At 59.1% G+C, this 57,671-nt stretch carries 43 protein-coding genes, 1 pseudogene and 1 riboswitch (2 of these 45 running past the window's edge); of the genes and pseudogenes, 11 read left to right on the top strand and 33 right to left on the bottom strand.

Translation table 11 applies throughout. From position 1 onward, the window contains the following. The 4 genes from MU848_RS03815 to MU848_RS03800 form a co-directional block, all read right to left on the bottom strand. Nucleotides 1–55, bottom strand: partial view of an ATP-dependent nuclease gene (locus MU848_RS03815; RefSeq protein ID WP_247230299.1) — the 5' end (the start) only. The gene continues 1,676 nt to the left of window position 1, outside the view; only the first 55 of its 1,731 coding nucleotides appear in the window; it begins with the start codon at nt 53–55; its stop codon lies off the left edge, out of view. A 234-nt stretch (nt 56–289) separates the two neighbouring features. Further along, on the bottom strand, nt 290–1,594 hold the full coding sequence (locus tag MU848_RS03810; RefSeq protein WP_247230297.1) for a hypothetical protein: 1,305 nt from the start codon (nt 1,592–1,594) through the stop codon (nt 290–292). Nucleotides 1,595–1,904: 310 nt separating this feature from the next. Continuing rightward, the gene (locus MU848_RS03805; RefSeq protein WP_247230295.1) at nt 1,905–3,392 is read right to left on the bottom strand and encodes a hypothetical protein; all 1,488 of its coding nucleotides are present in this window, start codon (nt 3,390–3,392) and stop codon (nt 1,905–1,907) included. 262 nt (nt 3,393–3,654) lie between these two features. Beyond that, the gene (locus MU848_RS03800) at nt 3,655–5,373 is read right to left on the bottom strand and encodes a sulfatase family protein (protein ID WP_247231640.1); all 1,719 of its coding nucleotides are present in this window, start codon (nt 5,371–5,373) and stop codon (nt 3,655–3,657) included. 167 nt (nt 5,374–5,540) lie between these two features. Here MU848_RS03800 and MU848_RS03795 point away from each other — a divergent pair, with 167 nt between their 5' ends. After that, nucleotides 5,541–6,578, top strand: coding sequence for a LacI family DNA-binding transcriptional regulator (locus tag MU848_RS03795; RefSeq protein WP_247230294.1), 1,038 nt, complete (start codon nt 5,541–5,543; stop codon nt 6,576–6,578). 647 nt (nt 6,579–7,225) lie between these two features. After that, nucleotides 7,226–7,474, top strand: coding sequence for a hypothetical protein (locus tag MU848_RS03790; protein WP_247230292.1), 249 nt, complete (start codon nt 7,226–7,228; stop codon nt 7,472–7,474). 94 nt (nt 7,475–7,568) lie between these two features. Here the strand turns inward: MU848_RS03790 and MU848_RS03785 are convergent, their stop codons facing one another. Continuing rightward, nucleotides 7,569–8,021, bottom strand: a complete 453-nt coding sequence (locus MU848_RS03785; RefSeq protein WP_247230290.1) for a hypothetical protein — start codon at nt 8,019–8,021, stop codon at nt 7,569–7,571. A 321-nt stretch (nt 8,022–8,342) separates the two neighbouring features. Here MU848_RS03785 and MU848_RS03780 point away from each other — a divergent pair, with 321 nt between their 5' ends. After that, on the top strand, nt 8,343–8,891 hold the full coding sequence (locus MU848_RS03780; protein WP_247230288.1) for a hypothetical protein: 549 nt from the start codon (nt 8,343–8,345) through the stop codon (nt 8,889–8,891). Nucleotides 8,892–9,065: 174 nt separating this feature from the next. Here the strand turns inward: MU848_RS03780 and MU848_RS03775 are convergent, their stop codons facing one another. After that, complete coding sequence (locus MU848_RS03775; protein WP_247230286.1) at nt 9,066–9,500, bottom strand: hypothetical protein; 435 nt, start codon at nt 9,498–9,500, stop codon at nt 9,066–9,068. A 153-nt stretch (nt 9,501–9,653) separates the two neighbouring features. Beyond that, the gene (locus tag MU848_RS03770) at nt 9,654–10,064 is read right to left on the bottom strand and encodes a thermonuclease family protein (RefSeq protein ID WP_247230284.1); all 411 of its coding nucleotides are present in this window, start codon (nt 10,062–10,064) and stop codon (nt 9,654–9,656) included. 522 nt (nt 10,065–10,586) lie between these two features. On the opposite strand from MU848_RS03770, the gene MU848_RS03765 reads away from it, so the two are divergent. Continuing rightward, entirely contained in the window at nt 10,587–11,936 is a 1,350-nt protein-coding gene (locus MU848_RS03765) for an MvaI/BcnI family restriction endonuclease (RefSeq protein WP_247230283.1), read from the top strand. A gap of 62 nt (nt 11,937–11,998) precedes the next feature. Here MU848_RS03765 and MU848_RS03760 read toward each other — a convergent pair whose 3' ends face one another. From MU848_RS03760 to MU848_RS03725, 8 genes are all read right to left on the bottom strand, one after another. Further along, nucleotides 11,999–12,526 (bottom strand): hypothetical protein, encoded by a 528-nt coding sequence (locus MU848_RS03760; protein WP_247230282.1) that lies wholly within the window; start codon nt 12,524–12,526, stop codon nt 11,999–12,001. Nucleotides 12,527–12,573: 47 nt separating this feature from the next. Further along, nucleotides 12,574–12,966: a hypothetical protein gene (locus tag MU848_RS03755; RefSeq protein WP_247230281.1), complete on the bottom strand. Its 393-nt coding sequence runs from the start codon at nt 12,964–12,966 to the stop codon at nt 12,574–12,576. A gap of 27 nt (nt 12,967–12,993) precedes the next feature. After that, entirely contained in the window at nt 12,994–13,635 is a 642-nt protein-coding gene (locus MU848_RS03750; RefSeq protein WP_247230280.1) for a hypothetical protein, read from the bottom strand. A gap of 105 nt (nt 13,636–13,740) precedes the next feature. Beyond that, entirely contained in the window at nt 13,741–13,929 is a 189-nt protein-coding gene (locus MU848_RS03745) for a DUF6961 family protein (protein WP_247230279.1), read from the bottom strand. Nucleotides 13,930–13,931: 2 nt separating this feature from the next. After that, a complete protein-coding gene (locus tag MU848_RS03740; RefSeq protein WP_247230278.1) occupies nt 13,932–14,303 on the bottom strand; it encodes a DUF2513 domain-containing protein in 372 nt (123 codons plus the stop codon). Nucleotides 14,304–14,369: 66 nt separating this feature from the next. Continuing rightward, complete coding sequence (locus tag MU848_RS03735; RefSeq protein WP_247230277.1) at nt 14,370–14,855, bottom strand: very short patch repair endonuclease; 486 nt, start codon at nt 14,853–14,855, stop codon at nt 14,370–14,372. Beyond that, nucleotides 14,848–16,065 (bottom strand): DNA (cytosine-5-)-methyltransferase, encoded by a 1,218-nt coding sequence (gene dcm, locus MU848_RS03730; protein WP_247230276.1) that lies wholly within the window; start codon nt 16,063–16,065, stop codon nt 14,848–14,850. The genes MU848_RS03735 and dcm overlap by 8 nt, the downstream gene beginning before the upstream one ends. A 1,253-nt stretch (nt 16,066–17,318) precedes the next feature. Further along, nucleotides 17,319–18,515 carry a GGDEF domain-containing protein gene (locus tag MU848_RS03725; protein WP_247230275.1) on the bottom strand — a complete coding sequence of 399 codons (1,197 nt, stop codon included), beginning with the start codon at nt 18,513–18,515 and terminating at the stop codon, nt 17,319–17,321. Nucleotides 18,516–19,014: 499 nt separating this feature from the next. Here MU848_RS03725 and MU848_RS03720 point away from each other — a divergent pair, with 499 nt between their 5' ends. Further along, nucleotides 19,015–19,440, top strand: coding sequence for a hypothetical protein (locus MU848_RS03720; RefSeq protein WP_247230274.1), 426 nt, complete (start codon nt 19,015–19,017; stop codon nt 19,438–19,440). 145 nt (nt 19,441–19,585) lie between these two features. Here MU848_RS03720 and MU848_RS03715 read toward each other — a convergent pair whose 3' ends face one another. Continuing rightward, nucleotides 19,586–20,098: a DinB family protein gene (locus MU848_RS03715; protein WP_247230273.1), complete on the bottom strand. Its 513-nt coding sequence runs from the start codon at nt 20,096–20,098 to the stop codon at nt 19,586–19,588. A gap of 240 nt (nt 20,099–20,338) precedes the next feature. Next, a riboswitch (SAM-I-IV-variant riboswitch) is annotated at nt 20,339–20,445 on the top strand. 37 nt (nt 20,446–20,482) lie between these two features. Here MU848_RS03715 and MU848_RS03710 point away from each other — a divergent pair. Next, the gene (locus MU848_RS03710; RefSeq protein WP_247230272.1) at nt 20,483–21,412 is read left to right on the top strand and encodes a homoserine O-succinyltransferase; all 930 of its coding nucleotides are present in this window, start codon (nt 20,483–20,485) and stop codon (nt 21,410–21,412) included. A gap of 103 nt (nt 21,413–21,515) precedes the next feature. Beyond that, a complete protein-coding gene (locus MU848_RS03705; RefSeq protein WP_247230271.1) occupies nt 21,516–21,920 on the top strand; it encodes a hypothetical protein in 405 nt (134 codons plus the stop codon). A 205-nt stretch (nt 21,921–22,125) separates the two neighbouring features. Here MU848_RS03705 and MU848_RS03700 read toward each other — a convergent pair whose 3' ends face one another. From MU848_RS03700 to MU848_RS03620, 17 genes are all read right to left on the bottom strand, one after another. Then, nucleotides 22,126–22,782 carry a hypothetical protein gene (locus MU848_RS03700; RefSeq protein WP_247230270.1) on the bottom strand — a complete coding sequence of 219 codons (657 nt, stop codon included), beginning with the start codon at nt 22,780–22,782 and terminating at the stop codon, nt 22,126–22,128. 152 nt (nt 22,783–22,934) lie between these two features. Further along, nucleotides 22,935–23,237, bottom strand: coding sequence for a hypothetical protein (locus tag MU848_RS03695; RefSeq protein WP_247230269.1), 303 nt, complete (start codon nt 23,235–23,237; stop codon nt 22,935–22,937). Nucleotides 23,238–24,233: 996 nt separating this feature from the next. After that, nucleotides 24,234–24,707: a hypothetical protein gene (locus MU848_RS03690; protein WP_247230268.1), complete on the bottom strand. Its 474-nt coding sequence runs from the start codon at nt 24,705–24,707 to the stop codon at nt 24,234–24,236. Nucleotides 24,708–24,921: 214 nt separating this feature from the next. Then, nucleotides 24,922–25,458 (bottom strand): hypothetical protein, encoded by a 537-nt coding sequence (locus tag MU848_RS03685; RefSeq protein WP_247230267.1) that lies wholly within the window; start codon nt 25,456–25,458, stop codon nt 24,922–24,924. A gap of 652 nt (nt 25,459–26,110) precedes the next feature. Further along, nucleotides 26,111–26,521, bottom strand: coding sequence for an arsenate reductase (glutaredoxin) (gene arsC / locus MU848_RS03680; RefSeq protein WP_247230266.1), 411 nt, complete (start codon nt 26,519–26,521; stop codon nt 26,111–26,113). After that, entirely contained in the window at nt 26,514–27,182 is a 669-nt protein-coding gene (locus MU848_RS03675) for an aquaporin (RefSeq protein ID WP_247230265.1), read from the bottom strand. The genes arsC and MU848_RS03675 overlap by 8 nt, the downstream gene beginning before the upstream one ends. Next, nucleotides 27,179–27,526 carry an ArsR/SmtB family transcription factor gene (locus MU848_RS03670; protein WP_247231638.1) on the bottom strand — a complete coding sequence of 116 codons (348 nt, stop codon included), beginning with the start codon at nt 27,524–27,526 and terminating at the stop codon, nt 27,179–27,181. Before MU848_RS03670 ends, MU848_RS03675 begins: the two co-directional genes overlap by 4 nt. A 177-nt stretch (nt 27,527–27,703) precedes the next feature. Next, entirely contained in the window at nt 27,704–29,368 is a 1,665-nt protein-coding gene (locus MU848_RS03665) for a recombinase family protein (RefSeq protein ID WP_247230264.1), read from the bottom strand. Further along, nucleotides 29,365–29,778, bottom strand: a complete 414-nt coding sequence (locus tag MU848_RS03660; RefSeq protein WP_247230263.1) for a DUF2924 domain-containing protein — start codon at nt 29,776–29,778, stop codon at nt 29,365–29,367. Before MU848_RS03660 ends, MU848_RS03665 begins: the two co-directional genes overlap by 4 nt. Beyond that, nucleotides 29,778–30,257 (bottom strand): DUF3489 domain-containing protein, encoded by a 480-nt coding sequence (locus tag MU848_RS03655; protein WP_247230262.1) that lies wholly within the window; start codon nt 30,255–30,257, stop codon nt 29,778–29,780. Before MU848_RS03655 ends, MU848_RS03660 begins: the two co-directional genes overlap by 1 nt. A 516-nt stretch (nt 30,258–30,773) precedes the next feature. Next, nucleotides 30,774–31,277 carry a toxin-activating lysine-acyltransferase gene (locus tag MU848_RS03650; RefSeq protein ID WP_247230261.1) on the bottom strand — a complete coding sequence of 168 codons (504 nt, stop codon included), beginning with the start codon at nt 31,275–31,277 and terminating at the stop codon, nt 30,774–30,776. Between the two features lie 43 nt (nt 31,278–31,320). Next, nucleotides 31,321–46,167 carry a Calx-beta domain-containing protein gene (locus MU848_RS03645; RefSeq protein ID WP_247230260.1) on the bottom strand — a complete coding sequence of 4,949 codons (14,847 nt, stop codon included), beginning with the start codon at nt 46,165–46,167 and terminating at the stop codon, nt 31,321–31,323. A 179-nt stretch (nt 46,168–46,346) separates the two neighbouring features. After that, nucleotides 46,347–47,327, bottom strand: a complete 981-nt coding sequence (locus MU848_RS03640) for an SEL1-like repeat protein (RefSeq protein ID WP_247230259.1) — start codon at nt 47,325–47,327, stop codon at nt 46,347–46,349. Nucleotides 47,328–47,717: 390 nt separating this feature from the next. Next, nucleotides 47,718–49,112 (bottom strand): HlyD family type I secretion periplasmic adaptor subunit, encoded by a 1,395-nt coding sequence (locus tag MU848_RS03635; protein ID WP_247230258.1) that lies wholly within the window; start codon nt 49,110–49,112, stop codon nt 47,718–47,720. Next, nucleotides 49,109–51,292: a type I secretion system permease/ATPase gene (locus tag MU848_RS03630; RefSeq protein ID WP_247230257.1), complete on the bottom strand. Its 2,184-nt coding sequence runs from the start codon at nt 51,290–51,292 to the stop codon at nt 49,109–49,111. The genes MU848_RS03635 and MU848_RS03630 overlap by 4 nt, the downstream gene beginning before the upstream one ends. Then, nucleotides 51,289–52,977: a TolC family protein gene (locus MU848_RS03625; protein WP_247230256.1), complete on the bottom strand. Its 1,689-nt coding sequence runs from the start codon at nt 52,975–52,977 to the stop codon at nt 51,289–51,291. Before MU848_RS03625 ends, MU848_RS03630 begins: the two co-directional genes overlap by 4 nt. A 14-nt stretch (nt 52,978–52,991) precedes the next feature. After that, a complete protein-coding gene (locus MU848_RS03620) occupies nt 52,992–53,468 on the bottom strand; it encodes a hypothetical protein (RefSeq protein ID WP_247230255.1) in 477 nt (158 codons plus the stop codon). A 440-nt stretch (nt 53,469–53,908) separates the two neighbouring features. On the opposite strand from MU848_RS03620, the pseudogene MU848_RS19160 reads away from it, so the two are divergent. From MU848_RS19160 to MU848_RS03590, 4 genes and pseudogenes are all read left to right on the top strand, one after another. After that, nucleotides 53,909–54,425: pseudogene (locus MU848_RS19160) on the top strand (IS6 family transposase); the annotation flags it as partial. Nucleotides 54,426–54,547: 122 nt separating this feature from the next. After that, nucleotides 54,548–56,797, top strand: a complete 2,250-nt coding sequence (locus MU848_RS03600; protein ID WP_247230251.1) for a TonB-dependent receptor — start codon at nt 54,548–54,550, stop codon at nt 56,795–56,797. A 179-nt stretch (nt 56,798–56,976) separates the two neighbouring features. Then, nucleotides 56,977–57,435: a helix-turn-helix domain-containing protein gene (locus MU848_RS03595; protein ID WP_247230250.1), complete on the top strand. Its 459-nt coding sequence runs from the start codon at nt 56,977–56,979 to the stop codon at nt 57,433–57,435. A 72-nt stretch (nt 57,436–57,507) separates the two neighbouring features. Then, nucleotides 57,508–57,671, top strand: partial view of a hypothetical protein gene (locus MU848_RS03590; RefSeq protein ID WP_247230249.1) — the beginning only. 187 nt of this gene lie beyond the right edge of the window; 164 of the gene's 351 nt are visible here — the first part of the coding sequence; the start codon lies at nt 57,508–57,510; its stop codon lies off the right edge, out of view.

The following is a 57,671-nucleotide window of genomic DNA, read 5'->3' as shown; positions in this document are numbered from 1 at the left end:
GGGTAATTTCGGCGAGCCGCCGAAAATTAGAAATCCGCAATTTTGCCAGATACATCCATAGCTCCCCTTTGTGGCAAGATTTTTAGCGGCCATCCGCAGGCTACACCAGTGCTTCACGCATTCTTTCCCGGTATCATGCGAGAGGTACAAGCCATGCCCTATCTCCGCGTGACATGGGCAGACCCGCCAGCAATCGTCACTTTCGGCCAAGACGCGCAAGGCGCTCGGCGGAGAATGGTGCTCAAAGCTCCGGCTGCGTTAGATTGCGACGGTGCTGATGCGCGCGGCGTCACACGTCGTCGGACGCGTCATCATCCTCGTCCTCGGTAGGTTCACCGCCGTCTTTGAACCCACATGACTCCATGAACATCCAGGCCCGCATCCAGTTGTTCACTTCGTTGCTCTTTAGCAGTGACACGTCCTCGGTCCAGCCTTCTCCAGACGCATTGCGTGCGTAGATCGCATTGAGGTGCGCGACATAGGCTTCGCGCATCATGCCAGTCGGCCTGAAGCCAAAATTATGCGTGAAGACGACCTCCTGCATGTCGGTGACGATTGCGCCCCAGTAAGCGGTTTCGACCTCTGCGGAATGATGGTGGGTGAGGCAGTCTTCCACCGCCCGCTGCGCCAAACGGATCAAGCGGCCATCAAACGCCATTTCGGCATATTCCCGGAACGCGCCGCGGTCCTCTTCCTTCAACTGGGAAAGTATCGCCTCGGCCGGCTGAGGTTGCGCGATGCGAAATGGATTGAGAGCGCAGACAAACAGGCTGTTACGATAATATCGGGGAATCGATTTCCAAGGTTTGCGAATGAAGCAAAAGCCGTGGAGTCGTTCGGCCTCCATCAATTGTGCGGCATAGCCGCTGAGTGCTGCGAGATGCATTCTCGTCCAGTCGTTGAGGCTACCACCTTCACTCTCTTCGCTATCGAACCAGCCATTCATGTCCTCGAACGAGATGACGACGCAGGCCATGGCGTCATGCGACAGGAGTTCGTTGGTGAAGTGACGGAAGTCCTCGTCCGACGGCAGAAACAGATCGAGCTGCAGGCTCTCAAGCGTGCCATCTGCGAAAGCGGGAAGGTACACGACTATATCGCGATCGGCGATCAGCAGGTCATAGAGGAACGCCTGTTTGGTGATCTTGTTGTCGAGACCGGCCACGAGAACATTGGTGATGTCCTTATGCCCCGATAGCGCGAAGATACCGGCGATATAGTTGCTGTAGGCAAACAGCTCAGAAAACGCATTTCGTTCGGCCGCGCGGTCAACTTTTAGCTCGAGGACGAAATGACCATCCTCGTGGAGGCCAAGCAAATCGAGCTCCATCGGCGTCGTATGGTCGGTCGGCAGTTTGACATTGCTGCCGACGAACGTGCCGTAGCGAACCGAATTGTGGATCCGCTCGAGCTTGCCGAGCGCGCGCGCCTTGATGATGCGCCAGAGCGCAAAATCCTCCTCATCGCCGTCAAGCGCTTCATTCGCCTGTTCCTCAGAAAGCTCGACATCGAACTGCGGACAATCTTTGACGAGCGCTTCCAAGCCATGCGCAAGAACGAACTGATGAACTTCGCGCTCGGAAAACTTCCCCACCATGATCTCCCTGTTTATACCCGCGGAAGCGAATTATCACCGTATCACGGGACGCCGCTCAAGCCATAGAGCTGGTCGGCAGCCGACTCCGCCTGAGGGTCAGCTATCCCTGCAACCTGGCTCCGGACCGGACATTTGCCTATCGGCCATTCCTACCGAAAGTCGGTTCGGCTGCAGTGCGCCACTATGTGGCCGGTCCACGTCGCGCTCGCCAATCCTGGTGCGGACGCACGTTCAGGGAGGCGTAAGCGATCGCTGCTGCACGCGAGCGAAGCAGCAAGACTGAAAGGTTTTGTTCCCCCAGGTGCAGCTAATAATCACTCGTATCGGTGAGGGTTGCTGGATATCCGCCGACCATGGGCCATCCAGCCGACGTCTTCTTGAACAACTGCCCAAGGCCGATGCCAAGTTTACGGTCACCGGTCAGGAAACAGCGTTCACATATGTTACCCCATGGTCCGCCACGATGAAGCGGACCATCAACCATGTAGTCACCCTCGACGAATATCTTTCCGCAACCATCGCATGACGCGACAGTGCCAATCCATCCGCCTTGTCGTGCCTTCGTCGCATCATCCTCGAAAGTGGACATGTCAATCGGTTCGCTTGCCGACGACGCGCTTTCGCGGACCGGATCGAAAAAGCTGGGCGGGACGCCGATTGCGAGGCCAGTCGCGAGCATAGTGTTCGTTTCGAAATCAACTGCGTTAATGCGAGCGAACCCCGAAAACACCGCGCCTGCACCGCTAGACCGAACTAGGCCATATGCCGTGTTGGTCGTAATCCACCGGAGGTCAACGTTAATGATGAAGCGCCAATCGGAGAATGCATGATAAATGTGTGGATCACGATCCAAATCACCCTTGAAGGCCGTCATTTGGCCTTCTGGTCGATACATGGGCACGTTGCGGTTTCTGAAGCGCAGGCGCTCGAAAGAGACGATCTGACCTATATACCCCTCGTGCGCGAAGCTGATTTTTTCCACCGGCACGGACTCCATGGGTAGGGTGTCCAGAACGCGGCGATATTGCTCCATGAGGTGGTTGATTTCGTAATTAAGTTCAGAAAGATGGGTCTTGCCGGGCACCGGATCATGGCGAATTTGATAGCCTAGCATCGCGGCGAATTCGTCAAGACGCGGGACATTGAGGTAGGTATACTGGCTGATAATTCCCGCCGACCAGCGTTGCGCTGGGGTTAGCTGAGTCTCAAGCCATGCAAGGTATTCTTCCCTAATCCCATGTAGGCGTTCAACCGGATACTCGTCTTCGTTGTCATCAATAATCTTGTGATGCTCACGACATAACAGCATCAAGTTGTCGGGGCCGTCCCTATCGCCTAAGCATGTAGCACGACCGCGCGCTGCACTGCGTTTGGCCCCGACAATGTGAGCAATTTCGCCCGTCAGCGAGCGGCTTTTGGAGTTTGATTCCCATATAACTTTACGGCGGCACATTGAGCATCGAGCTGCGAATATGCCCCATATCAGTTTTTGTGTGGTGGTACTAACAGTCATAAATCTGATCGCTTCTGTGGATGTCGGTTGTTGACCACAATCAAGCGTGCTTGTGAAGCGCTCCAGCTTGCCCTGAGGCTTCGACATATGAGCCAGGGCGTTCTGTCGGAATTTTCCTGCATGCCTGATTGGCAATATCCGCCGTACAAATCCAAAAGCCGCCTTTCCGCAATCGGCCAGTCGCAGCCCCAAAAAATGAGAAAGCAGCCCGACCGGACCTGAGCGCGCGAAATTTGGTGCTGAGCGTCGTAGAAGGGTCGCCTGCCGCTGGGTAGCTTCCAACCCTGAACCTGACCAACAGGTTATCGCCAGGACATAGCCATTCGTGGTGGGGGAATGACGACGCGGGTGGCTACGCGACAGACAGGTTGTAGGGTGCCGCAACTCAATAGCCGCCGGTCAGATCATCTCGATCAACACAACGCTAAACTGAGGCTAGGCGGCAGGTTTGAGGCTGGACTGCCTTCAAGTGGGCAGATCAGGGAAGGGAATGTCTCGAAAGATCATTCTCGGCCGTCTTGTCCAGAACTATGGCTTGGCGGTCCTACTGCTCCGGCTTCTCCGGGGCCTGCGCGCCGGACTTCTTTTCCTGCAGCTTCTGCATCTCCGCCGCCAGCACGTCGACCCGATTGCGGCCCTGACCCAGGATCGGCATGTGCAGGAAGGCTTTGCCCTGCGCGTGCAGCTTCTGCTTGAACCCGCCGTCCGGCACGATGTCGTCCGCCCGGTCGGCGCGGTTGGGCTCGACGAACCACTGCTGCGGGAAGGGCGCTGCGTCGGTGCCGCCGATCCTGCGCCGTACGCTGCCGATGGACATGCGACCGGTATAGGGGATGATATGCCGCCCGTCCCGATCCGCCAGCTGCTTGTAAAGCGCTGAACGCAATTCGACCTTTGCGTTCACATAAGCCGGATCGTCGATCAGATTGTGCATCTCGTTCGGGTCCTTCGCCACATCATATAGCTCGTCCATGTCGTAGATGCCGTAATATTGGATATATTTGAGGTCCCCGCGCTGAATGGCGAAGGTTCCCGGCGTCATGGGGAAAGACCATTCCCAATAATATTCATAGACGAAGTCGGGCGCCTGCCAATCCTTGGCCGCGACCTTGCCGGTGATGAGCGGCCAGGCGCTTTGCCCTTCGAACTGCGGGGGGCGTTCGGCTCCCGCCAGGTCCAGGAAGGTCGGCGCATAGTCGAGGTTGCGCAGCCGGCCCGGATTGACGACGCCCGCCGGCACCGTGCCGGGTTCGACCATGATCATCGGCACCTTGACGGACGGCTCATAGGCGGTCCGCTTGTCGATCAGGCCATGCTCGCCGATCTGGTAACCATTGTCGGACGTGAAGACGACCAGCGTGTCCTTCTCCAGCTCCTGCTTCTTCAGATAGGCCATGATCCGCCCCACGCTGTCGTCGACGGCCGACAGGGTGGCGTAATAATAGCGGAGATAATCCTCCATCTTCATGTCGCTATTGTAGAAGAAGTCGAGCCCGTGCCAGCTGTTGCGCTGGTTATAGACCCACATCGGCTTGCCCTTGTAATTTTCGGGCGTGTTCGCCGCGCTCGCAGGCAACTTGAAGTTCACCTTGTCATATTGATGCGCATAGCGGGGCGGGGGCAGCGGGTCGGAATGGACCGCCTTATGGCTGAGATAGAGGAAGAAGGGCTTTTTGGGATCACGCTCCTTCTGCAACCAGCTCATCGCATAGTCGGTCAATTCGTCGGTGATATAGCCGCGTTGGGGGACCTTGTTCCCATCGACGTTCAGCATGTTGACGCGGCCCTTGGCCACCTGGTCCGCCGGAATGCCCTCGGTCGGATAATAATGGCCCTGGCCGGAGAAGCTGATCCATTTGTCGAAGCCCGGCCGGGGCGCGTCGCTGTCCTGCCCCATATGCCATTTGCCGATGAAGGCGGTCTGATAACCCACCCTCTGCAGATAGCTGGGGAAGTAAGTCAGGCCCTTTTCCGACGAGTTGTTGTTATCGACCACGCCATGATTGCGGGCGGTCTGGCCGGTCAGGATTGTCGCGCGGCTGGGGCTGCAAAGCGATGATGTGACCACCGTGTTGGGAAAATAGGTCCCGCTCTTGGCCAGCTTGTCGATATGGGGCGTGCGGATCTGCGGCTGCAGAAAGCCCATGCCGTCATAGCGCAGGTCATCCAATATGATGAAGATGATGTTGCGCGGCCGGGTCTGGGGCGCCTCGCTCTGCTTTCCCGCAGGCGCAGCGGAAGGGGTCCGCGCCGAGCCAGCCATCGGCAGACACACCGCACCGATCAGCGCAGCCGCGCCGATGATTTTCCGCCGTATCGATGCCACCCGAATCCTCCCTGAAATAATCGTCGAGCGGGCAGCTTAACGCCCTATGTCAGCGCTGACAACAAAGATGGACAGGGACCGCCCCCGCCCGCTATGAGCAATCCATGGAACAAGGCGCATCTCCGCGCAGGAAAGGGCCTGGCGTCACCCAGGAAGAGGTCGGCCGCCTCGCAGGCGTGTCGGGCAAGACGGTTGCGCGCGTCATCGCCAACGACCCCCATGTCAGCGAGGCAACGCGCGAGAAGGTGGAGGCCGCGATCAGGCAAACCGGCTTCCGCCCCAACTTCGCCGCCCGGTCGCTGGCGGCGGCGAAATCCTATCTGATCGCGATTTTCCTTCCCGATCACAGCTCGCTCTATCATGCCGACCTGTTCCGCAGCGCCGCCGCGGCCTGCGCTGCCAAGGGTTATCATCTGCTGCTGGAACAATATGAGGCCGACAGCAGTGCCTCGGCGCTCGAACGCTATGACATCAGCCTGCGCCAGACCCGGTGCGACGGCGTCATCCTGGCCCCACCGCTGTCCAATGACCGGCAGCTGATCGATCGCCTGACCGCTGACGCAATGCCGCATGTCCTGATCGCGCCCGCCGATGCTGAAGGCCGATCGCCTGCGGTTCTGGCGGATGAGAGCGCCGGGGTTATCGCCCTTTTCGATCATCTCTGGTCGCTCGGGCACCGGACATTCGGGCTATGCACGCCGCCGCCGGGCCGGCCCTATCTCCATCGGCGCAATGAGATATTCCTCCAATGCCTGGCCGGACAGGGCGCCGCCGCCTCCGCAGTGAAGCTCGCCCCCTTCCGCTGGGAGGGATCGACCATGCTCTCTGGCCGCACCGCGGCCCGGTTTCTGCTCGACGGCCCGGACAGCCCCGACGCCATCTTCGCCTTCAATGACGAATATGCGCATGGTGTCATGATCGGCGCGCAGGAGCGGGGACTGCCGGTTCCCGATGCGCTGTCCGTCGCGGGCTTCGATGATGGGGCCGCCGCGCAATTCGCCTGGCCGCCGCTCACCACCATCCGCCAGCCGCTCGACCTGATGGCAAAAAAGGCTGTAGAGTTGATTACTGAAGGCGGGGAGTCCTGTCTTTGCGCGGTCGAGTTAATGGTTCGACAAAGCACGGGGCGAAAAGCTGACTGAACTTCAACTTCACATTGCTGGGTCGCCGCTTCTGAGAGGGCAGACACCGCGCGTCTGGCGCACTGATTTCCTTTATGAACACTATCTCCCACAGCTGTACAACTACTCGAAAGGGGTCGAGTCTGGCTTGCCCAGTTCGGAAGGTGTGCGGAACGATCGCTACACTTATTTGCGTTACCCGCGGTAACCCGGCCTCAATAAAATGCTGTTCGATCGTCATGCGGATCAAGATGAGTTGCGCAACATCGCCGGCAACTGCGATCCCCAACTCCTTCAATTACTACGGAAGCGAACAGACGAATTGATCGCGCAACTGACATGACCACGGGGAACTCAGCTAAGGTTGCCCATTCGCCAGTGGCGACATCGCGTCGCTGACGGGACAAACTGTTAGGAAAGGCTGGTTTGGACATCCGGAACGGGTAAGCAGACGGACCGCATCTGGAGACGGAAAATGGGCGGCGGAACGGCCACAAAGGGTCGGTTTGCACCTTGGCCCTTCCACCGGCGGTGCGGCCAAGCGGCAGCCATTTTTGGCCGGAAAGTGCGATAACGTCGAGTATGTTCAACCTGACGTTCTGCTTCGCGCCAATGACGGCCCCTTAATCACAGCTTCCACAATCCTGAAAGCGGTCATAGAACAGTGTATGACCACTCCTTCGCGCATTGGCGCTCTAGACATTGCGGCGGCGATAGCAGACCGTATCGGCTCCTATGTCGATATGAATTTCATCCAATTTCTCGCCGTTGAGCGCGATAGGGTGCTCTGCTGGTATATGAATAGCGGTCGAGAGGGGCCGACCTTTGAGATCGAACTACATAGAAGCTCCGAAGGTTGGCTGATGAAGCTGGAGGAGCATCCACCGGGCACAGAACAGGAAATCGAGATGCCGTGATGGTATCTTTGACCTTTCCTCGATAGCCGCAGGTCGGCACACGACCGAAAGTTGCCATAAACTGGACGTTGAGCTTTTCCGGCAACCGGACACACTATGGTAGATCAATAAACTTGTTCAGCCATGCTGCCGTCAGAGGCATTATTCCAGCTACTCCCGCACCGTAGAGGGGGCAGGCATATTTTGCCATTTCAATAGTTGAACCTAGTCCATCGCTGAACATGACCAAAAATATGATCCATCCGACGGCCGCGCCAATCAGTGCGAATAACACTGCATACGACTTCGGATTGGCAGCGAATTGGAGAGTAAGAATACAATGTAGGGGGGTGCCCAAAATTAACGCTGCGGGGATTGAAAGAAGCAATGCCATTGTGCCGACTAGCGCTCCCCACATCTGCACTGCAATGATGCCCTTCAAACTAAACATTCCATCCGCCGTCGCAAGAATGCCACAGCAAAAGATGATCGTTGATAAAAAGCATCCGGCAAACGCCGACAAAAATGCGACTTTTAAAGATTGTGCGATGCTGAGGTCTGGCTCCATGATGAGAGTAAGGCAAACTCTTTTTAAATATCCGTAAAAGTCCGCTTTATTGTCGAAGTGGCTGCAAAGCTGACTGTCGCGAAACCACCCGGCATCGACGTTCCTTGCCCGAAAATCTCTTCGCTGCACCGGCAACCCGCTGGTCCGGTTCAGGATTGGAAAGCTGTCCAGCAGCAGGCGACCAGTTTTGGCCGTCTGTTCGGGCCCAAGCTATTACCGAATTCAGACGCGAGAACGATGCATCGGAAGGCGAGATATAAGCTGGCACAGGCACAGGCACAGGAATTGCTTTGCGAAGGCGTTATGCCGTAGAGCGGCACCATGCCTTTTCGCCTTACTCTTGTGATTTTAGCGGGGATTGGCTCCGGTATCGCTACCGCTAAGCCGATAAGCGAGCAGCAGGCCCAAGCGTTAGTAGAAGCTGGGAAGGATCACCTCGAAATAAACAATCTCAAAAAATCTACAGCATCTCCCATCGGGCCGACGCGCGCCGGGATGACAAAGGTGATTTATGAAACGCCAACGGGCGGTCGGTTTGCCACCTATTATCTTGGTGCGGGCGGGGTTCTGAAGGAGTTCGTCATGAACAGTCCAGACCTCTATCCTTACACACCAGTTAGGGATCGGCGCGCTTTGATCACTCGGTTGATGCAGATTGCCGCTCCGCACGGTTCACAAGCGGAAAGGAATTGGGCTGCCAATCAACTGAATGCGTACTGGACCCAGAGTGTGCGTCCGCTTCCTGTAAGGGTGGGAGATTACGTTTTCAGGGGCGGCACAACACGAACTGGAAATGGCTTTCACGACACCTTTTGGGTCGTTGCAGCCGACAGGGGATATACAGGCTTGAAATATCATCCCAAGCATTAGGGTCTACGTCCGACTTCCATCCAGTTTCGCCGTTACCCGACAGTCCTCAATCCACCCACGATCGACATTCCTGACGGCCAACGACATCGTCGATCACCGCAAAGCCGTCTGTCCGCTCGCCTGGAAGCGCAAATCGGTGGCGGGTATGTCTATTCAGGGTGGGTAGCGGACTGTCTAATTCTTGCCTTCGGAAGCCCATTTTCTTGCCATCCCGTTCGTCGCCTCAATTGCAGCCCTATTCGGGGCGTGCTTCAGGAACAGCCAAGCGATCGGAACAAGCTCATTGTTCTTCTCGCGCATGTAAATCATCAGCCGTGAGCCGCTCTTTGGGGGCTGTTCAGGCGGGCACATAGTCGGGCCTGTGGGCCACGACAGTGTGACTGATCTGAGTTTTGTAGTCCCCAGCCATATTTTGTCGATGCTGACCGTGGTGGCGTCGAAAGACCCGTTGCCTTCGCTTTCGACGCGGCCCGCACGTCCTTCGACGATCACATCGGAAGGCACCTTACTGGGATCATGTGGAGGACGCCTGACCGCACAGGCAAACACCGACACCGGAGCCATCAGGCTCAGCATGATTGGTAACAGGATAACGCGCGTTTTTGTCATTACGTAGAGCTACATTGTTGCGGCTAATGTCCGCAAATGGTTGCTACGCAAACGCCATCTTTCGTCCGCTATCGGTCGATAGCCGACGCGGGGCGAAGGGCAGCTATCCACACGTCCCGTCTCCAAAGCCGACATTCGCCTATCGGCCAAAACTCACCTTTGGCAGATGGGCCTTTCCGAATTGTAGCGCTCCCAGATCACTGCATTGCCGCTTTGTACCATCGCACAGTTGATCTCGACCCCTGCCTCGTTGCTGCAGATCGCCGTGACCCGGTTATAGCTGGTGCCCGTGCGCATGCACTGCAGCCCCTGCCCTCCTGCAAGTTCGCGGAGCGCGGCTGTCGCCGCAGCGCCCGAGGCTGACGGACAGGGATGCCCCGGAGAGCAGCCTTCATCGCTCTCCCTTGCCGCCACGGCATGGAGCCGGACGCGGGTTCCGTCGGCGCAGCGAAGTGTGTCCCCGTCAGTGACCGACGCCACCTGGCAGAAGAACCGGTCACCATTCTGATCAAAGGCCTGCAGCGGCTTGGCAGACGGCCACCACCAGGCAAGAAACACAGCCATGCCCACGATCACGATGGGCACGACGGGCCAGCGCGATCCGGCGGGTCGCAGCTGTCTCTGCCTGGCCCGCTTCATCGCGCGCCACTGACGCTGCGAAGGACCGTTCGACCTTGCCCTCTTCACAGCGAGATCAGCCTGCCCTGCGCCGGAACAGGGCACGTCCGAGCAGCGCAAACGCCGCTATACACACCCATGTACCGACGAACACGCCCAGTTCGATCGGCCATGGGCGATCTCCCCTCTCCCGAACGACGTACAGCATCACCGCGACAAGAGTGACGGTCGTAAGGAGAGGCCATAGCGGGCGCCCACTCTGTTTCCCGGTCTGCACTGCCAGCTTCCCCCATAAAATACTGATCTGCCTCAGGGCCCATGTCGCCAACTTCCCGCCGTTGCAACAGCAGAACGGACATGAGCCTGGGTCCTGCAGCCAGAACAGGACATCACGACAGCGCCTTCCCACAGCGGCCTATAGCTGGCCCGCAATCCCGGCCTCTGTTCAGCCCATGATCAACACCGTATATGCCTGCGATGGCTGGCATTTCCACAATTCAGCAGCTTGTGACCCTGCTACAGGGACAGGGCGTCCGCACCGCCTATGTAAAGCTGCTTTCGCCGAAGCAGGACAATGAGAAGAACCAGATCTATCTGGGCGGTGGCCTCGATGGCGTCACCAACCTCTTCCCTGCCGAAATCGAAGTAAGATCCGCCAGCGAAAGCGTTGCCAAACGCAGGTCTTCTGCCGGGAAACCGAAGCTTGAGGCCCGGATCGACTTTGCCTGGCTCGGCGGAAACGGGGCACGCTACGATGCGCCCAACACCCGGATCATCGACTATTTCCAGTATCCCGAAGTGCGGATGTCGGGCTTTCTCAGCGGATGCGAGGACGGCCCTCCCGCTCTGCGGCGACGGCTGCAGGCAGAGTTCGGGCAACGGATCCTCGTCATGGGAACCGCTGCTGACGGAAAGGTCGTCGGCCTCGTCCTGACGGCGCGGGACGATGCCCTCGTTGCCGACTTCCCCGAACTGCCGCTCGCCTCATCGAAGGGCGTTCTGCGGGTTCTCACCGTCGATGGCCCAGCCGGCGCGGATCCGGCCGAACTGCTGCGGCAGGAACTCTCGGCAATTGTTCAGGGTGGATGGCACTGGTCCCGCATCAACAGCCGCGGCGTCATTCAGCCGTTCACAGGCGCGCAGGGCGGCGGCTATACGCTGGAAGCGCTGCTTGGAGTGGCAGCCAACGGCCACAAGGCACCCGACCGCCACGGCTTCGAGATCAAGAGCTTTTCGGGAAGCCGGATCAGTCTCATGACCCCTACCCCTGATCTTGGTTTTCAGGGCAGATCGACGTTCCGCGTCTTCATGGAGCGTTTCGGAGTTCCGGGTCAGAAAGGCGACGGCTCCCTTCGCTTCACGGGTCTGCATAAGAGCGGCGCCGTGAACACAAAGACGGGTCTGGGTCTGCGCGTCACCGGCTATTGCCGGGAGGATGACAGCTTTGGCGATGCCGAAACCGTTGCGGTTGAGCTCTACCATCAGGACACGGGCGAAGTCGCGGCAGGCTGGTCTCTCGAAAAGCTCGCGAACTGCTGGAATGCCAAGCACGCGAACGCGCTCTATATCACCTTCGACAGCCGCAACGGTGAGAATGGCGCGGAATATCGCTATTCACGCAGCTGGGTGCAGGGGCGCGGCACCGACGTGTGGCGGCTGCTGCGGGCGATCGATCAGGGCATCGTCTTTTACGACCCTGCTGACACCATCTATGCTGATGGCCGCCCCAAGGTCCGCTCTCAGTGGCGTATCAATGCAGGCCAGCTGCCACAGGCGATGTCGCTTCTGTACGCAGAATCTGCCACTGTCACTGTCTGATCGGAGACGCTTCGGTATGGATCAGCGCATGAAACGGCCATCATCGCTGCCGCCCCGGCGCGTCAGGGGGCGAGCGGGGCGGCGGCGCTGACTTCCAGCGGGGCAACAGCGGGCAACTCGCCGTCAGCGATACTGGCGTGGATGATGTCTCCTGCCTTGAAGCTGGCATTGCCACCCTTGTTCAGCAGCCCCAGCAGCCCAAAGCCCAGCACACCCAGGATCACTCCCCCGGTGTTCGCGTCGCCTTCGGCGCCTTTCGTACCGGTAAGCCGCACCGGGCCCCAGGCGGTATCGACGTGGAGGAGACGCAGACTGAGCTGCCCCTTTCCGCCAGCAGCTCCAGTCCCCTTGGCAGAGATGACCTCTCCCCAGGCACTGGAGCCGATCGGGATCACCGTGGCCCCGTCCAGCAGGACCGGAGCGTTGACGCGCAGCCTGAACCGGTCACCGGCCTTCGCGGACCGGCTGTTCACCTCCCTGACCACCATCAGCTCCACGTCCGTCCCCTGCACCCAGCGAGGTGGTGGAGGGACGATCGCAGGCGCCGGCGGCGGAGCTGTGGTGACGGCATGCTGAGCGGCCGCCGTCACATTCGCACAGAGAAGGAAGGCCGTCAGGGCTGCGCGGAGCATGGCGATCAGTTGGCTGCGGGAGCAGCTGCTGCTGCCGGTACGCTGCCAGCAGGCAGGAAACGGATCGCAACACCGGTCGCGTTGGTCTTGCCCCAGCTGAACGCCGACACGTGAGCATCGCCATATTGCGCCTTGATGACGGCGTCTGCACCAAGCTTCTTTCCGCGCTCCCACAGCTCGCCGTAGATCTTGTCCTGGGAAGAGGACTTGCTGAAGATGGTGGCCTTGCGCACCCCGGCCTTCACCTCGCCAAGCACTTCATAGGGCCTGTCGGTGATGTCATAGGGAAACACTGGCACCCCGACCTCCTCATTCATCACCGGCTGCGCCGGAGCGGGCTGGGCAAGCGCGGGAGCAGCAACGGCGAGCGCAAAAGCGGCAGACAGAATGAAACGCATGATCTCGGTCCTTCTTGATTGAGCGGATTATTGAGCAGTCGCAGCTGGCGTGGCGACCGGCTGCGCCGCAGCTGGCGCAGACACAGCGGCAGCGACAGGAACCGTCATGGCCGGAGCAGTCACCGCTTCAGCAAACACCAGAGGCACGTCCTCACCGATAAAACCCTTCACCTGTGAGCCTGCGGCAATCTTCGCGCTGGTTCCGGTGGTGAAGAAGCCGACGACAGGGACGAATGCCACCGCAGCGACCACGCCCGCGGTTCCGGTCACACCCTTGTCATCGAAGGTGCCGCTCAGCCGGATCTGGCGGCCATTGACGCTGACGTGGAGGAGCGAGGCGGTAAGGTGACCCGACTTGCCCCACATCCCCTTGTTGCGGACCTCGGTCACCTCTCCCATTGCAGGCGCGCCTACCGGGATGACGATCTGGCCGCCGACGGTCACCGGTTCGATCACGGACAGACGAAAGTGCTGACCGACCCGCAGCTTCTTGCCTTCGGTTGTCAGCGGCTCTTCCATCTTCAGCTGGATTTCGGTGCCGGTGCGCAGAATGTTGGCTGCTGCGGGACCCACGGCCAGCGCGGCGGATGGCGGCGGTACCGCGACCTGCGCTTCGGCCAGAGTCGACGACGCCGCTGCGCACAGCAGCGCAACATGGATCAATCTCATTGAAATCCCCCCCTTTTTGACCTTCCCCAAGGTCATACCGGGATGTCGCCTGCTACCCCGGGGATGTCAAGTAGCCTGTCCGGTGCCGCTGAACGTCCGTCTGTTCTACTGGACTGCGCCTGGACGAAGAATCTGATCCATCTTCAGAGCCACCCGCTTCCAGAACAGGACACCCTCCTGATCTCCGGCGAGCGCCAGCTCCCCAATCCGCTCCGCCACCCTGACGGCAGCCCCGTCTCCATGCCGCCTCAGCAGCATCATGGCGGCTCCCAGCGCGATGTCATCCTCGGTCATCTTCACAGGTTCGGTCCGATACCCAGCGCCTCAAGGCGCTCCAGGATGATGGAACGCGCAATAACGCCCATTGTCTCGAGCGACCAGAAGCCGGTCTTCTTCATCGCCGCTTTCGTATGTATCCACACCCGCCCGTCACGGATGGTGTCGAGCCAGTCATGGCCCGACCATGTCAGCCGGACGGCAACCCAGCGCCGACCGTCAGATGACACGTGAGCGGCAGAGGCGAGGCCGGCTTCCACCAGCAGCCTGAAGTGGTGATCGATCTCATGCCGCGGATATCCCGAGACATCTGGCACACGCAGAAGTTCGGCTCCTTCTGCAGCTTCAAGGGCCAGCATGAGATCGCGAATCAGATCGGGATTGCGTTTCATGCGGGCATGAGAACAAACCATGATCAAATAGGACAGCAGAAAAATTCATCGGGCACCAGGCGGGCTTCAGCGAGCTGCCTTCTCCTCCCCGATGACGGTCCGATCACCACCCACACTGGCGTGGCGGCACTCACCTTCAAGAAAGCGCACGCATTCCGTCAGCACATCTTCAGGCGGGCGACGTCCCCTGCCCCGCATCGTACATTCCCAGACATCCAGCACCCGCCAGCCGCTGGTGAGCAGCTGATCGCGCACCCGCCGGTCGCGCGCGACGTTACCGCTGATCTTGGCGCGCCAGAACTCATCGCGCGTCGCAGGCCAGCGAAACAGCGGACAGTCATGTCCATGCCAGAAGCAGCCATGCACAAAGATGACGGCCTGCCGTCGGGGGAAAACCAGGTCGGGTCTGCCGGGCAGGTTTTTTGCGTGAAGCCGGTAACGCCAGCCAAGGGCATGTAGCCCCCGCCGGATGATCATTTCAGGTTTGCTATCCTTTGGCCCGATGCCGGCCATCATCCGGCTGCGGACCTCGGGCGTGACGATGTCAGCCAACGGCGCGCCGTTTTGCCGGTGCGGCTCTCTGCGCGCGGTCGATCTCGAGCATCTCCATGAGGCTGGGCTCCATGAAGCGGGCGATCGCCTCGACCACTGGAACGACGACCGCATTGCCGAACTGGCGATAGGCCTGAGTGTCGGAAACCTTCTCCGAGCGAAGCCATTTCCGGCTGCCATGCTCAAACCCCATCAGGCGCGCGCACTCGGTGGGGGTCAGACGACGGGGACGCGTGCCCTTCTGTTCAACCAGAACCTCCGATCCATCCTTGTGGTAGCGGGCGGACAGCGTCCGGGTGACACCCTCCGGGCCGAACATGCTGTAGCCAAAGCCGTTGCCGGCCTTCTCATGCTTGGCCCTGTAGTCCTGCAGATACTCCCAGAGCCGCGGCGTGAGCGTGTATTTGGCATCGATCTCGTTGTGGGACTGGAGAATGCTGCCAAGCTTCGGCCACAGTTTCTGCTTCGGGATCATCCGGTCAAAATCATCGAAGCTGAAGCCTACCTCTTCCCTGAAACCGACGATGAAGATGCGCTCGCGCTTCTGCGGCACCCACGGCTCGGAGCTGATGACCCGGAAGTCGATTTTATACTGGAGCTCATCCTCGAGCGTTCGGCGGATCACCTCGAAGGTGTTGCCCCGGTCATGACGCTGGAGATGCTTCACATTCTCGAGCAGGAAGGCAGCCGGGCGGTGATGGCGCAGGATGGACTCGATCTCGAAAAACAGATTGCCCTGCTTCTCGTCAGCAAAACCATGCGCGCGGCCGAGGGAATTCTTCTTTGAGACACCCGCAAGAGAGAATGGCTGGCAGGGGAAGCCGGCAAGCAGCACATCATGTTCAGGAATGAGCGAAGGATCAGCACCATAGGGGCGGATGTCGCCGACCAGCCTGTGCTCTTTCGGATCGTCGGGAAAGTTCTTCCGGTAGGTCTCATTCGACCAGCGGTCCCATTCGCTGGTGAACACGCAGCGGCCGCCGATCGCCTCAAAGCCGAGGCGAAGTCCGCCGATGCCCGCGAACAGGTCGATGAACCGGAAGCGTGCTGGCGGTCGGGCAGCAAGGCGCGTGGTGGCAAGATGCTCCACCCGTTCCCGTACGAGCTTGGGCGGCTCCGCTTCACCAGCAACATAGCGGCGGATCTGGCGTGTGGAGACCCCCAGTTCCTCCTCCGCCTGTTCGAGCGACAGGCCCGACCGCGCGAACACTGCCCCGAAACCGCCATCTGACATGCTGCACCCCCAATTGCGTCACTTTCACCCTCTGGGTGAACGGATGACCTCATGGCACGGAGAGTCCCGCCGGGCAAGGGGATTATGTTCTGCTTATGTTTCAGTTGCGCCGAACAGGGTTCGGGGCCATCAGAGTGCATGGTCAACTCACCGACAGATGATCCGCACCTGGACGCGGCCGCACGAACAGTTGCCGCGCAGCATGAACTCGTACCATGGATGGACAGGCTGTGGCAGCCACAGGAGCTCAAATTCCGACCTCTGCCGGGGGAAATGCTGGAGCTGCTCAGGACATCAGCTGATTTCACGATGCCCGAGGCTGGCCGGCCCACGCTTCTTAACCTTGCGGCCGAAAATGCCGAGGCAGGGTTAGTGGTCTACCTTCACCCTGTAAGCAGGGAGCTTTATGCAATGGTCCCGGCCGCCGAAGCATCCTGATCCGGGTCAGTGCCAGCATTTTCTGCTGAACTGCCGCGCCGATCAGCCAGGATCCCGATGAACTGCCGACGAAACCTGATCGGGCGCGAATCTATAGTTGACCATGACGTTGATGAACTCTGAGGCCCGCAGGCCGCGGTGCGCACTGACGAAGGCCCTGCTGCCCGCAGCCCAGCCAGCCATAGTCGCCACTACCGGGCCCGGGCACGAGCTTTTCGGAAGCAGTTGTGCGGCACTGGCGGCCACTGCCATGCCGAGGAGCGCCCGCTGCCCTGTTTCACATGCGCAAACATCTGCCTGAGCCATCTTCACTCCACCTGATCCCTGTTGGATCTGTCACACCCGTCGGCCCGATTTGCAGGAGTTCATCGCGATGTTCGAGCAGGAAAAAAAGCCCCACTGAAGCAGACGCGACGGCGGGGCTGAAGTTGAGGGAAGTGTCGTTCCCAAGATGAAGGTAGAGGGAACGAGATGGCCAGGAAAGGCCAGATTGATGGAAGGTTCAGGTAACCTGGCCAGAACGGAGCAATGCATTCAATTGCGCCGACATCAGCCCTGCAGAACATGGGGTATAGAGCCATCCTTGTCGGCCGATTGCCACCGTGAGAGCATGGCTGACAACGGCCGAATTCAGAATAGCTTGTCAGCGACATCCGGCTCAGAAAAACGGCCTTCCCTTGCGGATAAAGCGGCCGGACCAGAGACGACCAGAAATTGCCGTGGATGGTCGTAGCCCGCGCTCCTGAAAGCTGACATGCTGCTGCGATAGTGAGGCGAAGGCAGCTTCCTATCTAAGCCCTCCACGCAAGGGGAGGAGCTGCGGCGGCAAGTTTACCATAACGTCTTCCCACCCCTTTCCCCGCGTCCTTGGCGGCATAGAGAGCTTCGTCTGCCCTGAGTCTGAGTTCCACGGTATCTGCCGCATCTTCCGGCAGGCAGGCAAATCCGATACTGGCGCCCACCCGCGCTGGCACGCCCTTGCCGGTGTCGTACGGGTAGCGTGAAACGGAGGTGATCAGTCGGTCGGCGAACGGGCCGACTTCGTCCGGCGCCATTCCCCGCACAACAATCATGAACTCGTCGCCCCCCACACGGGCCAGGAGATCGCCTGCGCGAAGAGCGTCGCGCAGGCGATGTGCCACCTGAGTGAGCAGGAGGTCTCCAGCACCGTGCCCCAACCGATCGTTCACCTGCTTGAAGCCATCCAGATCAATGCTGATGAGGGCCATCTGCCGCTCTGCGTCAGGGACTATCCGGCCAAGCGCCTGATCCATCCCCTGCCGGTTGAGGACACCGGTAAGAGAGTCATGTTCCGCCAGATGGCGCGCCTGAGCCTGCGCGGCGAGAGTTTGTATCATGGACCGATGAAAGGTCATGATGACCTGCATTGCACCCAGCAGGAAAGGCGGCGTGATCGGGACGATCACAAGGAGCCATGGCTCGCCAGATGTCATCGCGCCGGCGACAAACGGGATAACGCACAGGAGGATGAGCAGGAATGCAAACCGGGGAGCGGCATAGTTGCGGGCGCAGATTGGCCCGACCATCGCCATGACAAGGCTCGCTGAAAGAACGCTGAGGACAAGATCTCCGGAGGAGAGGGTGGTGAATGCAATCAGCCCCTGCAGCGCGCACCATGTGACGGATAGAAGAACGGATCTGTCAATCGTGGGCAGCTCTGTCGAGCTGCGCAGCTGTCGCTGAAGGCGACGCTGCCATTCTATCACGCGGCAGGCGGCAATCGCCGCCTCAACACCGATGAACAGCCACCAGATGGGGTATTCGCTGCGGAACCACGCAGTCAATAATATGACCAGGGTACTGAAGGATCCCAGCAGTGCCGCCAAAGGCGAGGTGAGAAGCTGCCCCAGCAGGAACGCGCGGCCAACCTCGTCAACGTCATCTGCCGGATTGAAGAGCCACTGGGCCGCGCGCAGCCGTGAGCCAAGCCTGGCTCGATCAGATCTGTCTTTGCCACTTTGATGCATGGCGCTCTGCCTGCCCAGAGCGTCTTGAAAAAACATTAAGCACGCGCTGAGTTGCAGCGAAAGGAGGTGACCTGTGACGTGGCGCCCGAAAATTCGGGGGTTGAACTGGCTCCGAGCTGACGGATAGTCCGGGTACGTGGGCAGGCCAAAGTAGCGCTGGGAGCGTTTGGGGCCCTCACATTGACAGAATTGATTACGATGCATTGTGGGCACCACACGATGATTGCGGCGTCAAGGCACCGAGCGGCCGACGGTATGGCGGGCAGTTCTCCCTTGGGACTGGCAATGGTGGATTGCTCAGGAAGATGGATCGAAGGGGATTGCGCTGAATCAACCGCCACAATCCAGAGTTTATCAAGGAGAGCCGCCGGGTCGCTGTCGACCAAATTTGCCCTTCATACCGGGAATAAATCTGCCCATAAGCGGTCATGAGTCCGGTTCGTTCGCTAGACCACTAGGGGCACATGTGAAGGCAATGCGATACCTATATATTTGTGTCATGGCACTATTCACCATCTCCATACCTGCCCTTGCCCAAGGCGGGTTCGGAGCATTGTTCAAGATGCCAGCAGACGGTGTAGCGGAAGGACGCTACCTCTCTAATGATCAGATTAGAACTTATGCCACCGCTGATCCCCATACTCCCTTCGACTTGCCTACAGCTATCCGCGAGAAGGCAGCACTGATGGCGCGGGCGAAGGGATTTCCCAATCTGGCGGTGATTAAGACACGCTGTTTTACGACACTCTATCTTGGAATTCCGCAGGCAAATAGCTGTTACTTGATCGCTATTATGCTGAAAGAAGGAGAAGAGGCTCAGCCAAAAAAGGGGGAGCCGGTTGAACACATCACTGTTGCCGATGTCATTTCTGCGCGGGCTAGAAGGTATGAGCAACGAGCCGGGATCACTGATACGGTGGATTGAAGGAGCGCGACAGACGCCCGCAGTGACGCGCCCCATACCTAGGATGACAAGGCGGAAAGCGACTATTTTTGGCCCTTCAACAGAGGATCTTACCGCCCCAGTACCGGTCGCTGGTTTTGGGCGACGCAGCGAGGCAAAGCGTCCGCTACGCGAGTTCCGAGTAGATTAATTGAGGCAAGTCGAGTGGCTCATATTCGAAGCCCATCATCGACATCGCAGCGGTAATCTGCCCCCTATGGTGGGTGGCATGGTTGAAGACATGGAAGAGCGCGGCCGCCATTGATAGAATGCGAGGCTGCCCCGTAGTCATGACAAAATGCAGGTCACCGCTCAGCGCGATCTCATCGAGGCTTTCAATTAACCTCGGCCATTGTGCCGTCGCTATGATCAGGCGGGACTCAAGGGCGGCTCGATCGCTTTCAATTTCGGCGTCGAGCGGGCGGCTAATCACTGAACCTCCGCTGAGCCGTGGGTACCAGATGAGACTATCAGCCAACAGTAGATGGTTAAGGCTACCATGCACCGAGCCGAAGAACAGGCCGCATTGCTTCCTGTAAAGATCGTCCGGCATCGGAGCTATGGATTTCAAAAGCCTTTCGGTCGCCCAGCCGTGGTACCGCGCCATTAGAGCAATCTGGTCTCTGGCTGAAACGATCATAATTGTCCTCCCCTGACAGTCACCACTTCGATCTGATCGAGCTAATCCAATTCATTTGGCATTGCCAACAGCCTGGAGCCAAGCAAACTTCTCGTCTATCCACCCAGCCATTCTTCGTGATTGGCCACCGCAGCGCTCTAGGAGCTGCCCAACCGCCCTCGACCACATCTTGTTTTCCGGTCCGCAATCTGGTGACCCAAAACCGGTCGTTGCGAAGTCAGCCTCAACAACGTAAGATGAGAGCAGCATCAAGAGTTGGGATCGACGCCCAACGCCAACCTGCCAATCCGGGCAAGGTGGCACTCCATAAGGAGGATGTGGCCGAACCGGCAACCAAACGGATCAAGCCACCGAGCGTCGAACCTTATCAAGGAGCGACGCGCTGTGCCGATAACGATTCCTGATAAGCTTCCCGCCCGATTTATCCTGGAGGCCGAAGGCGTCATGGTAATGAGCGAAGCCGACGCGGTGTGCCAAGACGTCAGACCGTTGCGGATCGGCCTGCTCAATCTCATGCCGGACAAAATCAGCACCGAAACTCAGCTCGCGCGGCTGCTTGGAGCGACACCGCTCCAGATCGAGTTAACCCTTGTACGGATCAGTAATCACGTCGCCCGCAATACGTCCCCCGACCACATGGCAGCTTTTTATCGGCCGTGGAGCGACGTTAGCATGGAGAAATTCGACGGCTTCATCATCACGGGAGCGCCAGTCGAGCGCCTACCTTATAGCGCTGTTCACTATTGGGGGGAGCTATGCTCAATCCTCGATTGGACGCAGACCCATGTCCATCGATGCTTCACGATCTGTTGGGCCGCGCAGGCCGCCCTATTTCACTTCCACGGCGTACCAAAGCGCGACCTATCGCGCAAAGCATTCGGCGTGTTCCGGCACGGCAATCTTGCTCCGATGTCGCCGTATCTTAGAGGCTTTTCAGACACGTTCGATGTTCCCGTATCTCGTTGGACGGAAGTTTGCCAAAGTGCCTTAGCTGATGCGAACAGTCTGGAAGTCTTAGCGGGTAGCGACGAGGTAGGCGCAGGCCTCGTTAATGACCGTACGCACCACACGCTATATATGTTCAATCATCTCGAATATGACACGGATACGCTGGCGGTCGAGTATCGACGCGATGGCACAGCACAACTCCCTGCACACTATTTTCCCGTTGATGATCCCACACGGACGCCCGAAAACCGTTGGCGCAGCCAGGCACACCTGCTGTTCGGGAATTGGATAAACGAAATCCATCAGACCACTCCGTTCAACGTCGCCGCGATCCGTGCAGATCCTCCTATCGGCACCGTAGCCTAAAGTTAAGACCCGACCAGCGGCAGGCGACCATTTGTTGCCGTACGGATGGTGCACTTCTAACGTGATTAGCGGAGACATAATTCGACGAGTAGGAGAGACCGGCATGGCGACTGCGATAACTTGGGCGGGGTGTTTAGCGATGTTGATCGTCGGCACGAGTTGCACGACCACAGTGGATGCCGAAACGCGGAAGATCGCCACATTCAAGAGCATTGATGAGGGTTGGGTGCTGAAAATTCGCAATGGTGAAGGGCGTCTCATTGAACAGGGGGCTCCGCAGATATGGCGGGGAACCGTTGGGCGCGCCCTTGAGGGACGCGAGATCAAATCTACGTTTGTTTGGACTTATGTTGTGGCAGGGGAAGCTGATGATCAGCAGCGGGCCTTATCGATGCGCTTCGCGAAAGAAGATTGCCGTGACAGCGAAGGCAAATCGTATCCCTTCAGCATCACTCTGCATTTTGAAGGCAGCCCCGCCCAAGGCGGATGCGGAAACCGGCTTCCATGAACTACAACTCGCATGCTCGGCTTGGCAGCTTGTCCGCCGAAACTGTAGGTCCGCTCTCCGTCCGCTAATATAATTATCGCCGGCAAATCATTTCGAGCCGCCGATAACCCGCTAGTCCGGTTCAGAGCCGAAATGCTCCCAGCGGCAGGCGACCAATTGTCGACATTCAATCGCCGATTTTTCTTTCCCAAGAGCAGACCACGAATTACCTCGTGCCTATCATGTAATTACGCTGGTCTTCATACGACATCGTCGAAAGATATCCGCTTTCAAGTGTGTCGTAGAAATGCCTGATGGATATAATCTCTCCGTCGCTTATCTTGGTTTTTATGTGCTCCCAGACCCGCTTGTCGCCCCCTTGCCACTGTAACTCTACTTTGTCCGCAAAAAATTTGGGCCAGAAGAAGCCGTTTGTCGAGCTGCGGAGTTGTATTCCTCGAACCCGTGTCATCTCCGCGATCCTCTTCAAAAAATATCGGCGGCGATGCTGGGCATCTACGGGGATGAGCTTCAAACTATCAGCTTCAAACAAGACTTTGGTCAAAGGTTCGACCTTGAGACGTTGTGCTTCTGCTTCACGTATTTTCGAGAAAAGCGGCCAATCAAGCCACATCATCTGCATGCGGCGCATGGGAGAGAGCGCGAGCCATTCTGGCGCACCGGCCAAACGAAAGATCGCCTCGTCAGTCATGGGCTGCTTGCGCTTTACGTACATCGCAGCCGCTACTAGCAATGTCGCTAGCAAATACGCCCAAAATACCGTGTCATTCATGCCGTTCAGAAACTTGCTAATGAGACCGAAAAGACCGATCGGGATCGCCGCGAAGCACAGTACGGAGAACGTTACTTGATATCGCGACATGGACGGCCTCTCGCGGCGATGCTTCCTGCTGCAATAATCGCCTAGACCAATCCTGTCGAGTAACCCCCATCTCGGCTTGGTCAGCGATTATCGTCTGCATATTGCTGCCGACTTGGGGCTTAGCGGCACAACAGCGGACAGTCCCCTTCCCCTCAACCGTCGTGACGAAGTTCGTCCTTATAGACGACGATTGCGTCCCCTTGAAGCAAAGCTGTCTCTGCTGCCGAACGCAGGATATCGTCTTCAATGAGGTCCGGATCGAGCAGATGCTTAATCCGCGTTACAGCACCTTCGGACCAGTGGCACTTGTTGAGCACGTCTTTTGCTCTCCGTCGGGCGGTGTCCTGATCCGGTGCAGTCAGGAAAACCATTATGGCGTGACGTGCACCGGGGCGAAAGCCGGTGGCTTGCTGCGCCACGGCTTCCCCAAGAAGCATGAAAAGCCATTCCTCCATAGGCTTCGTTTGGCAGATCGCGGACCTCGCATCAACGACAGTTATCCTGCCAACGCTGCCCCAGAGCAGACGGTCGCCAATCCACCCGCGACCGTCATAGGTGGGCAGCGAATCATGCCATGCCGCCGATAACCTGCTGGTCCGATTGAGATTGCAAGCCGCCCAGCGGCAGGCGACCAATTGCGGACGTCCACGAATTGGATAGAATAATCGTATGGTTCGGTCTCTTAAGCGCATGTGGCTTTGGCTGCTTCCCCTTTTGATGGCTATGTTCTGTGCCGACTGGTGGCGCGATGGTTTTCATTCCGCGGTTGAAAAACTTCCGATGCGAATAGCTGCCTATGTGACTGTGAGCTTATTTTTTGCCTGCTGCGAGCGATACCGAAATCGGCGGAAGCAGAAGTTCCACTAACCACCCGGCATCGTCGCTCCCGTCCCAAGAACGGCTCTGTGCTGGGATAACCCGCTGGTCCGGTTAAGGATTGGAAAGCTGCCTAGCGGTAAGCGACCAGCTTTTGCCATTGGCGAGGTTGACCGCCCTGCGCGATAGCGGTCATCAGCGGCGTGGTGAAGGCTTCCGCGTCCACAGCCCTACGGATCGAGGTATAAAGTAAGCGCAGCTAAGAATGCTGGCGCCCGTTATGCCAAGCACGGTGTTGGTAGCCGCTTCACTCTCAGAAATTGCAGCATGGCCAAGCATTGCCAACGTCAGGGATACCGTGAACGCGGCGAGTGATAGAGCCGTGCCTGCATGAACATGCTTTCTTTTCATGCCGAAAGATTACCCTCGGCGTATGCTAACAGGCAATAGGTGGTCGTTAACCCGCCAGTCCGCTTACCACCCGCTTTCGACATCCCTGATGGCCAACGACACTGTGGATCACCTTAAAGCCGTCCGACCGTTGTCCAGAGAGGGTAATTGGCGCCGGGTAGTCTGTGCGGGGTGGACAACGGAACTTCTGAGTGCGCAACGAAATAAGAACTGACCGACGTGAATTACTTCCGGTGGTACAATGGGGTGACTGAGTCCTGGAAGTAGCCATTCCTCCGACTGCGGCTGACATGATGAGCGAGGACCCACCACAAGCCTGTGGTAAAGCCGTAGGGAGTACCCAGCGCAAGGAACCATATCGGCGCACTGTCTGCGGCCACGCCACCGAAGCCAACTGCGAGAGCGAACATGATAATGAACGCGCCGACCACCCCACTGATTACAACTCCGCTGTAGGCTTTCTTCCGCGATCCGCGATCGCGAAAAAACAGGTAGACTGGCAGTAATACGGCGACTGAACCAAATCCCGTAAACGGCATCAGGCTTGCCCCGACTCCGATCAAGTCGCTCCAGCTTGCTTGCCAGATATTTTCTGCTTTCAATGATCCGGCGAGAAGCAACGTACCTGACATCGAGCCTAGTGCCGAACTGAAGAGCGTGACGAATATACCGCGGGCAATCTCAAGTGGCGCAGGCATCCTCATGCACGCGCCTTATTCAGCAGCATCAAAGCCGTCAAATGTTCGCACCTCTTCTGGCAGGCTTCGAGTTCGAGGCATGCCTGTCTGCGGCGGGCGCTACTTACATACGCGCACAGCAGGTGACAGGCGCCGCAGGGTGTACAACATGCGGCAAGCGATAACGATGGGTGGCAAGCGGATGGACTGCTTCAGGGCCAGGAACGACAGCTAATCATCCCAAGGTTCTGGCTTTAGCCTTGCTGCTTCGTGACGAAGCCGCTTTGCCTACCAGGGCAAGTGCACCAGTATAGGCACCTGCGAGAATTATCGACGCTGCGGCTGCGGCATAGTGGGCGTCATCCTTGAACGCTAAGCTGGTCCCGACCGTCAGAAGCAACATGAATGCATAGTTTATCATGACTGAGGCTTGTCCGCGTATCAGCAGATATATCGACAGGGCGAGGGCCGCGCCCGCCAACACGCCTCCAACAATCCCAAGATGCGCGGGCAATGCATGGACAAGGTAAGCTAATCCCAGCCCACCTAAAGAGCCTGCCAGCGCCGGTGCGAACTCCTTCGGCGCCATCCCCTTGATGCCTGTCCAATAAAGAACAAAGAGGAAGCCCGCAAAGAGGAATTCGGAGACCCCGATCATTTGCCCAATGGCAAGAAGCAAGCCGATGAGGGGCACTAGTGCAACCAATATGATGACGGCTTGCAATGGTGTGGCCGCCGAGGTCTCCTCGGATGAAGGTGTTTGCTCAGTCATACTCCGCCTCTCCTGTTATCGCGCATTTGATTTCGCCTTGTAAGGCGGAACATTCGCGGATTTCCCGCCTCGCTCTGGGTGGAATTGTATCCTGCAATCCTGCCGCGAGCCTTACGTAACTCACAGAATACTGAAAATTGCCATTGCCGGTCACGTCACCTTATGGTCGTCATTCACCTTTGTGGAGCAGCCGATTTACCACCCACCGAACCGCAAGCCCTGTGATAAGCGCTACCGCAGCAGATGGCAGCATGACTTGCGACCAAAAGCCCTTACCGCACGGAGTATCAGGTGCGCAGTCACCCAAGGAATCAACCATTAAGAGGATGATGAAGATCGGGAGCGTGATGAGCAAAGATATGCCGCAGGCCCACTTACCACCCCGCGTTCTACCGCCCCGGTATCCACCATCATCCATCCGCCGATATTACCAAGCGAACGAATGTCCGCTAGTGGCATCAACGAATCGACATGCGAACGGCAATTTCTGGTTGCTTTGGGCCAGGCCGGTTTTTCGGGCATCAGCGGACAGGCGGTTAGCGGGATGGATTGACGCCAATCCGCGCGGCGAATGGCAACGGAGGGTGGATTGGGGACTGTCCGGTTTCCGCTGCTCAAGGACGAAAGCAGACCTTCACAATACCCTGCCGCCTCAAGGCCTTACAACTTCGCCATCTTCCTTGGCGAACTGATCGGGCAGTCGGTCTAGCAGCGTCAGCACGACCTCAGATGGGCGGCACAGTTTCGTGCCCTTGGGGGTGACCACGATCGGGCGATTTACAAGGATCGGATGCTCAATCATCGCCGCTAGGATTTCATCGTCTGATACTTGCCCATTCAGCAAGCCCAGTTCGGCAGCGTGGGTCCCTTTTTCTCGCAGCACGTTGCGCGCCGAAGTGCCCATGTCGGACAACAGGCGTTCAAGCAACGGACGCGTCCAGCCAACCTTGGCATATTCGACAATCTGCGGGACACACCCCGCTGCCTCGATCATTGCGAGTGCGTTGCGGGAGGTGCCGCAGCCAGGATTGTGATAAATGGTGATCGGAAAGCCTTCAGGCATGTGTGGGCTTCTCCATTATAAGCCAGCCGAACATCCCAAGCCCGATGACCGCGCCCACAATCTGACTGATAACGAATAGGGGAACGGACGATGCTGCGATCCCAGCAAAACTATCGGTAAGGCTGCGAGCGACCGTCACGGCGGGGTTGGCGAACGAGGTTGATGCGGTGAACCAGTAGGCAGCGGTGATATAAAGGCCGACCGCGGTGGGGGTGAAATCGGGTCGGGACCGTTGGGTAGTCAATATCGTTCCAATGAGGCCAAAACTCGCGATGGCCTCTGCAAAGCCTTGGCCCCAGCCATCGCGTAGGTTGGTGGATATCTGCCACACCGGTTCCGCAAACATGGTATGGGCGGCCCATACACCAATCACCGCGCCACCGAATTGCGCCGCCACATACAATAGTGCGGTGCGGGGCGCAGTCTCCCCTCGCAATAGGAAAACCATTGTCACCCCCGGGTTGAAATGCGCGCCCGACACTGGCGCAAACATATGGATCAGAACGATCAACCCCGCACCTGTCGCTATAGTGTTTCCCAACAGTGCGATGGCATCATTACCGGCAGCAAGGCGCTGCCCCATAATGCCCGAGCCGACGACAATCGCCAGCAACATGGCCGTGCCCAACGCCTCGGCAGCGATATTTCGAACCAAGGTCATCGGGACGGGCAACATTGGGTGGCCTCTGCCATTTGCGCCAGCGGAGCGCATATCTCAGGCCGTCCTCCGCAACAGTCCGAGACGAGAAACTCTAAAAGATTGCGCATTCCTTCGAAGTCAGCAGAGTAGATTACCGACCGGCCTTCTCGACGGGACTGGATCAAACCTGCATGTCCCAGAATGTTCAGATGGGTTGAGAGCGTGTTTGGCAACACCCCAACCTCGCGCGCTATTTCTCCAGCGGGCACGCCTTCCGCCCCCGCTCGAACAAGCAGACGGAATACGGCCAGCCTGTGGCCATGTGCCAGCGCCGAAAGTGCTTCAACGGCGTCAGGTAGCTGCACCCGCTGATGCTGCTGCTTCACCACTGGAAATCCTATATTGATTATTCGGATTTATCCGAAATATCGAACTGTATGACCGTTGGCAATGGCCGCTTACCGGCACCCACCGCAATCCTACAGATTTCCACTTCTGGTCGTTAGCGGATAGACGGCTTACGACAGCACCTAACAGGCCGTTCACAGATTTCCTGCCATGACCTCAGGACAAAATTTCTGCGCCTGCTTTTTCCAATCGCCATCGATTGCCGCAGCAGACAGCAGTGAGACTGTATCAAGCCCTCCCCCCTGCCGACCAGACAGTAGGGCCTCTGTTACGTCGGGGGAGAGGAATGCCAGCCGCAACACGCGTGTCATCCACGAGGCGGTCACCTTTTCCCGCAGGGCCAGCGTTTTGATATCGACGGCTTCGCTCCTGAGGATCCGCCACCATCGGTGGGCCCTGGCGAGAAGCCGGACAAGGCTCGCGTCGATCTCGGCCGAGGCGCGGGCGCCGCTGTCGTCTATGAACCGCAGGGCGCGTCCGGAACGGGTGAGGCGGACATCCGAAATCAGGGTAACTGGTCCCGAGTGCTGCGGCGCGAGGCCGAGTATCGATGATATTGCTGACCCCGAGCAGCAGATGCTGATCCTTCCGGTATCAACTTCCACAAATTCGATGAGATCGAGCATGATGCTGCGATCCCGTGCCCGTGCGGCGCCAGCCGCCTGCCCACCCGCCGCAATCAGGCGGTTCAGATCATGCCCGTCAAGCCCCAGACCCGCCTCGGCTGCGAGTGAGAGCGGATCTTCCAGTGCGGCTGCGAGCCGCTCCGTTACAGCATTCTCCAGTTCACGGGCTGGCAGTCTCAGCGGGGCGATATTGTCATCCCCATCCTTCCGGCTGGCATAGTAGCGGTATCGAACCTTTCCCTTGGTCGCATGATCCGGAACAAGTGGGACTCCGTCGGCGCACCGCACCAGCCCGGCCAGCAGGCTGGGGCTGCTCGCACGTCTGCCGGAGCGCTGCCCCTGCCGGTTGTGGGCAAGCTTCGCCTGCACCTGTTCCCACAGACCGGTATCGATGATGGGCCTGTGCAGTCCCGGATGAACCGTATCGTGGTGGCGTATCTCGCCCAGATAGGTCCGGCAGCCCAGCATCAGATAAAGCTGGCCTCGGGTGAAGGGACGGCCGCCGATATGCTTTCCGGTCGCCGTGCTACGTGCGGGGGCCAGTACGCCTTCCCTTTTCAGGCTCTCGGCAAGCAGCCGGACATTGCCAATCACGAGATAACGCCGGAAGATGTGCGTAACGATCGCTGCGTGTTCAGGAACGATCGCGAGGGTGCGCCCGTCCGGTCGATAGCCGAGCGGTGGAATGCCGCCCATCCACATGCCCTTCGCCTTCGAGGCCGCGATCTTGTCCCGGATGCGCTCTGCCGTCACTTCCCGTTCGAACTGCGCGAAGGACAGCAGCATGTTGAGCGTCAGCCTGCCCATGCTGGTGGTGGTGTTGAATGCCTGCGTCACCGACACGAAGGAAACGCTGGCGCCATCGAACGCTTCGACCAGCTTCGCAAAATCGAGGAGCGAGCGCGTCAGGCGATCGACCTTGTAGACGACGATGATGTCGACGCGGCCGTTCGCGACATCTTCGAGCAGCCGTTTGAGGCCAGCGCGCTCGAGTGTTCCGCCCGAGATGCCGCCGTCATCATAGCGTTCGGCAAGCTGGGTCCATCCCTCCCCCGCCTGCGAGAGGATATAGGCGGCACAGGCTTCGCGCTGTGCATCGAGAGAATTGAAGTCCTGTTCCAGCCCTTCCTCGCTCGACTTGCGGGTGTAAATGGCGCAGCGGACCGTCTTCATGCTGCAGCCTTCCGCCTGAGGCCAAAGAACGCGGGCCCGGACCAGCGGGTGCCCGTGATTGCCCGTGCGACCTCGCTCAGGGACCGCCACTCCCTGCCATTCCAGCGGATCACCCGGTCTTCCCCGACAGTAACCACATGAGCTGTACCGTTCCATTCGCGGATCAGCCGCATCCCCACTCTCGCCTCTGCCGTCCGGCTTTTTGTGCCGGCGAGCTGAGCAAGTTTCTGGCTGGTCTGCCGGGACAGACCGCCATTCGCCCTTGCCTGCCATTCCCAGGCGAGAGCTAGGCGCATCATGGAGGGGCTGATACGGGGCGGAGCAGACCCGGTAAGGCGCTGCCATTCAGCTTTCAGGGCTGCGGAGGACATCGCCGCAAGAGCGGCGATCTGCCGTTCCGTCGGGTTCATCAGGCAACTGTCCCGCACCGGTAACAGGTCCTGCCTTCGCGCGTATCACGTTCGACCGGATGGCCCTTCTTCCTGAGGCCCGTCAGCGCCGCACGCACGGTGTGGGGCAGCCAACCGGTTGCCTCGGTCAGTTCGGCCACCACCGCGCCTCCGGGACGCTGGAGCAGGCTCAGCAGCAGTGCAGCCTTGGTAGGGCGCGCCGGAGAAACGTCCGCCTGCGGGCTCTCCCCTGCCCCGCCCCTGTCGGCTTGGACCTCCGTCTCTACTCCGATAATTTTCAGCCCCGCCGCAGTGATGTGAAGTGACGGCTCGGACCCTGCCGATGCCCGCTCTTCGGCAAGGTGACGCCGGATCAGTGCACCGGCAGCCTTCGCCCCACCGCGCGGGTCCACGCCCGCGGGCAGCGGGTAAAGGCAGCCGTCGTCGCGTCGGGATGCGGCAGAAAGCAGTATGCACTGAAGATCGCTGAGTCTGGTCATGGGTGGCCCTTTCGATAGCGAACGGCATCAGCGCCGTTCCCACCACCCACAGCCCCGACCGTCATTGGGTCAGGGTTGCTGCATGGATCATGATTGCGATCCATGTACGTGCTGTTCGCTCGAGTGTGACCCAAAGTCGAGAGGTTTCTCGCTCAAGTCTTCGGGTAGAACTGCTCTCCCCATTCTTCCGGCGCGGCCGGGACGCTGAAGAAGGTCGATCCAGAAGTACGCCGCACCATGACAGACCGCGTTACGGTCACCGTTGAAGCCGCTGGGAGCCGCGCCGTGCAGCTTCCCCCACAACCATCTGTAGATCAGGGCAGGCCAACGCCTTGAATTACGCAGCGACCCAACGCTCGTGCTGTTCGCTCCAGCAGAAGGGAATTTCGAGCTCGAACGGTATGCCAGCCCACCTCATTTACTGACAGTTTCGGGCAAGCTGATCCCCTGCCTTCGCAACCCGAACTGCAGCCGGTGGCGGCCGGCTGGCGCTTTCCTGACAGAGCCTTCAGCTGATCACGTTTGCGGAGCCGCAGCTTCGATCGCCGCCTTCAGCTTTACCGCAGCATCTGCCGAAACGGTTTGAACGGTGCGCTTGCCTGTGCTGGGATCAGTCTGATGGAACCGGAATTCCTTGCCCTTCATTGGTCCGGAAATCAGATCAGCAATCATGATCTCACGCTGCCTGTTTTCGGCATTCGCGAAAGGAGCGATCAGATCGATCAGCCATATCTGATCGCCATCTGCCCACTCCTCCAAGGTTAGGCGATTTTCCGGCTCGATCACCCCCGCTTCCAGCTTTGCAACCGCCGCTGGCCCGCACTTTGCCCACATGGCAAGGCCTACCGGCTGCTGCCCATCGCGGAACATGTAGAACTGCTGATGGATAAGGGCTGGCATTACCAGCCACTCGAGGTCGCCGATGGTCAGCTCCTTATGCAAGGGCGATTGGGTGAGGAGCCATGTCATCTCACCGAGGAAATGACTGACCGTGGGGGCGTTCTGTGATGCGTTATCCATAGAACCCGCTTCCGGCTTGTTCGATTTTTGTGTCATGTCATCCTCAAGCCGCCGAGGCGGCAAGCAAGTCAAGGCTGTTCTGGCCATTCGCCGCGATTGATTGCAACGACCCATCGGAGCCTGCGGCACCGAAGCTGCTCATGGCCTGAAGCAATTGCGATGCGGCTGTCTGAGTGGCAAGCGCGGGCGGCGACGTCACGTCCGCAGCGGTTGAACCGCTGTCTGCTGAGCTTGGATCAAAAGCGAGCGCCACATTGCCGATCGTTCCAGTGACGCCATTCTCCCTGGTGAACAGCGCCGTAGAAAGCGGGATGTTATAGCCAAGCCTCACCGTCGAATCAGCCGCTGCCGTCGCCAGGCCAATCTCCTTGATGCCGAGGTCCGCCAGCGTCTTCAGCTCCCCCTCTTCGCTCACCCCATTGCTGTTCTCATCCTTCCAGACCTTGAGTTCGCCGAAACGCGCGTCCGTGCTGCTGAGCTTGCCGTCCCTGTTGTTGTCGAGCACGGCGAGGGCATCCCAGGCACTCTTCGCATCCGCCTTTTCCGACAGGAACGAAATTTCGGATGGTCCGGTGATCCTGCCGTCACCGTCGCGATCAATCACGAGCAGTCCGTCGCCGCCGCTCACCCAACCCGTGTCGTCGGCGATCGTGTCTCCATCCATATCGAATGCGGCCCTCGTTTTCTTCATGCGCCGCGCTTCAAGACCGTCGTTGTCGAGATCGACAATGATGGTCGAAAGCATGCCCACAAACCCGTTCGACGTCTCGACGATAGCAGCCGGAGCGATCTGGCCCGCGCCGGGGTTGAGGGGATTGTCAGCGTCTCGCCGCCGAACGTGGAGTCTGCCACTGCTGGAGTTAAGCTCGTATTTGCGGCTCTTGCCCTTCCACTCACTTGTCTGGAAGCTAATCTCAGGCAGCTTTGATAAAGGCTTGAACGCGAAGCCTGCGTCCATGATCTGACCAGTAAGGCCGCTGCCGTAAGTGTAGGAAGCAATATTGTAGACGATGTTGGCCCCTTGAGTCACGGTCTGGCCGGTCGCCTGTCCCGTCAGCCCAATCGACTTTATGCCAGCTTCGGCAAGGCTGAGCAGCTCACCGGCATCGGTCGTGCCATTGCCATTGCGATCAAACCACAGGCGGAACTCAACGAAGCGATCGTCCTCCCCGTCCAACACGCCATCGGCATTGCTATCGAATGCGGCAAGACCTTCCAGATCGGTTTTGGCGCCAGCCTTGTCACCAACGAACGAAATTTCGCTGATATCGTCAATCGTGCCATTGCCATTGCGGTCGAGCGCCAGCAGCGCATCGCCCTGCTCGATCCAGCCCGTCTTGTCGGCAACGCCATCCCTGTTCATGTCGAAACGGGCATTGCTGTCGCTGAGCGCGACCAGACCCGCGCCATCGCCGTCATAATCGAACACGATGGGTGCGGCGAGCCCCAGTTCCTCCTCCTCTACGGGCGCCGAGCTGGGGTCAACGACAGGCATCGTCAGTTCCGACGCAAGGAATACGTCTCCGACGGCGCCGCGGCTCCCGTCAGCGCGGATATACTCCGTCGTCCCATAAACATAGTTCTCGCGCGGATCATGGAACGCTTCATCCACGGTCAAGGTGAGATTGATGGCGTCAATGCCTCGCTCGCTGAGGGTCCTGAGTTCCTCCTCCTGGCTGATGCCGTCACTGTTGGCGTCCTGCCAGATACGAAAATCGCCGAATTGATCGTCGTCACTGTCGAAGAAGCCATCTCCGTTAGTGTCGAAGGCCCGCAAGCCCTCGAGATCCGAAAGCGCGCCTTCCGTGTCCGCCACGAACGAAATCTCGCTGATGTCGTCGATGAGGCCGTTGCCGTTGCGATCAAGCGCCAGGAAGCCATCGTCAGGTCCCACCCATCCGGATTTCTCCTTTTGGCCGTCGCCATTCATATCGAAAGCGACTGTGGAAGTGACGAAAGAGGTCAACTCAAGCCCGTCGCCGTCCAGATCAAAGATAAGCGGCGGTTTGACGGCTGACGAGTCCATAAACTGGAGTACGATGGGCGTGTATGTCGGATTGCCGGCAGCATCCCGTACAATCACATTGAACTCATATTTGAACGACCCCCAGATCTGCACGGAAGACAGCTGATAGTTCGGTGGTCCTCCTACCGCAGCATAGGAAGCGTTCCAGGCGGAGCCGAGCGTGATCCTGCCGGCACTGTCGATGCTGACGGTTGGCCTCACACTGACAGGCGTATCGCCCTGTACGCCGGTGTACGGAACAACGCTGGTCCAGGGGGTAATCGAAGTGAATACAGGCGTTGTAATCTGATAGGTAACCCCACCGGCACGCTCCGGATCGATACCGGAAATCGTGGCGACGGCGCCAGCCGTCTGGCCCGTATAAATCTGGAACACACCGTTCGAGAGCGCCGTTTTCGCTCCGGTTGCCGCCATGCTCACAATGGGGGATTCGTTATAGTCTTTCACCGCAAGCGTCACGGTCGAGGACTGCACCTGGCCCGTCACCACATCGATCGCCTGAACTCCCAGGCTGTAGATGGCCCTGTTGGGATCGTAAGTGACGATCGTGTAAGGCGGATACCCGACCGGCGTGTAAACCGCCGCGACGGCTTCATAATTCACGCCCTGGTACATCCGAAGCGTTCCGTCACTCTCGATATGCCACGGACCACTGTCCGCAGTGCCATTCGTGAATTGCCAGCGGATATTTCGCCCCTGCTCCGGGTCGTTCAGGATCCTCTGGGCCAGGCTGATGACCGTTCCATTTGTCTCGCGCAAGGGAGCCTGCGGACCCTGCGCGGTGTCCGACTCGTAGACGTCGAAGCTTCCATTCACCAGATAATGCGGCTCATCGACATCCTGCAGGTTGATGTTGATCGTGCCGTAGTTGTACGCGTTGTTTGCTCCGAACGCCTTGTCGTAGATAAGCGTCTGATAGCTGAAATTGCGCTGCCCGGTCTCGAAATCCATCGCCTGACCGCCGTTCACATAAACAGCACCGGCATCGGTCATTACGAAACGTGAATCCGGCGTCAGCGAAACGTAGGTGCCCAGATTGCCATCATAATAGCGGTTCCAGTTTGAGAAGACGTAGCGCAGCTCGCTTGTCGGGCCGTCAATATCCCATCCCGAGACCGCTCCGACATACTGATACCAGGCTGGATTTTCATTCACCCCGAAAGTGAATGGGTTGGCGGCCCAGACTGGCGCTTCGTTTTTGTCTTCAATGAAAACATTGTAGGTGAACGGATCGGACTGAGCCCCGTTGGCATCCTGTGCCCTGAGGGTCAGCGTGGCGACGCGGATTTCCTTCAGGCCGTCGCCGTCTGTGTCATAGTAGAAGTCGGCGTCCGTTCCCCATTGCCCCTTGTTCGCGCGAAGCCAGTCAGCCGTGAAATTGACGCCGGGCGAGAAGGCGAGATGATTGCCATAAACGCTCTGGAACCAGCCATTCTGATTTCCACCGACGATCACCAGATTGGGTGAAGGCCCATCCGGGTCCGCCATCGTGAAGCGCGCGATGAGCTGCCCTGAGTGAGACGTGTCACCGTTCAGAGTCTCGGAAAAGAGATTGGCAGCTTCGATGATCAGATTGTTCGGGCGCTCATTCACGTCGGAAATGAACACCTGCAGCAGCGTGTTTCCAGACGTGAGCGCGCCATCGCTGGCGCGAACCGTCACATCCGCAATATGTGCATCCAGGCGCCCGTCGCCGTTCCAGTCATAAATGCCATAGCCGTTAGCGCGGAACCACTCGAAGTCATAGCTGGTGCCTGCACTGAAGCGGACCTGATTGCCTGCGATGGTGAACCAGTTGTTCGGGTTGCCCCCTGGAGCGAACTGGAGCGCCGGAGTCCCGCCATCGGGGTCGCTAAGACCAAACGATGCCACACCTGCGCCTCCCACCGCTGGATTGGCGCCGAGCCCAGTCTCGTCGAAAAAGGACCAGACCGTCGAGCCGCCACCTGGCGCATTAGGTGTCTCATTGACGTTCGTCACAGGCACAACAAGGCTGACGTCCCTGAAAAGCCCATTGCCGTCAGTCACGCGCACGGTGATCGTATTGAGCACATCCCTGTTAGCCGCCTCGAAGTCGAGATTGGCGCCGCCATTGTTGACGAGCAGTCTGCTGCTGTCCGCAGGGTCGAGACGGTAGCGCCCCCCAGCATCATTAAGGAGTTGGAAGCTCGATGGCGCCGCCACACCTTCGCTGGTGTCGGGATCAATGCCGGTAAGAGTTCCCACGAAAGTGCCGTTCCCGGCATTCTCCGCTACCGAACCGGCCAATGTGACGTTGGTCGGCGCGCCATTGACAATGATTGTCAACGCGCTCCACGCGCTCGTCCGGGTTGAGCTGCCGTCGATTGACTGCGCAGCGAACTGGAGCGGTGCATTCTCATAACGTCCAGCGGGCACGGACAACCTCAGCCCGCTCAGCTGGGCCGTGGTGAGGCGCCACCAGTTGTTGGTGGCGTCCCATGCCCCCACGGCGGTTCCGGCAGAATTGGTCAGGCTGTAGCCAGATGGCAGGCCTTTGATCAGGATATCCACCCGCTCCGAGCCGTCGACATCCGGGGACGTTGCGGCAACCGACAGGGGGATATAGGTGCCCGCATTGCCACCTGTACTCGCCAACTGGGTGAACGAGGCGGTGTCCGCCGTCGGCGAAATGGTGAGCGCGATGCCGCCCGCATCCAGTGCCGTCCGGGTCGTGCCTCGAATCTGCGCCTGAAGCTGCAGGGGCAGAGTACCGCCTGGCAGCAGGTGCGTGCTGGCGTTGGGCGCCAGGGTGAGCGTGACGGTGCGATTGCCACTCGCGTCCGGCGTTCCATAGTTCACCGCCGTGACATAGTTGGACAGCACATTGCCGCCAGTCGCGGTCAGCGTGAGATCGATCTGGCTCGCCGGGATCGTGATCCCCAGCCCCTGATCATCCTGGAACCAGGCGCGCACGGTGAAACTCACGGTCTGTGAGCCGTTGTCCAACGGCTCGACGCCACTGATCGCCACGGTGTCGCTGATTTTAGGAGCGCTCAGGCGGCCCCAGTAATCCTCCATACCATTGCTGAAATTCTGGTTGCCGCTGCGCAGCGCCGTCATCTGCGCCTGAGTCGTGGGTCGGCTGCCGACCGGAATGCCCGCCATTAGCGACACCAGCGCATCGACGTTCACGGGCAGCGCCGCGCGTGCAGCTCCATCGGAGATGAGGTCGATCTTGAAATAGCTGTCCGGTAATCCGTGGTCGGGACTGATATACCAGTTCTCGACGATCGCCGTGCCTTCGGGACCATTCTGCCCAAGGACCGTCATCCGAAGATGCGCGCCCGAAGCGTTTACCTCGCCCGTGTCATCCACGCGGTCGAACCAGACATCCGTATAGAGGATGGTCGCATCGAAACTGATCTGGTCAAAATTGGCGCCGGTGGAGTCGAAGTTGCGGATCCGGTCGCTGCCCTGGTTGCGGCCGATGAAGTAGACGTCGTTATCGGTTCCTCCGATCATGATGTCATTGCCGGCGCCGCCGTCGAGGAAATCGTCCCCTGCTTCCGCGTCCAGATAATCATCGCCCGCCCCGCCGAGCAGATGGTCGTTGCCGGCGCCGCCCCTGATCGTATCGTTGCCGTCGCCGCCATACAGGACATCGTCGCCGGCCGAACCTGTAATCGTGTCGGCAAAAGCCGAGCCCTGGACAAGCTCGATACCGGTCAGCGTGTCGCCCTGCGCGCTGCCGCCAGCGCCTGTTCCAAGGGCAAGATTGACCGTCACCGCGGCCGTGGACGCCTGATAGGACACGCCATCGAAGCCGAGCCCGCCCGAGAGCTGATCCGCTCCGAGGCCACCTTCGAGATAATCGTCGCCATCGCCGCCATTGAGGGTGTCGTTGCCATCCCCTCCGACAAGACCGGCTGCGACAAAGCCACGCCAGACATCGCTTCCGGCGGCCCTTACACCATCATTGCCGGCATCGCCATTCAGCGTATCGTCACCGACGCCCCCATTTAGCACGTCATCGCCGTCGCCGCCGGACAAAGTGTCATTACCCGCGTCGCCTGCGAGCGTGTCGTTGCCGGTCTGACCGAGGAGCGTATCATCGCCGTCGCCACCATTCAGTGTGTCATTGCCGTCGCCACCCTCGAGCTGGTCGTTCCCTGCCAGGCCCGACAGAATGTCATCTCCGGCAAGCCCCCTGAGTATGTCACGGTTCTGCTGGCCGGTGAGCGTATCGGCCGAAGCCGTCCCGTCGATAACATCGTCAACATTCGCGATGGAAAAGCTGAAGGTCTGATCGAGGCTGAGCGGGCTTGCGGACTTGTCCTTTGCGCGCACCCTTAGCGTGATCGACGCACCGTCAGTTTCGAAATCCAGGCTCTGGTTTGCGAGCAGTACCAGCTGGTTGCTGGCGTTCACGGCGAAGCGCGTGCTTGCGCTTGTCGAAGCTCCTTCGAAAACGGTGTAGCTATGTTGTCCTGTGAGCTGACCGGGCAGATCGGGATCGGTCACACTCAAGGCGCCAAGAACCACAGCCGGTCGTGCCGTTCCTGCGGCAAGCCGGTCGCGCTCATCGATCGAGGCGGCCTTGCCGCCCAATGTAATCGCGGTCTGCTGCTGGTTCACATCCTCGATTCTGACCGAGAAGCTGGTGGACGCCGCTGAGTTCAGTGAACCATCGTTCGCGACGACCTTGCCAGTCAGCGTGATCTCGCCCAGACCATCCCCATCACTGTCCGCGATGGCGAAGCCGGCCGCACTCAGCGCCTCAAAATCGGGTTCGACCGCGAACTGTATCTGGTTACCGACGATTTTGAAGCGATTTCCCGGATTGCCGGTTGCGTCCGCCACGAACGCCAGCGCAGGCGCCGGAGCGCCGTCCGGATCACTGGTCGTGAAATTGGCCACCCAAGTACTGACATTGGCGCTACTGACGCCCGAGACAAATTCCGATGCAATTCCACGTGAGGTTCCCAGTACGGGAGCATTTGGCGCTTCATTCACATTCCCGATCAGGACGGTGAATGCAGTGGTCGTGGCGGCCCCCAGCGCATCAGTAGCCTTCACTTGGATGACGTGCGAAGCTGAGGCCTCCCGGTCCAGCAGACTGGCGTTGAGAACGCGCAGCTCTCCCGTCGCCGTGATCGTAAAGCGCCCGCCCGCGTTATCGGCGAGCGAATAGGTGATCGTATCGCCTTCCACATCGAGCGCGGTGAATTGGCCGATCACCGTACCGTTTGAGGTCGTGCTGGCCGGAGCGCTTTCAAGGACGGTCAGGCTGCCACCGCCACCGACCGCTATATTCCGCGGGGCGTCGTTCACCGGATTGATCGTGACATTGATCACAAGCTCGACCGAATGGCCATCCGCATCGGTCGCAATCACCACGAAGCTGTCGGCGCCATTGGCGTCGGCGAAGGGCGTATAGGTGAGCGCGCCAGTAGCCGGGTTGAAGTTGCTGATCGTGCCCAAGGCGGGACCGGAGCCAGCCTTCAGGCTGTAACCCGTGACATTCTGGTCGTGATCGATAACGCCATAGGCCCCGTCCACGTTGATGACCGCATCTTCCGCGAGCGTGAGCGCACGAGGCGTTGCCGGACCGGTCGGCGCCGCCTTGTCGCCCGCATGCCAGTAGGTGGCGAGAAGCGGCGTGACCGCTCCGGGCATGGCAACAGGCGTGACCGACGGCGTCGTTGTTGCCGCCGTCATGGCGTTAACAAGGTTGAGCGTATCGGGGTGATCGAGGAAGAGGACATGCGTCGTCGTCTGCATCGCATGGATGCGGCTCTGTCCGGTTCCAAGGAAGAAGCCAGTCACCGTGATCTGCGTATCGCCGCCGATTACGGCTACTCGCAGGTCATTGCCGACCCGGGTCAGCCAGAGCCTGTCATAGGCGACGCTGCTATCGAACGTGACAACGTTGCTGCCATCGGTGTCGATCAGCGTGTCCGAACCTGACCATGCGTCGAACGCATAGCTGTCGTTTCCGACGCCACCCTGGAGATTGTCGTTGCCCGTTCCGCCCGCCAGCGTGTCGTCACCGACCCCGCCGATCAGCTGGTCGCCTCCGCTGCCGCCGACAAGTTTGTCATTGCCGTCGCCGCCGTCAAGGAGGTCCGCGCCCGCCTGGCCGGTCAGCGTGTCGTCGCCAGCCTCGCCGTAGATATTGTCATTCCCCTCCCCGCCGTCGAGCTGATCGTTTTCGCTGCCGCCGTAGAGGGTGTCGTCGCCATCGCCGCCCGCAAGACCATCCTCGCCGGCGTCACCATAAAGAACGTCATTCCCGGCATCGCCTACGACTATGTCATTGCCTGCCCCGCCCCGCAGAGTGTCCGCGCCTTCCAGACCGAACAGGCGATTGTCGTTCGCATCACCCGTCAGCGTGTCACCAAAGGCCGAGCCCACGACATTCTCGATGCCGACCAGAATATCGCCGATCGAATCCGAGCCGGTAGCGCCTCCCTGCGCGGTCACCAGGGTCAGATCGATCGCGACGGCCGCAGCAGAGCGGACATAACGCGCCGTGTCGCCTGCTTCCGGCCCATCGCTGGCCAGGCTATTGGCGCCGCCTTCGAGCCGGTCGGCGCCAAGGCCACCCTCGAAGACATCGTCGCCATTTCCGCCATAGAGGAGGTCGTCGCCCGCATATCCGACAAGGACATCGTTGCCGTCGCCGCCGGACAGATTGTCAGCGAGTGTGCCGGTTCTTCCGACGATGAGATCATCGGCCGCCGTACCGACGACCTGTGTGGCCGAGCTGGCGACCAGGATGCTGCTCAGGGAAAGCGACAGGCCGTCGTTAAGCTTGAGGGTTTCGATGGCGCTGTTGGTCAGTAGCTGTCCCTGAATTGTAACCTGCGAAGCTGTCGATCCCCCATAGCGCACCACCAGATCATTGCCGTTCCTGATGAACGTAAGGTCATTCAGGCTGATGCCCTGGCCGAACTCGAGTTCGTCATCGCCCGCATTGACCGCGCTATCATATTTGGAGCGGGTGACCTGCTGTCCGCTTGAGCGGGAGAAGCCCAAGAGCCAACCTGCCTGGATATAGGCCGACGGGGTCGGCACAGCGGGCGTGGCGCTTGGCGCATAGCTGTAGGTCGCATTGTCGTAGACGATCGTGCCATCAGCTGCCTGGATCTGCAGGCGCCAGTAGAGGTTGCCTGTCGCAGCATCAGACGTACCCGTCTTCGCCCAGGATTTGACGCTGTATCCGGCGCTCAGGGTACCGGCTGTGGTGACCGCCTCCTCAACAACAAAGTCAGCGTCATAGATGGTGTCTCCGCCGTCTCCGACATTCCAGATATAGGTATCGTCCCCATATCCTCCCCGGAGAGCATCATAGCCTGCTCCGCCGGTGATCTCATTCTGACCCGCATCGCCCAGCAAGGTATCCGAACCTGATCCACCAAGGATGTTCTCTATCGAATAATATTCGTCGCCGGCGGCCGCGCCTGAGTTCGACCAAGCGGCCGAGAGGGCCACGCGAACCGCTGAAGTGCTGGACGCATATGAGGCGGTATCCTCGCCCGCTCCTCCCACGAGCACATCCTTGCCCGAACCGCCGTCGAGCATGTCGTTACCAGCGCCGCCATAAAGGACGTCGTCGCCGCTTTCTCCTCGCAACGTATCGAAGCCGCTATTGCCGGCAAGAATGTCGTTGCCCTCGCCGCCTGCGATAACGTCGTCCCCGGCCCCGCCGGTGATCCAGTCCGCGATGGCGGTCCCGGTGAGCGGAGCGGCCGTCGTGCCATCGGCGCCGTCCGTACCCGCAATCAGTGATGTTTTGCTCGCGGTGATGTCCAGCACGCCAGTCTGATAGAAGGCGAGTTTCTCGATCTGGCCCGGTGCCAGATACCAGTCCTTGATCGTAATACTGTCCCTGGCAAGCGAGGTGTCCGAGAGTTCCTCATTCTCGCTGCTGATCGCAAGCACTAGGTCGTTGGTGCCCGAAGGACGGCGCAGGATTACGTCCTGAATGTTGATGCCCGGCGCGAACTCGATCGTGTCGACACCAGCATTCGCAGTGATCGTCGATGCGTTGGCGGGCGGAGTAAACAGCTTGAGAGTCTGCGAAGCGCTGTCATAGTCATAGCGGCCGAGCCAACGCAGATCCGGCTCCGCTGCCGTGCCGAAATTCCGGCGGATGAGGACACCACCAGGACCTGTTACCTCTCCCGTGATGGTATTCTGGCTGAAGCCAGCAGCGGTGTTCCAGCTACCAGCGGCGGTCCACACCACGCTCCAGTAGTTGGCGAATTCGTCGAAATAGGTGTCCTGCCCGTCGCCGCGCGCATATTTGAAGGTGTCGTCGCCGGCGCCGCCGACCACAAGGTCGCCATCGCCCCGACCGCCCGAGAGGACGTCACGGTCGGCGCCTCCGTAGATGTCGTCAGCCCCATCATCGCCGGTGATCGCGTCCCAACCAGCGCCGCCCATCAGCTCGTCATTGCCAAGACCGCCGATCAGGAGGTCGCGGCCGGTATCGCCCGCGACCATGTCGTCGCCGGTGCCGCCATTGCCGATGTCGCTCCCCCCCAGCAGATAGAGCTTGTCGTTGCCAGCGCCGCCATAGACGAAGTCGTTGCCGACGGTACCGACGAGAACGTCGTTACCTGCCCCGCCCCCCACAAAGCTGGTGATATCACCGACACGGATCTCGTTCCCGTCGGCGAACTTCAGCCATTCGATGCGCTTGAACGGATTGGTGAACCAGTCCTTCACGACCAACCGCGTGCCACTGTCGGTTTCGACACCGTTGACGGTCGTCATCACGATCACGAGCAGATCGTTGCCCGGCGCTGCGCTCGTACCCGAGCGCTGGAGTTTGATGTCGCCGATCCCGATCCCCGCGCCGAAGACTATCGCGTCCTCGCCGCCCGTGACCTTACCGCCTTGGACACCCGCCGAGGCTCCAACCCAATCTCGCTTCACGCTCCCTGCAGCTATGGCCGCCATGCGCTGCGTGATGGCATCGCCCGCTCCTGTAGAAGCCGGCGCACCGGTTGCATCTTCTTCAGCGATGTCCGCGCCGTCGCCGCGCCGCACCAGATACTGGTCGGATCCGCTGCCTCCTTTAAGGCTGTCGCCTTCGCCGGCGCCGCCGGCCAGGATATCATCACCCGCGCCGCCCGCCAGTGTATCGATGCCGTCGCCGCCCTCAAGCCAATCCGAGCCTTCGCGGCCCTTCAGTATGTCATTGCCTGCGCCGCCATCGAGATAGTTGCCATCCCCGCCCAGCGCGTTGGCATCCTGCGTGCCGGCATCAATGACGTCGTCGCCATCGCCGCCCAGCAGCCAGTCGTCGAGCCGACCGCCATAAAGCGTATCATTACCCGCGCCGCCGAAGATATTGTCGCCGAGATTGGAGGCGTAGATCGTGTCGTTGCCTCCACCGCCATCGACGGTCGCGGCAATGTCGATGTTCAGCACTCGCCGGTCTGAGGTTGCGAAATTGACCGTCGTGGAACTCGCCAGGGTTCGCGAGCGAGAGATCGTGAACTTCGCCTGCCCAGAAGCCTCGTCGGTCACGACATTGTCGATCCAGACAAGCGGCTGCGTTCCAGCGCCATCGACGATCGTACCCGTGCCGGACACGGTCTGCGTGCCATTAGCGAGCGCCGAACCACCTGCAGTCACGACCGCGTTCAGCCTAAAGCGCTCGTTACCTTCGACATTCAGTATTTCGGGCTGACCGTTGCCGGGCACATAGGCAGGATTGGCGATATTGTCGGCGACAATAGCCGTTCGAACAAAGAGTTCGGTTGCGCCTGCGGCGAAGGTCGCGCTGGTCGCATCTGTCCAGGTCGTGCCATTTGTGGAGACCTGAATATTGCCCGCGCCGGTGCTGCCATAATCCACGCCAAGACCGGAAGCCTTGTCATTCGCAAGTGTGAGGCTGAGCGTGATTGCGGTGGTCGACGCTTTGGAGAGCGACAGTCGGAACACCGCGTAGCCGTCATTCTCATAGGCATAGCTGTTGCCGACCATGAGGGTCGGCAGGGCCGCTGCGCCATCGATCACGGTTGCAATGGCGGCACTGCCCATGATCTGCATGGCCGGCGCATTGGATAGCGAGGAGTTGAAGGTTTCTAGAGCTTCTGCGACACCGTCATTGGCGAGGGTCACGACAACTGTCTTGCGCAGATCGGTTGCCGCGAAGGTTACGGCGGAGTTCAGCGCGGTGAAATCGGAACCTGTGACCGCGATGTCATCGTTAAGGTGACCATTGACAGTGTAGCCGCGCTGGTCAGCGAGCAAGCCCGTGCGAAGGTCAATGACGTCGGTACCCGAGGTCCCAGTAATGGTCGTCTGCGATCCTGCCTCGATCGTGTCTTCGATGAAGCCAAGAATGCTGTCGTCACTGTCCGATACAGACCAATATCGCAATCCTGTGGTGTCATCGATGCCAAACCCCATTTGGCTTACATTGAGACCAATACCATCAAGGGCACCATCTCGTGCTTCATCAAGAAATGTTTGAAAGCCACCGATCCAGTCGGTTGAGGCTCTCTTATTGAGACCCAATTCCCCTGCGCGAGCCAGAGTAATTAGCCAGCCAGCAGCAAAGGATGTTTCTGGATCTGCCGCTATAAGCGCATTGATCGCCGTGGAATTTGATAGATAGCTGCCGTAATCGCCGGCGACAGAAATATCCCCTAGCAGGGTCGTCATTTCGAACTGGCCAGCGGCCCCGGCAGAGTTACTGTTCGGATTTCCGCCCGCATTCAACACACTGGAGGCAAGCGCACGCTTTATATAGATATCACCGCCAGCCAGTTGGCCCACCATGTCTGATAAGGCAAGATAGGTGCCGTGTTTGATCAGTTTCTCCGCGCCTTTCGAACCGGAGAACGACGCAGTGATATCGCCACGGTCGCTTCCGCCACCGACTGGGCGATAGGTGTATTTCTTTTTCCGCATGCCATAGCTGCCGGACTGGACGGATTCCGGATCGAGCAACATGCTCCCGGTGGCGTTAAGAAGAGAGTTGAGATTCTGCCCAACTGCACCGGCGAGGCTCTTTGCCGCGTCCTTCGATCCCCCCTTCCGTGACCAAGAGTTGGAGACGCCAAACTGCTGTCGGCCTGAGTCCCAAGTCGTATCGGCACCCGACCTCGGCGTCCCACCGAAAATCGATCCGATCAATCCTCCTAACAAAGTCTCTAATAGGACAATTCCTGCAACGATCGCGATGGCTGCCACAGGATTAGCCAACGCGAATTTGACGGCGGCCGCACCGACCTCGGCGAGGCTAACTCCGGCAGCACCAAGTTCTACGCCCTTGATTGATGCCATGACGGCGGTAGCGGTGAACCCGCCGATCATACCCCCAGTAGCTGCGCCGATCTGCCCACCGACGCTGTCGAAGGAGTGAATCTCCGCAGCCAACCTCGTCCCTATGAAAGATCCGACCGCATTCGCGACGAGAGAAAGATCAACTCCTGCGAAGGGCGTATTAGCCGTTGACGAGAGCGAAATGTTGGTAATCACCCTGCTGACGACAGCGCCACCGACGCTATCCGCTACTTCGCCCGGTAGGCCTTCAATTCCGAGTGCCTGGAACAGTTCCGCAGCAAGATATGAGGAAAGAGCGCCTATCCCCGCACCCTTGATGTTAGCAAGCAGTGTCGAACCAAGGTTCTCTCCAAAGCCCACAGTGGGTTTCCCTGTGGCTGGATCAACGGGTGTTTTACCATTGAGGAAGTTAGTAGTGGAGATGCCGCCGAAGATCCGCTCATCAACGAATTCTCCCAGGGCACCAAGCGCTGTGCTCAGCAAACCCGACGACACAACCTGTCCAAACGGGTCAGATGTCAGCCTTAAACCGAGAGCTGTCCCCAGTGCTTGCCCTAACTGCCCGCCATCAACGATCGTAATACCACTGATCGTATCATCGAGAAAATCTCGTATTGAGAACTTCGAATCTCCGCCATCTATATTTATACGAACAATTTGGCGGGCAGACGTAAGTTTTTCTAAAATCCCATCAGTGTCAGCAGCACGCAGATCGGCGATAGTAGGCTCTCGACCCAGCTTTACCGAAAGCTCATCGGATAAGCTGGCTATTGTTCTTTGGTATACTTGAACCTTTTTCTGCAGATAATAATTTCCAAGTGGATCGGGATTTCCTGCCGCATCTACCAAAAGGTTATTGATTTTTAGGTAGTTATATTCTTTCAGTAGAACGGGATCCGCCAGAATGTCTCCCGTATCTATTCGGAAATCCCTTACTAAGCTGTCTGACTTCAAAGAGGGTGACGAGAACAGATCATCATAAACAGAGTAGTGTCCACGGAATGTTGCGCCACCGGCGCTATTCCTCGCAACCTCACCATGACCAACACCCTCGTGGATTATGGTAGCCGCTCTAACAGCGTCAGCGTTTTTTACACCATACACATTCGCATAAAATTTGTCGTTGAGATCTCCGGCACTGTAAAAATCAATGCCACCTACTCTGACCGGAGAAGCCGACGTATTCGCCAGCATGGCGGCAGCTCTTAGATCACTTCCTGCCGCTACTGGCACCAACGTATTTACGTTGATTATACCATCGACTGAAATTCTGAATTCTCTGGATTGATAGCTTATATCACCAGCAATGGACATATCTAGATTTTTTATTACTTGATTTACATTGAACGCGGACGCTCCCGGCACCGACGAAGCGGAGATGAATTGCGTATCCTTGTCCAGGGATCCTCCGATAGCCTCATGTCGAGGCGCATAGTCTATCAGAATGTAGTTGGCATCATTATCACTGCGCGGCAGTCCATCGCTTAGTGGCTGCGGGAGAGCATTCACCTTCAGAAACGCGGCGAACTCCGATCCAGGAGAGATAAGACTCTCAATTAAATTGGCATCTGCAACGCTTGCCCCAACGAGTACCACATTCGCATACCCGTTCTGTGTCCTGACCGTTGGGTCAAGGGCCCATCCAGAACGTTGTGCATCATACACGAATACTCCACCCGCAGAACGTGTTCCCGGACCGGGGATTTGAGCACCATTCACGGCCACTCGAGAGGGCGACTGCGAGGCGGGATTTAGTGTACGTCCGCTCATTATTATTATCTCCTACCTCTGATCGCCGCTGATGTTGGCCGCCATGCGACGCAAATTCTCTCTTCTAGTGCGTCCACGTTAGATCCGCCCGGGCTGGGAGCAACAATGCTGGCTCTGCACAAGGTGTTTAAAAATTGATCGATAGGATGACCGCCAATATCGACCCCATATCGCGACAACTTCATAACGTCGGACACCAACATTCTGTTGGAATTAAGACCAGTCTTGCTTTGAATATGCCCTGGATCTTTGCCAATGCTGCACATGAAATCATGACCATACCGCGAAACCGCAGAATCAACGCTGATCACAGGCCCTTTCATCAGCTCGGGGGAGGCCGACTGAATGAGCCTAAAATTGCACGCTGATTTCTTCCAGAAAGAACGCTGCGAGGTTTGGACCAGCAACGAAGCGACACATTTTCGCATGGCGTATACGCCACGACCTGTACGCCCCTCTGCATCCTCGATATCTAAAACATCCTCCCGCGCCTTAATGCCGCGAGATTGGCATTCGGCGAACGCTGAATCAAAGTTTTCCAAATCAGAGAGCGCTAGTGGTATTCCAATCTCGTTAGCATAGCGATGAGACCCGCTCGATGATGAGGTGGATGCCGGGTTATAAGCGATACCTTGTTCTGCAACGTCGGCGCTACTTGGCGCTAGCCTCGCCATTTTGGCTGTCAGCATCTCCAATCGTTTACCAGCCTCCGGAAGGCCGCCCGCACGCATGCCGCTGCTTAGCGGCATGGTCATGGCGCGCGCCCGCTTTCCGGAGACAGGGACATATACCATTCGCGATCCGCCGCCGGAGGAGCCCGCCGCACTGTATAGCTTAGCGGCTCGCTCAAGGTCGCGGACAACACCTTGCCCTTCCTCAAAGCGGACACCCAGATCGAGCTGCGCCTGCTTTTCGCCTGACTGGGCGCGCTTCGCGAGTCCCTGCAGATCAAGAGGCGCACGCCCTGGGGCAAATGAGATACCCATGTAGCTGTGCCCCGCACATGCAGATAGCAGCAGAATAGGCGCAATCGAATATACGCGTAGGCGCCAAGTAAAATGCGCCAGACCGCCCTGTCTGTGGCCGCCCCTCACCATCCACCCCCAGAATATTGTAACACAAAGAGATCACTTTATAGTCGTAGCGTCAAGATAGGATATGCTACTTCGCAATTAGCCAGATCCAGTCATTCTCATCTTAACTACATTCATTATGAATTTGGTTAGCGGCATGACCCTGAGTTTGTTGGCCACGGTCTTAGGCACAAAACCTGCTGTTTGGAGAGCTGCCCCATCCAAATTGATGACGTAGCTTCTGGGTTCCGTAGCCCCCGCGATGAGCTTTCCCCGTATCATGCGGGTTCTCAGGGCGGCCCTTCATCTCTCCCGCCCTGCCTGTGCAATACTCGTCTGCAAGGGAGACAGCAGGTAACTGATGATCGATCGTGTTCCGGTGCGAATATCAGCCGTGGCAGCCAAGCCGGGAGACAGGGCCACACGGCGCCCATCAGCATTGATATACGCACGCGAAAGCGTAATTGTCGCGACGTAGACCAGACCAAGTTCCTTATCTTGCACTGCGTCGCGACTGATCGAGCGCACGCGCCCAGGGACAGTACCATATCTCGTAAACGGAAAAGCCTCGAGCTTGACAGCAGCTTCCTGTCCAACATGGACGAAACCCACATCCTTGTTGAGAATACGGGCTTCGACCTCCAGGCCGCCGCTGCTTGGAACCAGGATCATCAGCGGCTTGGCTGCTTCCACCACGCCCCCGATTGTGTGGACATCAAGTTGCTGGATCGTGCCATCTACTGACGCGGCAAGACGTTCAAACCGGTTTTTCTGGCTGGCCTTCGTTACCTCTTCGCGGCGAAGGATGGCTTCGGCTTCGGCTTTCGCGAGATCCGAAAGCGCAGTGCGCCGGGCTTCCTCCCGAACCTGTGCCGCCTGCTGTGCCAGTTTCTGCGCTTCGGAATAGCCGCGGGAAATCTGGGTTACCGCAACATCGCGCTCTCCAGCTTCCTGCCGCCGCTGCCGTTGAAGTTCCAGAAGGCGCAGTCCCGGTGCATAGCCTTTTGCATCGAGCCTGTTCATATTCTCGATTTCACGGTCCAGTATCGGAACGGTATCATGGAGCTTGGCGACCTGTGCCTGCGCCGACCTGGCGTCGGACATGGCCGAGGCTCGCGCGGCGTTGAGGCTGGATACGCTGGCATCGAGTTGGGCAAGCTGCGCCGCGATGAGGCGCCGTTGCGTGTCGGCGATCAAAGGCGGGGTTCCTGGCGGTGGAACAAAGTGCATTCCCTTGCCCGACAAGGCATCCGCTATTGCCCGGTTGCGCGCGATGTCGAGTTCTGCAGCAGCCAGCGCCTTGGACGCCTGAGCCAGATCCGCGCCCGAGAGCGTGGGATCTAGGTCGACAAGAGGCTGACCTTTGCGGACCATATCGCCGTCATGCACATAAATGGCGCGCACCACTCCCGGGCCAGCCGCCTGAACCAGTTTCACGTTGCCGGTCGGCATCAGCTTACCGGACGCTGAGGCCACGACATCGACGCGGCCGAAGACCGTCCACAGAATCGTGATCGCTAAACCGACAAGCAACAGCCAGGCAGCGGCCCGCGCCGTGGGAGAAACGGGACGCTCTATCACCTCCAGCGCAGCGGGCAGGAAATCGGTTTCACTTGACGGGATCAGCATCTTGCGGCGAGCATTATCCGCCTTCCATGAGGCTTTGAGAACCTGCCAGTTGTGCGTCCAGGCGTTCATGACCTGCCCTCCGATACGCCGGCCTGGCGGCGATGGAGATCCGCGTAGCGGCCATTGGTCCTGAGCAGTTCCTCATGGCTTCCGCGCTCTACGATCCGCCCCGCCTCCAGCGTAATGATGCTGTCGCATTGACGGATGGCGGAGAGCCTGTGTGCGATGATCAGCACGGTGCGGCCTCGCGCCATGGCTTTGAGGTTCGCCTGGATTATTTCCTCACTTTCCGCATCGAGCGCGCTGGTCGCCTCGTCGAGGATGAGGATGCGCGGCTGCGTTACCAGTGCACGGGCGATGGCGAGGCGCTGGCGCTGGCCACCCGAGAGGTTGGTGCCACGCTCCTCCACCGGAGTGTCATAGCCCTGCGGCAGCCTGACGATGAACTCATGAGCTCCCGCCAGGGTGGCGGCCGCCATCACCTGTTCGAGCGGCATCGCCGGATTGGACAGCGCGATATTTTCGCGGATGGATCGATTGAACAGCAGGTTTTCCTGCAGCACGACACCGATCTGGCGCCGAAGCCAGGCTGGATCGATCTGGGCGATATCGACGCCATCGATCAGCACACGCCCGCTGGCAGGCACATACATGCGCTGGAGAAGCTTCGTGAGGGTAGATTTACCCGACCCCGACGACCCTACGATGCCAAGCGTCGCGCCTGCCTCGATGCGCAGGTCGACATCGTCCAGCGTCCATGGCCCCTCAAGTCCATAACGGAATTTGACGGCTTCGAACGCAACCTCTCCCTTCACCGCAGGCAACGCGACGCGGCTGGCCGCTCCAGGTTCGGCGGGCTGATTGAGCACATCGCCCAGTCTTTCGATGGCGATCCGAACCTGCTGGAAGTCCTGCCAGAGCTGCGCCATGCGGATGACCGGACCCGAGACGCGCTGGGCAAACATGTTGAACGCTACCAGCCCGCCTACCGTGAGATCCTTGTCGATTACGGCCCGTGCGCCGAAGTAGAGGATCAGGACCATGTTGATCTTCGAGATCAGCTGGATGAGCTGGCTGCCGGTATTGCCGAGATTGATGACCTTCTGGCTGGCGAAACTGTACCCCGCGAGCTGCCTTTCCCAGCGGTCCTGCCATTGTGGCTCGACGGCGCCCGCCTTGACAGTCTGAATGCCGCCGATGCTTTCGACCAGTAGTGCATTGTTGGCAGCGCCGCGCTCAAATTTCTCCTCTATGCGCGCGCGCAACGGCCGGGTCACGAAGACGGCCACCGCAAAGTACGCCGGGATGGCGAGCACCGCGATCAGAAACAGCTTCCAGCTGTAAAACCACATGACGACGAGGAACACGATCGTGAAAAGGGGATCAACCAGCACCGTGAGAGAAGCGTTGGTCAGGAATTCGCGGATGGTTTCGAGCTGTCGGACACGCATTGCAATGTCACCCACCCGTCGCGCCTCAAAATAGGCCATGGGCAGGTTGAGCAGGTGGCGGAAAAGCTTGGCGCCAAGTTCAACGTCGATTTTCTGGCTTGTCTCGGAATAAAGCCGGGTGCGCAGCCAACCGAACAGCGTCTCCCATATAGAAACCACCCCAAAACCGATGACGAGAATGGTCAACGTGTCGAGCGTGTTGTGGACCAGAACCTTGTCAATCACATTCTGGAAGAAGAGCGGGGAGGCAAGGCCCAGCAGGTTGATGCCGAGCGTGACCAATAATACCTCGCCGATAAGACGACGATATTTGACAATCTGGGGAATGAACCAGCTGACGTCGAACGCGCGGCTAATACTGCCAACGCTTTCGCGTGTAGTGATGAGCACGATCTCTCCTGACCACATAGCCTGCAGAGCTTCGCGGGTGACCTTCTGCACCTGCGCCTGAACACCATCGAGGCTGCGCCGCGGCGGCTGGATGAGCGCCTCGTCGCCTGCCACACGGGCGATGATGAACCAGCCGTCAGGACCATTGGCGAGGGCGGGCAGCGGTGTATTCTGAAGTCTGTCCCAGTCAGTGCGCAGTGCGCGGGCGCGAACATCATCCTGCCGTTTGGCGAGCCGCTTCAGGTCATCGGCATCGACCGCCCGACTGTGACCAAGACCATGCCGGAGCTGACTGGGATCCACAGCGATCCGGTGCATTGCGAGTATCGTCGCATAGGCTATGAGGCCGCTGTCATCGCGGTCGCCTCCCATATTGGTGAGTGGGGCGGCAAGGTCGGCTTCGATCATGGATGGTTCACAGAAAGAGGCGAAAGGGGGACGCCAGAGGTGCCCGGCATCGGCGCGGTGGGGTCCTGCGTGATGAGTTCGTCGGAAGGGCCGTCCTGGCTTTTCGGCGACATGGCAGGCGCCGCGCCGGCGCGGGCAGGTAAGATGATCTGTTGCTGTGACATGCCCGGCATGGAAATTTTATCTACTGCACGAATGGCAGCATCCCAGGGCAGCGCTCCCTTGCGCTGGACCTCACGCAGATGGGGGGTCGGATCGTGGAGCGCCGTACCGGTAAGCATCTTGCCCGCCTCCAGCTGCCCCAGTTGGCGCAGAAGACTGGCTTCGGCAACAAACTGGTCGCGCCTGGTGATGAGGAGGGCAATCTCGGTCTCGCGCAGACCATTTTGCGCGTAGAGCACATCGAAGGTGGAGCGAAGGCCCTCCCGATATTCCTGGAATGAACCCTCGTAAAAGACCCGGGCGGCTTTCAGCTGCGCCTCCTGCACCGCGACATTGCGCCTGGCCGTGACGATCTGGTTCCAGGCCAAGATGATGCTCTGAACCATCTCGCGCCGCGCACCCTCGATGCCCAGGCGGTCAGCGCTGTTGCGGTCGAGCGCCTGGGCGATCTGGCTTGACACCCGGCCGCCTGAGCTCAACGGGATGCGCAATGTCGCACGAGCAGTGAAGGACAGGTCCTGATCGTGGCGTTCAATGGGAGAGAGCCGCCCCGCCACCTCAGTTGTGCCTCGTATGGACAGAGTCGGGTTCTTGTCGGCGCGGGCTTCTGCAATGCGGGCGCGCGACGCGCGCTCCGCCGCAATTGCTGAAGCCATGTCGGGATTGAACAGCTCGGCAGTGTCGAACGCCTCGTCGATGCTGGCCGGCAACAGAGGTAAGGCTGGTTCGGGTGCAAGCCTCCCGGGAGCGCGGCCCACAAGGGCAGTGAACGCTGCCCGGCTCTGTTGATATTCGGCTTCGGCCGCATTGAGCTGTGCACGCGCCGCTTCGAACTGGGTCTGGGCCTGCGCAATGTCCGTTCGGGTAAGCTGGCCGGCGTCCCTGCGTGCGATCACCTCATCGAGTGTGGCGGCCAGTACGGAAACTGTCTGCTCCCTGATGCGGAGCGTCCGCTGCGTGCGGCGAACATCTGCATAGGCCGTGATCACCCGCACCAGCAGGTCGCCCTCGGCACCACGGAGCGCTTCGCGGCCAGCAAGGATATCTGCTCGAGCTGCGGCGATACCGGCGCTAGCCCGCCCGCCCGTGCTGACCGGCTGGTCGACAATAAGCTGCCCACCCAGATCATTGCGCTCGATGAAGGGAGAATTGAGCCTGTCCGCGAGGGAACGACCAGAGTCCGTCGTACGACCCGGATCTGTGAACTGATAACCTGCGCTCACCTGGATTTCAGCGCTGGGGCGTCCCTGAGACAGAGCAATTCCCAGGGCATCATCGGTGGCCCTGAGCGCGTAGCGCCGCTGACCCAGCACCGGATTGCCTCCATAGGCGTCGGCGATCGCGTGGGCCAGATCATCGTCCGGCTGCATCGGCTCTTCTGGCGCGTCGAAGGGGACAACCGGATCGGTGTAGGCGTTGTGGAGGCCCTCGGCGCGAGCTGAAACCGCCGCCACCCCAGCGCGGTCAGGCGCCGAGCCGGCCCGCGCGAAAGAGGCGAGCGTCAGAGGAAGCAGGCACATCATCAGCCCGTACCCCCTCATCGAAAAAACCGGCTTTCCGGCGTGCAGCCCTGAGTGATCGCATAGTCATGAAGGCGCCAAAAGCCATCGAGCGAGAACTGGCGTGGTTTCGATCCGGGGCGCCGCTGGATCGTGACCACTTTGGCGTCGCCCAGCTGATCAATGGGAACCCACAGCATCCCACCGGTCGGACGATCCATATCACGATCGTTGATGTTAACACGCAAGCGCGCCAGCTCGGGGAGCTGATCCCGCCAGCGACGAGGTTCTCCATTGTCGATCCCGTACCAGCTCTGGAGGACGTCACCTCTGCGCCCGAGCTGGAAGCCTATTGCACCTTCCACATAGCGCATGGCGCTGCGCGCGCGGAGATCACAGACCACCTCCTGCGAAAATCTGTCGCGCGCGATCGACAGGCGCCACTCGCCTACTCCGAAAAGCTGCCGGTCATACCCCTGAGCCGACGCTGCGGCCGCGGTAAGGCCGCACAGCATGAGCGCGACGGTAGTTAACCGCGTAGCGGACAAAGCGGAGCGCACTGATCAGGCGCGGGCGGAGTTAAAGGGGCGCCGCGCCGCATCGCCCAGCGAAACAGCGGCGCTGAACCTGTGAAGCGCAACATTGCGGCTTTGTTTGCAGAATACAGAATATTTACGCACTGAACGCCCCCCGACGCCGGCTTTCTCTACAAGCAGAGGCCTGAGACGGACGCTATATTTCTGAAATCATTGCGTCAACGATCGAACAGCATAATGCGCCGAATGGAAAAGCGATATTCAGGAAGTTGTGTCCGTTGTGGATGAAACCGGGGAGTGCAGCCAGAGCAAAATGGCGGGCGACTGAAGCAGCCGCTACACTCATGGCATGAGCAGCTGCGGCCCTGACAAGCCGGGTAGCGGTGTGCCGGGCGCTATCAGAGCAAAATAAGGGGGGGATGAGCCGCTCCAAGCCTGACAATCCGTTCCGTTACTTCAACTCGTCGCCCGAGGTGATCCGACTGGCGGTGATGATGTACGTGCGCTTTCCGCTCAGCCTGCGGAACGTGGAAGATCTGCTCCTGGAGCGCGCCATCGACGTCAGCCATGAGGCGGTGCGATATGGTTGAACAGGCTCGGCCCGCTGTTCGCAGGCGACATTCTCCGCCAGCGGATCAGCCGCTTGCGGGGCTTTCCTCACTGGCGCTGGCACCTCGACAAAATGTACGTGAAGGTAAATGGCGAGATGGCCTATCTGTGCCGCGCCCGCGATCAGTAGGGCGAACTTCTGGATAGCGATGTCACCAAAACCCGTGACAAAATAGCTGCGTTGACCTTCATAAGAAGGCGCTGAAGCCTCATGGATCTCCCGAAACGATCACCACCGACGGCCTCCGCACCTAGGGCGCGGCGATGGATGAGCCTGGCAACCGGGCGAAGCAGGAAATCGCTCGCTGGGCGAACAACCGAATCCAGATTATATTGTTTTTGATTTTCCCCCAAGGCAATGAGTTCACTCAGGAACATGGAAAGAACATCGCAGGGCGCGGCAACAGGTGCAATTCAGATCAAGGTCGACCGCGACGGTTGCGGCGGGAATGATTACTATCGCCGTGGCGACACCGGTTGGCGCTGTGGAAATGGCTGGCGAGCCTGCTGACGCCCTTGTCAGGCCCGAGCTTATCGTCACCGGCGAAAAGATAGCTCGCCCTCTCCAGCGCACGACCGCGAGCGTGTCGGTGACTTCAGCTGACACCATAGCCAAACAGGATCTTCTGACCGTCTATGACGTCCTTGACCGCATTCCCAACGTCATGGTCGACGGCAATCGAACGACCTTTTCCATCCGTGGAATTGACGCCTTCAACGTGTCGGGCAGTGGCGAGGGTCCATTGGCGAGTGTCTATCTCGACGGCGCCGCCCTCCCCCGACTGGTATTGGCCTCCGGCCCCCTGGATCTGTTCGATATATCCCGGGTTGAAGTCTTCCGTGGACCCCAATCGACGCTTCAGGGCCGGAACAGCCTGGCGGGCGTGGTCCTCGTCAACACCGTCGATCCAGACTTTGACTGGAGCGGCAAGGCGCGACTGCTGCTTTCACAGGAAGGCGGCGGCAGGCGAGCAGCAATGGCTCTTGGCGGCCCCGTTGTTCAGGACCAGCTGGCCTTCCGCATTTCTGGCGAGGCTTTGCAGGCAGACGGGTTCGCAAGAAGCGCAACTACAGGGCGATATGCCGATCAAAGACAGGCGTTGACCATGCGCGGGAAGATTTTGATCACGCCCGACGCAGTTCCCAAGCTGTCAGTCCTCGCCGCCGTTACGCATGACAGGCATGAGCGTGGCGCATTCTACATCGAGCTCGATCCCCCTTTCGCGGGACGAGATCGGCTCGTCACCTCAGATTTTCCGGATGTGCGCCAGGTTGGCAGCACGCTTGGCACAGTCACCGCCAGATATGATCTCAGCCCGCAATCGAAGCTCACGCTTCTAAGCAATCTCAGTCGCTTCCGTTTCCGGTCAAGCGCTGACGCTGATAGAAGCGCTACGGCTGGTCAGATAAGCCTTATCGACGAGCCGACCACGAGCTTTCAGAATGAGATCCGGTTCCAGTTTCGCCAATCCTGGGCAACAGGATTGATTGGCGCTTTCTTCCTGCGCGAGAAGCGCGATTATCTATTTTCGTCTCATCAACGTCTCAGCCTCAAGAGCCTGGGCGTTCCCTGGCAGCTGCAGGCGGCAGGCATTTCTCCCGAGACTGTGGACACGGTGATTGCGCTCTATGGCGGCGCGCTGCCTATTCAAAACAGCCTGTCGCAGCCGCAGAGCGTTCAAAATTTCGCAGCCTTTGCTGACTTCAGCATTCCACTAACCAGTCGCGTGCATGTGCGGCTGGGCCTTAGATATGACCATGAAGCGCAGACACGGTCCGTGTCGCAGACAGCGGCGATAGATCAGGCGCTGCCGGACCCTGCCCAGTCGCCTAGCCCCGCGCTCGCGCCGATCGTGTCGCAGCTCAACAGCTCGCTGCGAACGCTGGTTGCCGGCGCCAACGGTTCAGACCGGGCGAGACGTGTGGCCTATGATGCCTGGCTGCCCCTGATGGCTGTCACTTATGATCTTAGCGACAAGCTGGCAATCAGTGGGAGCATACGACGCGGATACCGCGCAGGCGGATCCGGTATCAATCAGCAGAGGGGCGAGGCCTTCCGCTACGGGCCGGAATATACAACCAGTTACGAAGCCTCGATGCGATCAAACCTGTTCGATCGGCGTCTAACCTTCAATGCAAATCTCTTCTGGACGGACTGGGAACAGCAGCAGATCGCGCTGCAGCTGACGGCTGGATCCCTGTTTGACAGCCAGATCGTGAATGCAGGTCGCTCCCGGCTCTATGGTTTCGAGCTTGAGGCGAGCGTCACGCCCATCGATGCCCTGAGCTTTCAATTTGGGTCAGGCTATACCAGAACAAGGTTCAGCGGCCCTGCGCCCCATCCAGGCTTCGCCGACATGGACCTTCAGGGCAAAGAATTTCCTCGCGCGCCGCGGTGGACCATGTCCGCAGGGGCTTCCTATGCCAGGTGCCGGGGCTTTGTTGCCGACATCAACGCCCATTATCGGAGCCCCTATTTTCAGACGCTGACTGATCAGAATGACAGGGATATCCCCGGCCGAACCATCATCAGTGGCAAGGTCGGCTGGAAGGCGCGCGCCGTCAGTGCCTATCTGACCGCGCGCAACATCTTCAATGTTCAACAGCGCGAACAATTTTTCCTCGACGTGGATGGACGCAAGCGAGGCGCGGTGAGCGACCCGCGCATATTGGGCTTTGTCCTGGAAGGCCATATCTGAGCCGGCTTGTTAGGCGCAGTCACGTCTGGTTAGCAGCCGCCATCCGTTAAAATGACAGAGCTTCGGCAAGCTGGCTTTCACGCTGACGTAAAGCTCATTTTTTTCCTCAATTTGGGGCTATCAACTCTAGGATATTTCCGCCAGTTGCATGGTTGATGAGGGAGTTTGTTGGGAGGCGCATGTTGGACGACCGGCTTGCGAAACTGTCCGATGTGCAAAAGCAGTGCATTCGCCTCAGCGGCGAAGGCAGGAGCTCGAAGGAAATCGCGCCGCTCGTCGGCCTTACCCACCAGACCGTAGATCAGTATCTTCATCGAGCACGACAGGCATTGGGGGCGGCAAACAGGCGGGAAGCTGCCCGGATCCTCTCGGAAATTGAGAATGGCCGGACATTCAAGAGATTTGAATTCAAGCCGAAAGCCGTTGTCGAAGAGCCCGATTCTGCCATTCCTGCCGGACCGACCGAGCAGGACGAGCGCGCCTCTGGACTGCCTGGTCTTCCCCCGATCGGAGGTAAGCCCAATGACCTAACGCCTGGAGCGCGGCTAGTCGCGATCAGCAAGATTGCCTTGTTTATCCTGATCTGCGGGCTCGCCATGACCCTTCTCCTCAAAGGCGCCTTCGTCGCATTATCCTGACGACCGGCTCCTGCTCTCCCACATCACGAACTTAGCAACGCAGGCCCGTGGAGGGTTTGCGAAGGAGACCTCATGACCGACTTCAATCCCCTTCTGGCCCGCCGCGTGGTGACGGATATCGGCCGTACGCAGAACGCTATCGATGGCGCGCTCAAGAAATTCTCCATGCTCGCAACAGATGTCCTTGAGGCTTTCGAGGACGCGAGCCTGAATGACGCTGCGTCTCAGCCTGCGCT

Source organism: Sphingobium agri (genome assembly GCF_023051225.1).
Lineage (GTDB): Bacteria > Pseudomonadota > Alphaproteobacteria > Sphingomonadales > Sphingomonadaceae > Sphingobium > Sphingobium agri.
This window is presented reverse-complemented; position numbering and strand designations above follow the sequence as displayed.

Coding starts and splice junctions, on each gene's coding strand:
- MU848_RS03800 (WP_247231640.1), bottom strand. CDS start 5,373: ATGGCTGGCTCGGCGCGGACCCCTTCCGCTGCGCCTGCGGGAAAGCAG.
- MU848_RS03795 (WP_247230294.1), top strand. CDS start 5,541: ATGGAACAAGGCGCATCTCCGCGCAGGAAAGGGCCTGGCGTCACCCAG.
- MU848_RS03790 (WP_247230292.1), top strand. CDS start 7,226: ATGACCACTCCTTCGCGCATTGGCGCTCTAGACATTGCGGCGGCGATA.
- MU848_RS03785 (WP_247230290.1), bottom strand. CDS start 8,021: ATGGAGCCAGACCTCAGCATCGCACAATCTTTAAAAGTCGCATTTTTG.
- MU848_RS03780 (WP_247230288.1), top strand. CDS start 8,343: ATGCCTTTTCGCCTTACTCTTGTGATTTTAGCGGGGATTGGCTCCGGT.
- MU848_RS03775 (WP_247230286.1), bottom strand. CDS start 9,500: ATGACAAAAACGCGCGTTATCCTGTTACCAATCATGCTGAGCCTGATG.
- MU848_RS03770 (WP_247230284.1), bottom strand. CDS start 10,064: ATGGCTGTGTTTCTTGCCTGGTGGTGGCCGTCTGCCAAGCCGCTGCAG.
- MU848_RS03765 (WP_247230283.1), top strand. CDS start 10,587: ATGCCTGCGATGGCTGGCATTTCCACAATTCAGCAGCTTGTGACCCTG.
- MU848_RS03755 (WP_247230281.1), bottom strand. CDS start 12,966: ATGCGTTTCATTCTGTCTGCCGCTTTTGCGCTCGCCGTTGCTGCTCCC.
- MU848_RS03750 (WP_247230280.1), bottom strand. CDS start 13,635: ATGAGATTGATCCATGTTGCGCTGCTGTGCGCAGCGGCGTCGTCGACT.
- MU848_RS03745 (WP_247230279.1), bottom strand. CDS start 13,929: ATGACCGAGGATGACATCGCGCTGGGAGCCGCCATGATGCTGCTGAGG.
- MU848_RS03740 (WP_247230278.1), bottom strand. CDS start 14,303: ATGAAACGCAATCCCGATCTGATTCGCGATCTCATGCTGGCCCTTGAA.
- MU848_RS03725 (WP_247230275.1), bottom strand. CDS start 18,515: ATGCATCAAAGTGGCAAAGACAGATCTGATCGAGCCAGGCTTGGCTCA.
- MU848_RS03720 (WP_247230274.1), top strand. CDS start 19,015: ATGGCACTATTCACCATCTCCATACCTGCCCTTGCCCAAGGCGGGTTC.
- MU848_RS03715 (WP_247230273.1), bottom strand. CDS start 20,098: ATGATCGTTTCAGCCAGAGACCAGATTGCTCTAATGGCGCGGTACCAC.
- MU848_RS03705 (WP_247230271.1), top strand. CDS start 21,516: ATGGCGACTGCGATAACTTGGGCGGGGTGTTTAGCGATGTTGATCGTC.
- MU848_RS03700 (WP_247230270.1), bottom strand. CDS start 22,782: ATGTCGCGATATCAAGTAACGTTCTCCGTACTGTGCTTCGCGGCGATC.
- MU848_RS03695 (WP_247230269.1), bottom strand. CDS start 23,237: ATGGAGGAATGGCTTTTCATGCTTCTTGGGGAAGCCGTGGCGCAGCAA.
- MU848_RS03690 (WP_247230268.1), bottom strand. CDS start 24,707: ATGCCTGCGCCACTTGAGATTGCCCGCGGTATATTCGTCACGCTCTTC.
- MU848_RS03685 (WP_247230267.1), bottom strand. CDS start 25,458: ATGACTGAGCAAACACCTTCATCCGAGGAGACCTCGGCGGCCACACCA.
- arsC (WP_247230266.1), bottom strand. CDS start 26,521: ATGCCTGAAGGCTTTCCGATCACCATTTATCACAATCCTGGCTGCGGC.
- MU848_RS03675 (WP_247230265.1), bottom strand. CDS start 27,182: ATGACCTTGGTTCGAAATATCGCTGCCGAGGCGTTGGGCACGGCCATG.
- MU848_RS03665 (WP_247230264.1), bottom strand. CDS start 29,368: ATGAAGACGGTCCGCTGCGCCATTTACACCCGCAAGTCGAGCGAGGAA.
- MU848_RS03660 (WP_247230263.1), bottom strand. CDS start 29,778: ATGAACCCGACGGAACGGCAGATCGCCGCTCTTGCGGCGATGTCCTCC.
- MU848_RS03655 (WP_247230262.1), bottom strand. CDS start 30,257: ATGACCAGACTCAGCGATCTTCAGTGCATACTGCTTTCTGCCGCATCC.
- MU848_RS03650 (WP_247230261.1), bottom strand. CDS start 31,277: ATGGATAACGCATCACAGAACGCCCCCACGGTCAGTCATTTCCTCGGT.
- MU848_RS03640 (WP_247230259.1), bottom strand. CDS start 47,327: ATGGGTATCTCATTTGCCCCAGGGCGTGCGCCTCTTGATCTGCAGGGA.
- MU848_RS03635 (WP_247230258.1), bottom strand. CDS start 49,112: ATGAACGCCTGGACGCACAACTGGCAGGTTCTCAAAGCCTCATGGAAG.
- MU848_RS03630 (WP_247230257.1), bottom strand. CDS start 51,292: ATGATCGAAGCCGACCTTGCCGCCCCACTCACCAATATGGGAGGCGAC.
- MU848_RS03625 (WP_247230256.1), bottom strand. CDS start 52,977: ATGATGTGCCTGCTTCCTCTGACGCTCGCCTCTTTCGCGCGGGCCGGC.
- MU848_RS03620 (WP_247230255.1), bottom strand. CDS start 53,468: ATGCTGTGCGGCCTTACCGCGGCCGCAGCGTCGGCTCAGGGGTATGAC.
- MU848_RS03600 (WP_247230251.1), top strand. CDS start 54,548: ATGATTACTATCGCCGTGGCGACACCGGTTGGCGCTGTGGAAATGGCT.
- MU848_RS03595 (WP_247230250.1), top strand. CDS start 56,977: ATGTTGGACGACCGGCTTGCGAAACTGTCCGATGTGCAAAAGCAGTGC.